Source organism: Streptomyces sp. ISL-87 (assembly GCF_018614095.1).
GTDB lineage: Bacteria > Actinomycetota > Actinomycetes > Streptomycetales > Streptomycetaceae > Streptomyces.
On the sequence record NZ_JAGGOY010000018.1, the window covers coordinates 1 to 56186 of the forward strand.

General features: G+C 70.5%; 54 protein-coding genes and 3 pseudogenes (1 of these 57 running past the window's edge). 42 read left to right on the forward strand and 15 right to left on the reverse strand.

All coding sequences use genetic code 11. The features are described from left to right. On the forward strand, window positions 1–1033 hold a 1033-nt coding region (locus J7I97_RS07010; RefSeq protein WP_214931749.1), incomplete at its 5' end, for a plasmid pRiA4b ORF-3 family protein. 147 nt (window positions 1034–1180) lie between these two features. Beyond that, on the forward strand, window positions 1181–1780 hold the full coding sequence (locus J7I97_RS07015; RefSeq protein WP_214931751.1) for a thymidine kinase: 600 nt from the start codon (window positions 1181–1183) through the stop codon (window positions 1778–1780). A gap of 19 nt (window positions 1781–1799) precedes the next feature. On the opposite strand, the pseudogene J7I97_RS38205 reads toward J7I97_RS07015, so the two are convergent. Beyond that, window positions 1800–1963: pseudogene (locus tag J7I97_RS38205) on the reverse strand (IS701 family transposase); the annotation flags it as partial. A gap of 1152 nt (window positions 1964–3115) precedes the next feature. Between J7I97_RS38205 and J7I97_RS07020 the strand changes: the two are divergent. The 18 genes from J7I97_RS07020 to J7I97_RS07105 all read left to right on the forward strand — a co-directional run bounded on the left by J7I97_RS07020 (window position 3116) and on the right by J7I97_RS07105 (window position 23208). After that, entirely contained in the window at window positions 3116–3262 is a 147-nt protein-coding gene (locus J7I97_RS07020) for a thiocillin family RiPP (protein WP_214931753.1), read from the forward strand. Between the two features lie 46 nt (window positions 3263–3308). Further along, window positions 3309–3470 carry a RiPP peptide gene (locus J7I97_RS07025; RefSeq protein ID WP_214931755.1) on the forward strand — a complete coding sequence of 54 codons (162 nt, stop codon included), beginning with the start codon at window positions 3309–3311 and terminating at the stop codon, window positions 3468–3470. A 54-nt stretch (window positions 3471–3524) separates the two neighbouring features. Then, on the forward strand, window positions 3525–3683 hold the full coding sequence (locus J7I97_RS38210; protein ID WP_214931757.1) for a thiocillin family RiPP: 159 nt from the start codon (window positions 3525–3527) through the stop codon (window positions 3681–3683). Between the two features lie 25 nt (window positions 3684–3708). Further along, on the forward strand, window positions 3709–3876 hold the full coding sequence (locus J7I97_RS07035) for a thiocillin family RiPP (RefSeq protein WP_214931759.1): 168 nt from the start codon (window positions 3709–3711) through the stop codon (window positions 3874–3876). A 169-nt stretch (window positions 3877–4045) separates the two neighbouring features. Continuing rightward, the gene (locus J7I97_RS07040) at window positions 4046–4213 is read left to right on the forward strand and encodes a hypothetical protein (protein ID WP_214931762.1); all 168 of its coding nucleotides are present in this window, start codon (window positions 4046–4048) and stop codon (window positions 4211–4213) included. A 141-nt stretch (window positions 4214–4354) separates the two neighbouring features. Continuing rightward, window positions 4355–5587 (forward strand): cytochrome P450, encoded by a 1233-nt coding sequence (locus J7I97_RS39825; protein WP_214931763.1) that lies wholly within the window; start codon window positions 4355–4357, stop codon window positions 5585–5587. Between the two features lie 2 nt (window positions 5588–5589). Next, window positions 5590–7938: a peptidase domain-containing ABC transporter gene (locus J7I97_RS07050; protein WP_214931765.1), complete on the forward strand. Its 2349-nt coding sequence runs from the start codon at window positions 5590–5592 to the stop codon at window positions 7936–7938. Beyond that, on the forward strand, window positions 7935–9992 hold the full coding sequence (locus J7I97_RS39830) for an ATP-binding cassette domain-containing protein (protein ID WP_214931767.1): 2058 nt from the start codon (window positions 7935–7937) through the stop codon (window positions 9990–9992). Before J7I97_RS07050 ends, J7I97_RS39830 begins: the two co-directional genes overlap by 4 nt. Window positions 9993–10012: 20 nt before the next feature. After that, window positions 10013–12298, forward strand: a complete 2286-nt coding sequence (locus J7I97_RS07060) for a TOMM precursor leader peptide-binding protein (protein ID WP_214931769.1) — start codon at window positions 10013–10015, stop codon at window positions 12296–12298. After that, window positions 12298–13830, forward strand: coding sequence for a SagB family peptide dehydrogenase (locus J7I97_RS07065; protein WP_214931771.1), 1533 nt, complete (start codon window positions 12298–12300; stop codon window positions 13828–13830). Before J7I97_RS07060 ends, J7I97_RS07065 begins: the two co-directional genes overlap by 1 nt. A gap of 34 nt (window positions 13831–13864) precedes the next feature. Beyond that, on the forward strand, window positions 13865–16318 hold the full coding sequence (locus J7I97_RS07070; RefSeq protein ID WP_214931773.1) for a lantibiotic dehydratase: 2454 nt from the start codon (window positions 13865–13867) through the stop codon (window positions 16316–16318). Next, entirely contained in the window at window positions 16315–17193 is an 879-nt protein-coding gene (locus J7I97_RS07075; RefSeq protein ID WP_214931775.1) for a thiopeptide-type bacteriocin biosynthesis protein, read from the forward strand. The genes J7I97_RS07070 and J7I97_RS07075 overlap by 4 nt, the downstream gene beginning before the upstream one ends. Before the next feature lie 91 nt (window positions 17194–17284). Next, window positions 17285–18205 carry an ABC transporter ATP-binding protein gene (locus J7I97_RS07080; RefSeq protein WP_214931777.1) on the forward strand — a complete coding sequence of 307 codons (921 nt, stop codon included), beginning with the start codon at window positions 17285–17287 and terminating at the stop codon, window positions 18203–18205. After that, window positions 18202–19017, forward strand: a complete 816-nt coding sequence (locus tag J7I97_RS07085) for an ABC transporter permease (RefSeq protein ID WP_214931779.1) — start codon at window positions 18202–18204, stop codon at window positions 19015–19017. The genes J7I97_RS07080 and J7I97_RS07085 overlap by 4 nt, the downstream gene beginning before the upstream one ends. Before the next feature lie 108 nt (window positions 19018–19125). Further along, window positions 19126–20280: a sensor histidine kinase gene (locus J7I97_RS07090; RefSeq protein ID WP_214931781.1), complete on the forward strand. Its 1155-nt coding sequence runs from the start codon at window positions 19126–19128 to the stop codon at window positions 20278–20280. Then, window positions 20277–20885: a response regulator transcription factor gene (locus J7I97_RS07095; protein ID WP_214931782.1), complete on the forward strand. Its 609-nt coding sequence runs from the start codon at window positions 20277–20279 to the stop codon at window positions 20883–20885. Before J7I97_RS07090 ends, J7I97_RS07095 begins: the two co-directional genes overlap by 4 nt. Window positions 20886–20905: 20 nt before the next feature. Beyond that, on the forward strand, window positions 20906–22204 hold the full coding sequence (locus tag J7I97_RS07100) for an amidohydrolase (RefSeq protein WP_214931783.1): 1299 nt from the start codon (window positions 20906–20908) through the stop codon (window positions 22202–22204). Window positions 22205–22434: 230 nt separating this feature from the next. Further along, the gene (locus J7I97_RS07105; protein WP_214931785.1) at window positions 22435–23208 is read left to right on the forward strand and encodes a hypothetical protein; all 774 of its coding nucleotides are present in this window, start codon (window positions 22435–22437) and stop codon (window positions 23206–23208) included. 1 nt (window position 23209) lies between these two features. Here the strand turns inward: J7I97_RS07105 and J7I97_RS07110 are convergent, their stop codons facing one another. Then, complete coding sequence (locus tag J7I97_RS07110) at window positions 23210–23995, reverse strand: VOC family protein (RefSeq protein WP_214931787.1); 786 nt, start codon at window positions 23993–23995, stop codon at window positions 23210–23212. Between the two features lie 196 nt (window positions 23996–24191). Between J7I97_RS07110 and J7I97_RS07115 the strand changes: the two genes are divergently transcribed. Next, the gene (locus J7I97_RS07115) at window positions 24192–25025 is read left to right on the forward strand and encodes a sulfurtransferase (RefSeq protein ID WP_214931789.1); all 834 of its coding nucleotides are present in this window, start codon (window positions 24192–24194) and stop codon (window positions 25023–25025) included. Window positions 25026–25247: 222 nt separating this feature from the next. Here the strand turns inward: J7I97_RS07115 and sepH are convergent, their stop codons facing one another. From sepH to J7I97_RS07130, 3 genes are all read right to left on the reverse strand, one after another. Beyond that, window positions 25248–26249, reverse strand: coding sequence for a septation protein SepH (gene sepH / locus J7I97_RS07120; RefSeq protein ID WP_214931791.1), 1002 nt, complete (start codon window positions 26247–26249; stop codon window positions 25248–25250). 751 nt (window positions 26250–27000) lie between these two features. After that, on the reverse strand, window positions 27001–28347 hold the full coding sequence (locus tag J7I97_RS07125; protein WP_214931793.1) for a D-arabinono-1,4-lactone oxidase: 1347 nt from the start codon (window positions 28345–28347) through the stop codon (window positions 27001–27003). Further along, window positions 28280–29551 (reverse strand): MFS transporter, encoded by a 1272-nt coding sequence (locus J7I97_RS07130; protein ID WP_214931794.1) that lies wholly within the window; start codon window positions 29549–29551, stop codon window positions 28280–28282. Before J7I97_RS07130 ends, J7I97_RS07125 begins: the two co-directional genes overlap by 68 nt. A gap of 168 nt (window positions 29552–29719) precedes the next feature. Between J7I97_RS07130 and J7I97_RS07135 the strand changes: the two genes are divergently transcribed. Both J7I97_RS07135 and J7I97_RS07140 read left to right on the forward strand, forming a co-directional pair. Continuing rightward, a complete protein-coding gene (locus tag J7I97_RS07135; RefSeq protein ID WP_214931797.1) occupies window positions 29720–30874 on the forward strand; it encodes a ferrochelatase in 1155 nt (384 codons plus the stop codon). Between the two features lie 53 nt (window positions 30875–30927). Continuing rightward, complete coding sequence (locus J7I97_RS07140; RefSeq protein ID WP_214931861.1) at window positions 30928–31728, forward strand: inositol monophosphatase family protein; 801 nt, start codon at window positions 30928–30930, stop codon at window positions 31726–31728. A 183-nt stretch (window positions 31729–31911) separates the two neighbouring features. On the opposite strand, the gene J7I97_RS07145 is transcribed toward J7I97_RS07140, so the two are convergent. Continuing rightward, the gene (locus J7I97_RS07145; RefSeq protein ID WP_214931799.1) at window positions 31912–32079 is read right to left on the reverse strand and encodes a hypothetical protein; all 168 of its coding nucleotides are present in this window, start codon (window positions 32077–32079) and stop codon (window positions 31912–31914) included. A 253-nt stretch (window positions 32080–32332) separates the two neighbouring features. Here J7I97_RS07145 and J7I97_RS07150 point away from each other — a divergent pair, with 253 nt between their 5' ends. From J7I97_RS07150 to J7I97_RS07165, 4 genes are all read left to right on the forward strand, one after another. Continuing rightward, on the forward strand, window positions 32333–32986 hold the full coding sequence (locus J7I97_RS07150; RefSeq protein WP_030008767.1) for a response regulator transcription factor: 654 nt from the start codon (window positions 32333–32335) through the stop codon (window positions 32984–32986). 5 nt (window positions 32987–32991) lie between these two features. Beyond that, window positions 32992–34236 (forward strand): HAMP domain-containing sensor histidine kinase, encoded by a 1245-nt coding sequence (locus J7I97_RS07155; RefSeq protein ID WP_214931801.1) that lies wholly within the window; start codon window positions 32992–32994, stop codon window positions 34234–34236. A gap of 383 nt (window positions 34237–34619) precedes the next feature. Continuing rightward, on the forward strand, window positions 34620–34916 hold the full coding sequence (locus J7I97_RS07160) for a DUF4193 domain-containing protein (protein ID WP_214931803.1): 297 nt from the start codon (window positions 34620–34622) through the stop codon (window positions 34914–34916). A 12-nt stretch (window positions 34917–34928) separates the two neighbouring features. Continuing rightward, window positions 34929–35846, forward strand: coding sequence for an EcsC family protein (locus J7I97_RS07165; protein WP_214931805.1), 918 nt, complete (start codon window positions 34929–34931; stop codon window positions 35844–35846). Between the two features lie 135 nt (window positions 35847–35981). On the opposite strand, the gene J7I97_RS07170 is transcribed toward J7I97_RS07165, so the two are convergent. After that, the gene (locus J7I97_RS07170) at window positions 35982–36443 is read right to left on the reverse strand and encodes a DUF3093 domain-containing protein (RefSeq protein ID WP_214931807.1); all 462 of its coding nucleotides are present in this window, start codon (window positions 36441–36443) and stop codon (window positions 35982–35984) included. A gap of 58 nt (window positions 36444–36501) precedes the next feature. Here J7I97_RS07170 and J7I97_RS07175 point away from each other — a divergent pair, with 58 nt between their 5' ends. From J7I97_RS07175 to J7I97_RS07205, 7 genes are all read left to right on the forward strand, one after another. After that, window positions 36502–37086, forward strand: coding sequence for a PaaI family thioesterase (locus J7I97_RS07175; protein WP_214931809.1), 585 nt, complete (start codon window positions 36502–36504; stop codon window positions 37084–37086). Next, on the forward strand, window positions 37086–37622 hold the full coding sequence (dut, locus tag J7I97_RS07180; protein WP_214931811.1) for a dUTP diphosphatase: 537 nt from the start codon (window positions 37086–37088) through the stop codon (window positions 37620–37622). Before J7I97_RS07175 ends, dut begins: the two co-directional genes overlap by 1 nt. 1 nt (window position 37623) lies before the next feature. Continuing rightward, window positions 37624–38409: a DUF3710 domain-containing protein gene (locus J7I97_RS07185; protein WP_214931813.1), complete on the forward strand. Its 786-nt coding sequence runs from the start codon at window positions 37624–37626 to the stop codon at window positions 38407–38409. Between the two features lie 196 nt (window positions 38410–38605). Beyond that, complete coding sequence (locus J7I97_RS07190; protein WP_214931815.1) at window positions 38606–41161, forward strand: ATP-binding protein; 2556 nt, start codon at window positions 38606–38608, stop codon at window positions 41159–41161. 61 nt (window positions 41162–41222) lie between these two features. After that, a complete protein-coding gene (locus J7I97_RS07195) occupies window positions 41223–41909 on the forward strand; it encodes a response regulator (protein WP_214931817.1) in 687 nt (228 codons plus the stop codon). 24 nt (window positions 41910–41933) lie between these two features. After that, window positions 41934–42353 carry an OB-fold nucleic acid binding domain-containing protein gene (locus J7I97_RS07200; RefSeq protein WP_214931819.1) on the forward strand — a complete coding sequence of 140 codons (420 nt, stop codon included), beginning with the start codon at window positions 41934–41936 and terminating at the stop codon, window positions 42351–42353. Between the two features lie 3 nt (window positions 42354–42356). Next, window positions 42357–43085, forward strand: coding sequence for a DUF3159 domain-containing protein (locus tag J7I97_RS07205; protein ID WP_214931821.1), 729 nt, complete (start codon window positions 42357–42359; stop codon window positions 43083–43085). Window positions 43086–43269: 184 nt separating this feature from the next. On the opposite strand, the gene J7I97_RS07210 is transcribed toward J7I97_RS07205, so the two are convergent. Both J7I97_RS07210 and J7I97_RS07215 read right to left on the reverse strand, forming a co-directional pair. Beyond that, a complete protein-coding gene (locus J7I97_RS07210; RefSeq protein WP_214931823.1) occupies window positions 43270–43932 on the reverse strand; it encodes a TrkA family potassium uptake protein in 663 nt (220 codons plus the stop codon). After that, window positions 43929–44597, reverse strand: coding sequence for a TrkA family potassium uptake protein (locus J7I97_RS07215; RefSeq protein WP_214931825.1), 669 nt, complete (start codon window positions 44595–44597; stop codon window positions 43929–43931). Before J7I97_RS07215 ends, J7I97_RS07210 begins: the two co-directional genes overlap by 4 nt. Window positions 44598–44734: 137 nt before the next feature. Between J7I97_RS07215 and J7I97_RS07220 the strand changes: the two genes are divergently transcribed. The 3 genes from J7I97_RS07220 to J7I97_RS07230 all read left to right on the forward strand — a co-directional run bounded on the left by J7I97_RS07220 (window position 44735) and on the right by J7I97_RS07230 (window position 49358). After that, window positions 44735–46783: an APC family permease gene (locus J7I97_RS07220; protein ID WP_214931827.1), complete on the forward strand. Its 2049-nt coding sequence runs from the start codon at window positions 44735–44737 to the stop codon at window positions 46781–46783. Between the two features lie 109 nt (window positions 46784–46892). Further along, entirely contained in the window at window positions 46893–48224 is a 1332-nt protein-coding gene (locus tag J7I97_RS07225; protein ID WP_214931829.1) for a class I SAM-dependent RNA methyltransferase, read from the forward strand. Between the two features lie 312 nt (window positions 48225–48536). Then, a complete protein-coding gene (locus J7I97_RS07230) occupies window positions 48537–49358 on the forward strand; it encodes a DUF2182 domain-containing protein (protein WP_214931830.1) in 822 nt (273 codons plus the stop codon). A gap of 1 nt (window position 49359) precedes the next feature. Here the strand turns inward: J7I97_RS07230 and nrtS are convergent, their stop codons facing one another. From nrtS to J7I97_RS07250, 4 genes are all read right to left on the reverse strand, one after another. Then, a complete protein-coding gene (nrtS, locus tag J7I97_RS07235) occupies window positions 49360–49548 on the reverse strand; it encodes a nitrate/nitrite transporter NrtS (RefSeq protein ID WP_214931832.1) in 189 nt (62 codons plus the stop codon). A 107-nt stretch (window positions 49549–49655) separates the two neighbouring features. Then, the gene (locus J7I97_RS07240) at window positions 49656–50279 is read right to left on the reverse strand and encodes a DUF1326 domain-containing protein (RefSeq protein ID WP_214931834.1); all 624 of its coding nucleotides are present in this window, start codon (window positions 50277–50279) and stop codon (window positions 49656–49658) included. 300 nt (window positions 50280–50579) lie between these two features. Then, window positions 50580–51092: an MFS transporter gene (locus tag J7I97_RS07245; RefSeq protein WP_251058559.1), complete on the reverse strand. Its 513-nt coding sequence runs from the start codon at window positions 51090–51092 to the stop codon at window positions 50580–50582. A 75-nt stretch (window positions 51093–51167) separates the two neighbouring features. Continuing rightward, the gene (locus J7I97_RS07250; protein ID WP_214931836.1) at window positions 51168–51587 is read right to left on the reverse strand and encodes an arsenate reductase ArsC; all 420 of its coding nucleotides are present in this window, start codon (window positions 51585–51587) and stop codon (window positions 51168–51170) included. Window positions 51588–51702: 115 nt separating this feature from the next. On the opposite strand from J7I97_RS07250, the gene J7I97_RS07255 reads away from it, so the two are divergent. The 3 genes and pseudogenes from J7I97_RS07255 to J7I97_RS07265 all read left to right on the forward strand — a co-directional run. Further along, a complete protein-coding gene (locus J7I97_RS07255) occupies window positions 51703–52017 on the forward strand; it encodes a helix-turn-helix transcriptional regulator (protein WP_214931838.1) in 315 nt (104 codons plus the stop codon). 38 nt (window positions 52018–52055) lie between these two features. Further along, the gene (locus J7I97_RS07260; RefSeq protein WP_214931840.1) at window positions 52056–52850 is read left to right on the forward strand and encodes an MIP/aquaporin family protein; all 795 of its coding nucleotides are present in this window, start codon (window positions 52056–52058) and stop codon (window positions 52848–52850) included. Continuing rightward, window positions 52847–53017: pseudogene (locus tag J7I97_RS07265) on the forward strand (FAD-dependent oxidoreductase); the annotation flags it as partial. The gene J7I97_RS07260 and the pseudogene J7I97_RS07265, both read left to right, overlap by 4 nt. Before the next feature lie 203 nt (window positions 53018–53220). Here the strand turns inward: J7I97_RS07265 and J7I97_RS07270 are convergent. Both J7I97_RS07270 and J7I97_RS07275 read right to left on the reverse strand, forming a co-directional pair. After that, window positions 53221–53709 (reverse strand): GNAT family N-acetyltransferase, encoded by a 489-nt coding sequence (locus tag J7I97_RS07270; protein WP_214931842.1) that lies wholly within the window; start codon window positions 53707–53709, stop codon window positions 53221–53223. A 5-nt stretch (window positions 53710–53714) separates the two neighbouring features. Continuing rightward, window positions 53715–54089 (reverse strand): helix-turn-helix transcriptional regulator, encoded by a 375-nt coding sequence (locus tag J7I97_RS07275; protein ID WP_214931844.1) that lies wholly within the window; start codon window positions 54087–54089, stop codon window positions 53715–53717. 166 nt (window positions 54090–54255) lie between these two features. Here J7I97_RS07275 and J7I97_RS40175 point away from each other — a divergent pair. After that, window positions 54256–54373 (forward strand): annotated as a pseudogene (locus tag J7I97_RS40175) (NAD(P)-binding protein); the annotation flags it as partial. A gap of 98 nt (window positions 54374–54471) precedes the next feature. Continuing rightward, window positions 54472–56186, forward strand: the 5' portion of a protein-coding gene (locus J7I97_RS07280) for a DUF262 domain-containing protein (RefSeq protein WP_214931846.1). Its footprint extends 883 nt past the window's final position; only the first 1715 of its 2598 coding nucleotides appear in the window; the start codon lies at window positions 54472–54474; the stop codon falls past the right edge of the window.

Sequence of the window (56186 nt, forward strand, 5' to 3'; positions counted from 1 at the left end):
AAATGATCCATTCGCCGGTCGGTCTAAGGCCGCCCGACTGCTGAGGGTTGCCGGTGGCCGTCTGCTCCCGGTGAAGAAGAACGCCCGGCTGCTCGACCGGCCCGACGGCCTGTGGAACGCCCTCTTCGAAGCGGTACCGCGCATCGGGAGTGCCGTACTGGTCTCGGGGTGGCTTGAGTCGGTCTTCTCCCAGGAGTATGCCGCCGGCCTGCGGACGCTGCTGCATCGGCTGTACGCGGCTCGCGGCCCGGTCGCCGGCGACGCGCTGCGCAGAGCGGTGTGGCAGGCGGTGACCGATCCCTACATTCTCGACGATGTGCCGCCCGAGCGGCTGCGGGCCTGGCGCGGTAGCAACGACCGTGACGTGCGGCTGTTGCTCGAAGCCCTCGCGGCCCTCGGGGCCGTCCGAAGCGACGATGACACCGTGGAGCTGACCGGTCAGGGCAGGCGGGCCGTGGCCGTGATGCGCGGCGAACCGCTCCCCGGAGAACCGGTGTTCCAGCTGCGCATCGATCTGGAGGACGTTGTCGAACCGGCGGTCTGGCGACGTGTGCTGGTGCCGGCCGCGGCCCGGCTCGACCAAGTGCATGCTGTGATCCAGGCTGTCATGGGCTGGGAGAACAGCCATATGCACGCCTTCACCGTGGACGGCGTCCAGTACGGCCGGGCAAACACCGAGCTCGACTTCGGGGACGAGCGGGGCGTCACTCTCGGCGCCCTGCTCAAGGAGGGAGGGAGCCTTGTGTACACGTACGACTTCGGTGACTCCTGGGACCACCGCGTCACGGTGGAGCACCGGATCGCAGCCGAGGCGGACCGGACCTATCCCGTCTGCGTAGCCGGTTCCGGCGCCTGCCCTCCTGAGGACTGCGGAGGCGCCGGGGCCTATGAAGACCTCAAGCGGACTCTCGCCGATCCGACGCGGACGGAGCACGACGACCTCGTGCGGTGGCTTGGCCTTGACTCCGGGGTGGGGTTCGACCCGGCCCGGTTCACCCCCGGCGATGCCAATGACAGACTCCAGCAGATGTAACCCACCCGTCCCGGGCGCCACCCCTGGGCGGGCTCGGTGTGGGCGCGCGGCCCTCGTACTCTCGCGCCCGAGAGTCGGACGGTGCCGAAGGGCTGCGGGGAGCGGTCCCGGCTCAGCTGACATGGCGGATGCCCCAGTAAGAAGACTTTGGCGCTCCAGATCGGACACAACCGGTCGGCGCGGGGTCTGCAGGGCGTGATCTTCACCCGAGACGACCGGGCGGGCGAGGGCAAGTTGTCCTCCCGCCTGGGCTTGGTGACGGAGGCGGTCGAGGCCGCCCCCGGCATGGATCTCTACGCCTATCTGGTGGGGCAGATGTCCAAGGGCGGGAAGGTCGACTACGTCATCGTGGACGAGGCGCAGTTCCTTGCGCCCGAGCAGATCGACCAGCTGGCCCGCGTCGTGGACGACCTGGACCTCGACGTCTTCGCCTTCGGCATCACCACGGACTTCCGCACCAAGCTCTTCCCAGGCTCGCAGCGGCTGATCGAGCTGGCCGACCGGATAGAGACCCTCCAGGTCGAGGCGATGTGCTGGTGCGGGGCGCGGGCCACGCACAACGCCCGTACGGTCGGCGGCGAGATGGTGGTGGAGGGCGAGCAGGTCGTCGTGGGCGACGTCAACCGCTCGCCGGAGGAGGTGGGCTACGAGGTCCTGTGCCGCCGCCACCACCGCCGCCACATGACGAGCGCCGCGGCCCACGCGGCCGCCATCTCCCCGGACGTCCTGCCCGTCACCTCCGCCTGAGCGTCTTCTGCCGGGCTGGGTCGGCGTCCCAGCCGATCCGGTTCGGCAGCCGGTGGATCCGGTCCGGGCCAGCTTGCCCGGCCTCCGCCGCCAACGCCCAGCCGTTCTAACGCACTTACGCGCGTCGACGTGGGCGAACCGATGCGCGAACCGCTCGTGCAACTCGACCAGCCCTGACGCCACCCACGGGCATCCGCCTGTGGCGGTCTCCGCGCACCTCCCCCCGAGCCGGCCCGGGGGAGGAGGGGGCAGGCCGACCCCGTGTCGACGTCGGAATCGGCGCGTACCACATGCAGGCCTCGACGGACCTACGGGCCGGTCGCCGCGTCCGGTGAATCTCCGCGGGCCAAGAAACACCGAAGCTCCACAGAATTGAGTCTCCGTTGAGGTTTCTCGGGGAGCAGCCGCCTCCCGGCCCCCGTGCAGAAATTCGGACGAGTCAAATTCCCTATATGCAGGGCCTGGAATCACAAAGAAAAGGTAAAGGGGAGGCGAGTGGAGGCGAGATTCCGAGTATTGAATATGCAACTACCTGCATCTTATGTCCAGATTGTCGCCTTCCGCGCGTCTGCTTGCGTTCGGAAGTCGGTGTGATATGTCCGATCTGTGTCAGATTCTATGGCATTTGGGGAGGCGGTGCGGCGCGCCCAGGCCTCAATTGACATGCCCGATGGGTGTTCGTAACGTTGGGATCACGCCAGGCGGTGACCAGCCAAGGCGGAGTGGCGGTGCAGAACAAGCGATCTGCACGGTTTCGAAACAACTACGGGGGTAGTTCTGTGCACGGCGGGGACTCAGGTGGTTACGGCGGGGACAGTGGATCTGCGGGCATTGCAGCCGGCAGTGGGTCCCAAGGTGGCGGCCACAAAACTTACAAGGATGACCTGCGAGAGTGGGCTCCTATCTTCGGCATCAGCGCGGCTGTCATCGTGATCGGCCTGCTTGTGGTAGCCCTTTTCTGACGGGCGCTCCTGACTGCCGCCGCGCCCGTGACCTCGCGGAACGGTGACGCTTCTCCCCCTGCGCCTGCTCCTTCGAGCTCGTCGGGGGCCTCGGTGAATGTCGAGCGGGCTCCCATCCGGCGCGAACTCCTTTCGGTTTATCTCTGAGTCCTTCTCGTGTTTGCCGGTGCTTTTCTGTGCCTCGGATCCGAGTCGGGCAGGGGCGCGTCGTTCTGTGTATCAGAAACCGCCTCCTCATTCTTTCCCACCTTTTTCTCAGTGGTGCGGATTCGTTTCTCCATGCCTGGTTATGCGGCGCACTCCTGTGCGCCCTCTCGTTGGCATGGGTAAATTCCGGCGCTCTATGTGCCGATGGAAGGGAGGTGAGAAAGCCATGGAGAACAACAACATGGATGTCCCGGTTCAGCACGAGGACATCGCCATCGAGGAACTCGCGGACACGGCCGGTGCGGGCACCGCGTTCTGTGTCGGGTCGGCTGGTTGCCCCAGCTCGGCCGGAACTGCGTCCAGCTTCGGCTAGAGGCCCTTTCCGCCTCCGTAACGGATTTTGAGAGGAGGTGAAAATCATGGAGAACATGCAGAACATGGAGATCGTCGAGGAGTTCGACGACATCGCCATCGAGGAGCTCGGTGACATGGCCGGTGCCGGTGGCACGACCAACACCGGTGGCACCTTCGGTTCGACCACTTGCCCCGCCTGCATCGGTACCGCGTTCAGCTGGAGCTGACGCGGACCTGCAAGGGCGCTGTGTGCACCCCCTGTTGACGAGAGGAGGTGAACAGTGAACGACACCATCGCGGACACGGACCTCGACCTCTTCGAGGACGTAGCCATCGAGGAGCTGTCCGACGCCAGCGGCGCGGGCTGGTGCCTCGGCTCGGCCGGCACCTTCGGTTGCCCGAGCTCGGCCGGATCGTACGGCACCACGACATCGCACTGACGTCTCGACGCGCGCAGGAGAACACATGAACGACGATGCAATCCTCGCAGCCGAGCTGTCGGTCGGCCACACCGAGGACATCAGCATCGAGGACCTGACCGACGCCACGGGCGGCAGCTTCTGCCTCGGCACGGTCGGATGCGCGGGCTGCCCCTCCTCGGCCGGATCCGTCGGTACCGCCAGCTCTCACTGAGTCGCAAGGCCGCGGGCCCGGCATCGCCAGGACGGCCGTCGGACGAGGTTCATGCAGAGAACCTCGTCCACGGGTCGACGGCGACGCCGGGTGCCGTTGCCGGCACTTCTCAGTATGGCGGACCACGGCCTTCGCGGCCGGACCGATTCCCAGGAAGGAGGTGAAAGACATGAACTCTCTCGACGTCATGCACACCGAGATCGACGCCGCCGGCAACGCCCTGGCGGAGGACATCGCGATCGAGGAGCTGACCGAGGCGGGTGGCACCAACTGCTTCGGCACGCTCGGATCGATGGGCTGCCCGACCTGCTTCGGCACGTACGGCTGCGCCACCTGATGCACCGTCATCAGTGTGGCTGAGTAACGCCTCGGGTGCTGCGCCCCCGCCGCTGGATCACCTTCCAACGGGTGACGGGGCGCAGCACCCTTCCAGTTTTTGTTACGGCATGAAAGTGCCAGGCCGTTAAGGAATGTGGGAGTGTCAACGACTGAAAGTGCGCGACGAGTGTGGCGCTGGTTCGCCATGCAGGAGGACTCCGCCGCCGACAACACCGATCTCTTCGCGCAGCTGGTCACAGAGTCGCCCGTTGTTCACTTTCCCGGGCTGTGGGTCATCTCGCGCCACGATCTGGTGGCGAAATTCAGCAACCATCCCGGCCTCACCATGGTCAGCCCCGACTTCCCGGCCGACATGCGGGAGGAGAATCCGGACTTCACCGAGTTCTTCGGAAATTCGATGTCCGTGCGGGCGCCGGATGATCACCGCAGGCTCCGCGGCGTACTCGCCCGGGAATTCACAGGACGGTCCGTCGAGCGTCTGCGCGAGAAGATCTCTCACATCATCGACACGCTTTTGGCCGGTCCCACGGCCGAGGGCGGATGCGAGTTCGTGTCCCGCATAGCGGTCCCCCTTCCCTCTCTGGTCACAGCGGCGCTGCTCGACCTGCCCGAGGAGGACTGGGCCCAGGTCACGACGTGGTCGCGGGGCATGCTGGCCCAGTTGGGCAAGAGCTTTCCCGGCAACCGGCCGGCAGCGGACCCCATTTCCGTCGAGGGCTTCCAGGAACTGCGCGCCTACGTCGAATCGGTGGTCCGCGAACGGGACGCACTCAATGCCACCGACGTCATCTCCCGCCTCAACGCGGCGCGCCGCAGCGGGCAGCTGAGCCATGACGAGGTCGTCAACATGGTTCTACTGCTCTTCATGACCGGGGTCGATACGGTCACCAGCGGCCTGACCAACGCCCTTCTCTGTCTGCTCACTCGGCCGGCGGAATGGCAGCGGGTCGCCGAGGACCCTGGGAAATTTGCTGCCCCGGCCTTTGCAGAATCGATCCGCCTGCTCGCGCCGGTCACCTTCGGGGCACGTGTTGCCGCTGAGGACCTGTCGATCGGAAATGTCGTCATAGGCAAGGGGGAGATCGTGCTGCTCGCTTTCGCCGCCGCCAATCTCGACCCCCGCCGGTTCGAGGCACCCCTCGAATTCCGCTGGGACCGTACTCAGAACGCCGGAATGTCGTTCGGCCACGGCGCCTATTTCTGCCTCGGTGCTGGGCTGGGCTCTCTCCAGTCCGAGTTGTTGCTCGCCCGGCTGGCCCAGAACGGCGTCGCGCTCGCGCAATCCGAGGACTCCCTTCCCTGGCGCAGTGAGCTGACCTTCAACAGCCCCGCCGTCCTCCCCGTGCGGCTGGGAACCGGGCTGGAGGTGTGACGATGCGTGACACGCTTTCCCTGCGGCGAGCGGTCGCCCGCCCGGTCAGAACCCGGCATGTGCGGCAAGTCGAGGAGGCCGACTGCGGAGCATCCTGCCTGTCGGTCCTCCTGGCCTGGTACGGACGGCATGTGTCCTGGCACGAGTTGCAGCAGGTGTGCGGGGGCGGACGCGACGGCGTGACGGCCGCCACCCTCGTCGGCGCCGCCGCCCACTACGGACTGGCGGGAAGCGGCAAGCGGATCCGGCTGTCCGGCGACGACCAGGCCGACATCAGGGCCATGCGGTCCCTGGCGGCCCCAGCCATCCTCTTCGTCGGCGGCAACCACTTCGTGGTCTTGGACCACGTCTCCGAGCAGGGAGCCGTCAGCCTCAACGATCCGGCGATCGGCCACCGACTCATGCCGATGGCCGAGTTCCGTGCCCTCTTCACCGGCATCGCTCTCGTTTTCACGCCTACGGAGGACTTTCACCCGGCCGGGGTGCCGCACCGTTTGCGTGGCGACCTGCTGTCCTGGGCGCGCCCCCGCGGGGGTCTGCTGGCCGGGGCGGTGCTGGCCGGCACGACGGCGGCCTTGGCGGCCGTGGCCACCGCACTGCTCATGCGGGCCGTCGTCACCGCGACGGCCCGGCCCGACTCCGCCGGAGCCGGCGTCCTGCTGTGGGCTCTGGGCGGTGCGGCGGTCGCCGCGTTCACCGCGACCTGGATACAGACCCGACTGCAGTCGGCGCTGCTGCGCGCCCTGTCCGTGGACCACTCCCGCTTCTTCGTACGGACGCTGCTGGATCTGCCCGCGTCCTTCTTCCAGCGGCGGTTCACGGGCGGAGTCGCGGCCCGGGTACAGATCGCCGACACCCTCGCCAACCAGCTCGCCGGCACCGTCGTACCGGTCTTCGTCGGCGGTGTGAGCATGGCGGTCGTGCTGGGCGTGCTGGCCTGGTTCGCACCGGGCATCGCTGTGCTCGTGCTCTGCGGGGTCGGCTGCTCGACAGCGATCCTGCGAAGGGCCTCCGCCGGTGAGTCCTCCCGACAGGGCCGGCTGCTGGCCGAACAGGCCTCCCGGGACGGCGAGATGATCAGCGGCCTGAACATGCTTGAGACCTTGAAGGCGGAGGCCGTCACCACTCTGCTGCTCGATCGCTGGGAGCAGTCCCACTCGAGCAGCATGGCCGTGGCGCACCGGTCCATGAGGTCGGCCCAGCGGACGCTGGGTACCGCCACCGTCATCGACTCCCTCGTCTCCGTCGCGTCGGTGCTCTGGGCGGCAGCCGATGTCAGGCGGGGTGCCATGGCGCTGCCCGATCTGATGTCCGTCATCACCCTGGTCGGCGTCTTCCAGGCTTCGGCGGGTGCGGTGGCCCGCGGGGGCTTGTCATTCGGGCAGTTGCGCGCCGGCTTCGCGGCCTTCGCGGACGTAGCCGGTTCGTCCACCGAGACGGGCGAGTCCGCGCAAGCGCCCCGGCGTGGCGAGACCACCGAAGCGGCAAAAAACGCAGACGCATTTCCCCTGTCCACCGAGACCACCGAGACCACCGAGACCACCGAGACCACCGAGACCGACGAGGCCACCGATTCCGCCGCGACGGCCGGGAGCACCATGACCGCCCCCGTCCGTAACGACGTCGGCGCCGCCCCCGGTTCCATCGGCCGGCTCGAGCTGTGCACCCTGGAATTCGGATACGACATCAACCGTCCGCCCCTGGTCCGCGGCGTCGACGTGCGGGTGCCTTCCGGCAGCCGTCTCGTGGTCGTCGGAACCACGGGCAGCGGCAAGTCCACCCTGGCCCGGCTCGTCGTGGGAAGCACCGCCCCATGGGTCGGCTCGGTCACCCTCGACGGCATCCCGGTCACGGCCCTGCCGCCCGGCTCCATCGGCTACGTCAGCCAGCATCCCGTGCTATTCGAGGGGAGCGTCGCCGAGAACGTCGCCTTCGGCGACGACGAGTTCTCCCCGGACCTGATCGACCAGGCATTGGCCACCGCCTGCCTCGACGGGGTCGTCGCTCGCCGCGGAGGTCCGCGCGAGGCCCGCGTCGAGCCGAACGGGCAGAACTTCTCCGGCGGCGAGCGGCAGCGCCTCGCCCTCGCCCGCGCCCTGTGCCGCCGACCGGCACTGCTGGTCCTGGACGAGGCGACGAGCGCGCTCGAGGGCCCCCTCGAAGCCAGGGTCGACGCCAACCTGCGCCGCCTGGGCACCACGACCGTGGTGGTGACCCACCGTCTCGGCACCGTGGGACCGGACGACCTGGTCCTCGTACTGCACCGCGGTACGCCCGCCCAGCTCGGTACGCACCGCGACCTGTCGGCCCGGCAGGGCCAGTACCGCGAACTGCTCGGAGCGAGCCGGTGACCCCGGCAGGAGAGGCGTGGGCCGCCCACCGGGACGCTTTGAAGCCGCTGCTCGCCGCCCTCGGCGCACCCGGGGAGGCGCTGCCGGAGCGGCCGTCGGCGGCCCCGGACCCGGTCGCCGCGGCAGCCGAGCGGTGCGGCGTCCGGGCCCACCGCGCGCCGCTCGCCCAGGCGCTCACCTGGCTGCCGAGGGCTCCCCTGCTCGCGTCCCGCAACGGCGAGCCGGTGGCACTGCTGCCCGCCCGACGGGGCTGGACCGCCGTCGCGGCAACCGGTGGTGCGGGACACCCGGTGACGGCCGCCGACGCCGGGGGGTTCGACGAGAACTGCTGGGTCATGCGGCCCCGGCTGCCCCACACCGGGATCACGGGCCGCCGCCTGCTGCGGTTCTCCGTGCGGGGCGCCGCGATGCCCTTGACCGGTACGTTGCTGGGCGGCCTGCTGGCCGCGGTGCTCGCCTTCGCCGCCCCGATCGGCTCGCTGCTGCTCATCACGGCGGTCCTCACCGGCGACGACTCCCTCTTCGGCTGGACGTGCGCCGCGGTGCTCGCAGCCGTCCCGCTGGGCCGGCTGCTCGCCGAGATGCGTGACCGCTCCACCAGCGCACTGCAGACGCACATCGAGGCCACCGTGGAACCGGCCGTGTGGGAGCGGGTGCTCAGTCTCCCGCTGCCCTTCCTGCGCCGCTATTCGAGTGTGCGGCTGCTCAACCACGCCGGTGGCATCGGCCGGCTGCGGTCCCTGCTCGGTCCCTCCGGCCTCGACGCCTTGCTGAGCGCGCTCTTCTCCGCAGTGGCGATCACTTTGCTGGTGCTCGTCGACGGGGTGCTCGGTCTCGTCGCCGCGGCAGCCACTGCGGGCCTGCTGGCGCTGCTGGGATGGCTCTCGTGGGCGCAGCAGAAGCACGACATGAAGGTGTACGACGCCGTGGAGAGCGTGCAGTCCACCGTCTACCCGGCGCTGCTCGGCATTGACGAAGTCCGCGCGTACGGAGCGCAGAAGCTGGTCTTCCGCAGGTGGTGGCAGGGGTTCGACGCGCAGAAGCGTGCCGACGACGCGGGCCTGCGCCATGCCGAGGTGTCGGCCGCACTGATCGCCGCCGCCCTGCCCCTGCTGCTGTGCGTCCTCCTGCCGGTGGTTCAGCTGCGAGGCATCGGGATGACCGGCATCTGGGCGGTGTCCTTCGCCGGAGTCCAGCTGAACCTGGCGCTGAGCCGGCTGCCCGGGGTGCTCCAGGCCGTCTTCACTCTGCGCACCACGTACGCCCGGCTGGAACCCATCCTGGCCACCGCGCCCGAGACGCCGCCTGCAGGCATCCTGCCCGGCCGCCTCACCGGACGGGCCGAGCTGCGCGCGGTCACCTTCGGCTACCCGGGATCCGCGGAGCCGGTACTGGACCGTGTCGACCTCACGGTGGAGCCCGGCGAGTTCCTGGCGGTCGTAGGCGAGTCGGGTGCCGGCAAGTCCACCCTGCTGCGGCTGCTGCTGGGCCTGGACCGGCCTGACGCCGGTGCCGTGCTGCTGGACGGCCACGACCTCGCGGGGCTGGACCTGGCCGCGGTGCGCGGACAGATCGGATACGTACCGCAGGACAGCAAGGTGCTGCGGGGCACCATCCGTTCGGTCATCCTCGGCAGCGCCCCGGAGCACGACGAGGGAGCCGCCTGGCACGCCGCCGGGCTGGCCGGGATCGCCGACGAGATCCGCGCCCTGCCGATGGGCATGGACACCCGGCTGACGGACGGCGAATCCGGGTTCTCCGGCGGACAACTGCAGCGCCTGCTGATCGCCCGGGCCCTGGTCGGTGAGCCCCGCATCCTGCTTCTCGACGAGGCCACCAGCGCGCTGGACAACGCCACACAGGACGAGATCAGTACAGCGATCGGGGCTCTCGGGATCACCCGGATCGTCGTCGCCCACCGCCTCAGCACCATCCGCCGGGCCGACCGCATCGTGGTCGTTTCCGGCGGGCGGATCACCGAATCCGGCAGTTACGACGCGCCGGCCACATCCCGCGGCCTCTTCGCGGACCTCGACGCAACGACTTTGACGTGAGAAGGAAAGGCAACCGCACCATGACCAGCACCACAACCCGGTTCAAGAGGTATGTGCGCAGCACGACCGTGGCAGGAGATGGCGTCTACCTCACCACCGAGCGGTCCGGTCAGCTCCGGCTGGAAGGCCGGATGATCGAGCTCATGGCCCCGCTGCTGCAGGGCGGCCACACCCGCGAGGAGATCGCGGACCGGCTCTCGGACGAGTTCGCGCCCGCGCGGGTCGGACGCGCCCTGGACAAGCTCATCGCCGCCGGACACGTCGTGGAGACCGACGCCTCGGTGGACCCGCGGGCCGGGGGCTACTGGGAGCTGCTCGGCGTGGACGGCGACGAGGCCGTGCGTGCCGTGCGGAACGCCGGTGTGGACCTGGTGGCCCTGGGCGACGTACGCGCCGAATGGTTCACCGACGCGGCCGAGGCCTTCGGTATCCGTCTCACGGACGCACCGGACAGCGCACTGACGGTCGTGCTGACCGACGACTACCTGCGGCCGGAGCTGGACGACATCAACCGCCGGGCGCTCGCCGGCGGCAAGCCCTGGCTGCTGGTGAAGCCGGTCGGGGCCACGGTGTGGCTGGGGCCGGTCTTCCAGCCGGGCGTCAGCGCGTGTTACGAGTGCCTGCGCATACGGCTGGCCAACAAGCACATGCTGACCTCGTACCTCCGCCAGCGCGGCGTCCTCACCGATGTCCTGGTGAATTCGGTGACCGATGTGCCAGCCACCGTGGGAGTCGCCGCCCAACTGGCTGCCCTTGAAACCGCGAAGTGGCTCGCCGGGGCCGTCGGCGGTGCCCTGCCCGGCACGGACGTCCCCCGCGACCAGGTCACGTCCCTCGACACGCTGACCCTGCGCACCGAGCAGCACCCGGTCACCCGGCGCCCGCAGTGCCCGGCCTGCGGCGACCCGGACCTCCAGGCGAAGCGGCAGCGGGGCCCGGTGGAACTGTCCAGCCAGGTCAAGGCCGTGGCATCAGACGGCGGCCACCGGGCCAAGGACCCGCAGGAGTTCCTCGACACCTTCCAGCACCTGGTCAGCCCGATCAGTGGCCCGGTGAGCAGCCTGGTCAAGGTTCCGCTGGACGTGGAAGGGCTCCACACGTACACGGCGGGACAGAACTTCGCCGTGCCGATGGCCAACGCCGCCGATCTGCGCGCCGGACTGCGCAGCGCCAGTTCCGGCAAGGGCATCAGCGACGTACAGGCCAGGGCGAGTGCCCTCGGCGAGGCGATCGAGCGGTACTCCGGGGTGTTCCACGGCGACGAGGCGCGCATCACCAGCTCGTACGAGGCCCTCGGCGCCGACCGGGCCATCGAGCCCAACGCGCTCCACCAGTACAGCGACCGGCAGTTCGCGGACCGGCTTGAGTGGAACGCGCGGCCCTCGCACTTCCACTGGGTGTCGCCGCGGATGAACCCGGCCGAGCCGGTGGACTGGTCACCCGTCTGGTCGCTGACCGAACAGCGGCACAAGTACCTGCCGACCTCGGCGCTGTACTTCTCGTACTCCAGCTCCAGCGAGGCGGTGCGCTTCAACGGGGGCGCCAACTCCAACGGGTGCGCGGCCGGCACGACCCTGGAGGACGCGATCCTGCAGGGCTTCTTCGAACTCGTCGAGCGGGACAGCGTCGCCATGTGGTGGTACCACCGGCTGCGGATGCCCCGGATCGACCTGGACAGCTTCGACGACCCGTACTTCCGCAAGTGGCAGGACCGCTACCGCTCGCTCGGCCGCGAGACGTGGGTACTGGACGTCACCAACGACCTGGGCATCCCGTCGGTCGTCGCCGTCTCCTACCGCACGGACAAGCCGGTGCAGGACGTCCTCTTCGCGCTCGGCTCGCACTTCGACGTCAAGATCGCCATCGGACGGGCGCTGTCCGAGATGAATCAGTTCCTGCCCGCCGTGATCGGCATGCGTGCGGACGGCTCCGGTACCTACGCCTACAACGACCCCGACCAGCTGAAGTGGTGGCAGACCGCGACCGTGCAGAACCAGCCGTACATGCGGCCGGCCGACGGGGTCGTACGGACCGCCGCCGACTACGCCGAGCACCACGTGGCGGACCTGCGCGAGGACGTACTGCGCGCACAGCGTGCCGTTGAGGACAAGGGCATGGAAATGCTCGTTCTGGACCAGACGCGGGTGGACATCGGCCTGCCGGTGGCCCGGGTCATCGTGCCGGGGATGCGTCACTTCTGGCCCCGCTACGCCCCCGGCCGCCTCTACGACGTACCGGTCGAGCTGGGCTGGCTCGACCGCAAGCCCAGCGAAGACGACCTCAACCCGATTGCGATGTTCCTCTGATGACCACCACCGATGTGACCTTGCACGGCCCGCTCACCGAGGCCACCGCCCTGCGCCAGGGCGTTCTCTGCGAGAACCGCGATTCCACGGTGCTGCTGTCGCTGCGCAACCAGACCGGGTACCGGCTGCGCGGGGTCACCCCCGGGATTCTGGGAGTGCTTGAGCGGCTCGCCCGCCACGCCGTGCCGACCGACCAGCTGGCGGCCGGTCTCGACACGCAGGAGGAGCGCCAGCTCACCCGTGTGCTGGAGCGGATCTCGCCGTTCCTGGCCCGCTCCCTGATGTACCGAGATGTGGAGCTGATGGCGGTGGAGGCCACTGCCCCCGCCGAACCGTACGACGTCGTCGCCGTCCCCCTGGACGCCCCGGTCCGGCTGTCGAAGTTCGCGCTGCTGCGCCGACGCGAGGGCGCGCTGGTGGTGGAGACACCGCTGACCGCCTACCGCTGCGTGCTGCGTTCGGCCGAGGCGGCCGCGGTCGCCTCCGCCCTGGGCGAGACGGCGACCGCCCGGGAGCTGGCCTCCGGGGAGCTGCCGGCCGAGGCCGTCGCCGCTGTGCTCGGGCACCTGGTCGGAGCGGGCTTCGCCGACCTGGGCAGCTGCCGGGACGGTTTGGCGGTATTCGCCGCGGACGACGACGAGGTACTGCGCCAGTGGGACTTCCACGACCTGTACTTCCACTCGCGCAGCCGCCTCGGCCGCACCGACGAACCGTACGGCGGCCGCTTCCCGTACGTCGGTACGATCGAACCGCTGCCGCCGGTCAAGCCGGCCCCGCCGGGCGAGCCGATCCCGCTGTTCCGTCCGCAGCTCACGGACGTCCTCGCCAAGGACCCGAGCCTGCTGGCCGTGATGGAGGGCCGGCAGTCGATCCGCAGTTACGGTGAGCGCCCGCTCGACGCTCAGCAGCTCGGCGAATTCCTCTACCGGGCGGCACGCGTCCGCGGAACCTACGGGCCGCGCCCGGACCAGAAGATGCCGTACGCCGGCTCGACCAGGCCCTATCCGTGTGGCGGGGCGGCCTACGAGCTGGAGCTGTACCTGACCATCAGGCGCTGCGAGGGCATCGAGCCGGGTATCTACCACTACGACGCGATGGACCACTGCCTGCGTCTGGTGAACGCCGATCCTGGCCTGCGGCAGAACCTGCTGGACGTCGGATCGCTGTCCACCGGCGGCGAGGCGGTCCCGGACGTTCTGATCACCATGACGTCGAGGTTCCAGCGGCTCTCGTGGAAGTACCAGTCCATCGCCTACGCCGTGACGCTCAAGCACGTCGGTGTCCTCTACCAGACGCTGTATCTGGTGGCCACCGCAATGGGTCTCGCCGCCTGCGGGCTCGGCAGCGGGAACTCCGAGCTGGCCGAGCGCGCCTTCGGACTCGATCCCCTCAAGGAGTCGGCCATCGGCGAGTTTCTGCTGGGCAGCGCGCCGCAGACCAGGCCGCTTGAGGAGAGCGCCCGCCACGCCGCCGACTGGCGTCCGGGCAACGACCCGCAGTGGCAGCAGGAAGTGCGGCACCTGCTCCCTTGAGCAGGCACGGAATCGAGAGCGAGGGAACTCCGTAATGGTGGACAGTGCGCCGATTGTGGTGTCCCGGGTCTGCGGACTGCCGGTGAGGGCGTTGGAAGCACTGCGGGCCGAGGAGACACTCTCCCTGGTACGCATGGCGTTGGACCGCGAAGACCGCGCCGAACGGATCACCGAGGCAGTGGCCGACGATCTGCACAGGCTGGTGCCGACCGATGGTCTTGACCGGGCGGTCCGCAGGGGCGCGCTGCGCCTGCGCCGCGACGTGCACAACCTGCGACTGACCGGGGCGACGGAGCAGGCGGCCGCGCTGGTCTCCCCCTGGCTCGACGGCGAGGCCCGCGACCGGTTGGAGCTGTGGTGCGCCGCCGTTCGGGAGCGGGCCGCGCTGGTGGCACGGGCCGAGCGGGCGGCGGACAAGGAGATCGCGGACGCCGGGGCCGCCATGACGGACCTGCTGCGGGAGGAGCGGATCGCCCGCGGGCTCTCGCTGGCCAGCCCCTCCTTCACCCTTGAGCTCTTGGGGCACCGCGTCGGCAGGGCTCCCGCGTGGGATTCCCGGCTGGCCCGCAGCGCCGCGGCGTATCTGTCGCGCACCGCCGTCAAACCCAGCCCTTTCGGGACCCTGACCACTGTCGGCGTGGCGGGGTGGGACGGCCCGGCAGACGGCCCGGCGGCGCCGTACGCACCGCTCCCCGACCGGGTGGTCTCCTCCTCCCGGGCGGCGGCGCTGGATCTGCTCCGCTCCTGGGCCGGTCACCCGGACGCGCCCGCGGGTCTGCGGCTGCTCGCCAATCCGAGCGTGCGGACCGTCGGCGGACGGGAACTCGCCGCCCTCCCGCTGTACTGCCATGCGGGCGGGGTCTTCCTGCGTGCGGACGAGATCACCGATGTGGTCGGGGTACGGGGGAGGCTGAGTGCCATGCCCGCTCACCCGGTGTCCGTGCCCGAGGCCATCGAGGCGCTCGGGGCGGACGCCGCCTCCCTGCGGCGTCTGGTGACCATGGGCGTGCTCCTCCCGGTCACCCCGTGGAGCGCCGACGAGGGCAGCCACTTCACCGCGATGGGCCGGAGCGCCGGGCAGGCGCCCGGACCGGTCGCAGAGGCGGTCCGGGCGCTGGGCCGGGCGGAGGAGCTCGTGGCAGGTGACGCCGACGCGGGGGAGCGCGCCCGGGCGGTCACCCGGGCCCGTACCACCCTGGTCGAGGCCTGCCGTGCTCAGGACCGTCGGCCGCCCGACTGGCTGGCCGGTGCGGGGCTTCTGCACGAGGCAGTCGCCCATGACCCGGGTGCGAGCCCGCTGCTGGGCGAAGCCGTACGGGCGGATCTGCATACCGTCGCCTCGGCGCTCACGCCGCAGATCCGGCGTGCGGCCCTGTACGACAGGATGCTCAGCCACTTCGTACGGTGGTACGGCTCCGGCGGAACGAGCGACGTGCTCTCCTTCTGCTACCGGTTCCTGGCCGCCGCTCCGGCTACGACGTGGCAGCCGGTACCGGGCCGGCCGGTCGGCGCCGTACCGGCGGAGGGCCAGTTGCGCGGCGACCGGACGCTGACCCGGCCGAGCCACGTCGTCTTCTTCCAGGTGGCCGCGGGATCGGCCGAGGAGGTGGCCCGGGGTGACCACCTCCTGGTGGTGAACCGGATCCACAGCGGCCTCCCCGGCATGGTCGGCCGGTGGGCGGTGATTCCGGCCCTGCACCACGGGATCGACGAAGCGCTGACGAGGTGGCTGAGCGACCTCCACCCCGGCTGCCGGGTGTACCAGACGTCCGCGCACGCGGACTGGATCGAGTTCCAGCGCCCCGCACTGCGCGGACTGCCGCGCGTCGGGTGGGGATCCGAACTCGCCGAGGCCGACGGCGCGACACACGATCTGCGGGGATTCACCCTGGCGCACGATCCCGTCACGCACACGCTCCAGGTCCGGGACGCCACCGCGGCTCCGGCGGCGTTCGCCTACCTGGGGGCTGTCCCGGTGGCCTCGCTCCACGGGGTGGACCGCCTGCTGGCGACGCTGAGCGACCCGTGGGTCCTCGACCTCGGCGACGCCGCTGCGGCCGATGGCACCGGCGCGGCGGGCGGTGCCGCATCCCCCTCGTCGTACCGGCCGCGCGTCCAGCGGGGCCGGATCGTCATGCGCCGGGCGTCATGGCTGCCGCCTCCCGGCGAACTGCCCCGTCCGGGCCGGGGCCAGTCGCCTGTGAGCTTCCTGCTGGAGGTGGAGCGCTGGCGCGCCCGACTGGGTCTGCCGGACGAGGTCTTCCTCTCCCGCGGCACCGGCCAGGCGGGCATCCACCACAAGCCCCAGTGGGTCGGCTTCGACCACCCGCACGCCGTGTGGGCGGCCTTCCGCCAGATCGACGACGCCACCACCACGGTGGAGATCACCGAGGCACTGCCCGGCCGGGACGGGCACTGGGCGGCCGACCCGCACCAGCCTGCGGCGGCCACCGAATTCATCGCGATGCTGAGGCAGGACGGCCAGTGAGTGATCAGCAGGAATGGCTCTACTACCGGGTGTACGTGGCGAGCATCGCCGAGATACGCGACCTGGTGGAGCAAGTGGTCGGCCCGGCCGTGCGCCGCTTCACCGCCGAGGACCCCTCACTGCGCTGGTTCTTCCTCCAGTACGTCGACCTGGTCGGTCTCCAGCTGCGCCTGCGGCTGAGGGGCACGCCGAGCCGACTGGCCCGCTATGAAGAGGAGTTGGACGACAGCTTCCGCCGGGCGCTGGATGTTCTCGGGGCCGCGGACGGCCCGCGTGGGCCGCTGGCCGCCCACCGCATGGTCACCAAGCGCCTCTACGAGCCGGAGCACGACAAGTTCGGCGGCCCCGCCGGGGTGGCGCTGGCCGAGCGCCTGATGCAGTGCGGCAGCGAGGCGGCCCTGGTCTGCGCCGCCCCGCAGCTGCGCCCGCTGCGCATCTCCCTCGCGGCGGCTCACACCAAGTTGATGGTCGCCGGGCTTCCTGCCGCGATGCGCACCTCCTTCCTGCACCAGTACGCGTGGTACTGGTCCGGGCGCGGCCGGCGCGACGCGCCGTTCGGCCGCACGCTCCCCGGGCTCTCGCCGGGCGATCCGGCGGCGATCCGGCGCACCGCCGCACTGCGCACCCAGATAGACCGTGTACTGCAAGTAGCCGCTCTGCGAGACGCGTTGACCGGCTACGTGGACGAGTTCTGGCTCCGGGTGCGGCGGGCGGGGCTCCCACGGCCGGACTACCTGACCGCGTTCCACCACATCCACCTGATGAACAACCGCCTGGGGGTCGTGCCCGGCGAGGAGATGCAGATCGCGCGGCTGCTGTGGCTGGAGGGACTGCGGGAGCCGCGTGTTGCCGCCACCGCAGGCCCCGCCGCATGACAAACGTCATGCCGGGCCCACGCAAACCCCATCCGCAACCCGTGCGGCTCCGCCCTGGCAGGCGGCACGCCGTGATTCCTAAGGTCTTCCCATGAGCGAACACCCCATCATCGACGTCAGTGACCTGCGGCTCGACTACGGCGGGACGACCGCCGTCGACGGCATCTCGTTCCAGGTGTTCCCCGGCGAGGTGGTGGCCCTCCTCGGGACCAACGGCGCGGGCAAGACGACCACGCTGGACGTGCTGGAGGGCTACCTCAAGCCCACCGGCGGTTCGGTGTCGGTGTTCGGGGTGAACCCCCGCACGGAGCGTGCCCGGATAGCCTCCGACATCGGCATCATGCTCCAAGAGGCGGGATTCTTCGGTGACCTCACCGTCCTGGAGACCATCCGTGCGTGGCGCCGCTTCACACCGAACGCCGTCGACACCGACGAAGCGCTGCGGATCGTGGGCCTGGAGCCCAAGGCGAAGACCCGCGTCGGCCGGCTTTCCGGCGGCGAGAAGCGCAGGCTCGACCTCACGCTCGCCGTGCTGGGACGGCCCAAGCTGCTCTTCCTCGACGAACCCACCACCGGGCTGGACCCGGAGTCGCGGCGCCAGACCTGGCACTTCCTCAAGGAGATGGTCGACAACGGCATGACGATGCTGCTGACGACGCACTACATGGAGGAGGCCGAGTTCCTGGCCGACCGCGTCGCCATCATGGACCACGGCCGCATCGTCCGGCACGGCCGCGTCTCGGACGTCGTGGCCCGGGAGTCCAGCGCCCGTATCTCGCTGACCGCCTCACCAGGCGTCAGCGCCCAGACCCTGCCGCCCATCCCCGGCGCCGAGATCCGGGAGGCCGACGGCCGGATCAGTCTGGTCACCGCCGATCCACAGCCCGTCCTGCTGCACTTGCTGAACTGGGCCGAGGACAACGGCGCTGCGCTGCGCGGCCTCGAAGTGCGCACGGCGTCCCTGGAAGATGTATTTCTCGATGTCGCGGCTTCCGGAAAGGTCCAGGCATGAGCTGGTTCCGCTTCACCTACTCGCAGTTCCTCCTCTCCCAGCGCGTCTACTGGCGCGACCTGGGCTTCGCCCTGACCGGCGCTCTGCTGCCGCTCGGCCTGAGCCTGGCGTACACCGTCAGCCAGCACGGTGAGGGGGAGATCGCGGGGTTCGACTCGGGGGTGTACCTGCTTCCCGGCTTCATCGGCTTCGTCCTGCTGTGGATCGTCTACAACGTCATCAACTCGGCCGCGTCCCGCCGCGACCGCCTGGTCTACAAGCGGCTGCGCGGCACCCCGCTGCCGGACACGGCCATCCTCGCCGGCGAAGCGGCCAGCGGCAGCGTCACCAGCCTGATTCAGGTCGCCATCCTGGTCGTGGCCGGGGTGGTCGCGATCGACGCGCCCATGCCCCGCAATCCCCTGCTGCTGCTCGTCGGCATCGTGCTCGGGGCGCTGGCCTTCTCCTTGCTGGCCATCGGTCTCTCCGGGCTGCTGCCCAGCGGGGAAGTGTCCACCTGGATCGTCACCCCGGTCATCCTGCTCATGATGATGACCTCCGGCATCGCCATGCCCATATCAAGTCTGCCCGGCTGGGCACAGCACATCGCCCCGTACCTGCCCTCCAGTCCGGTCGTCGAGATCGTCAGGACCGCTTACCTGGGCCGGGACTTCGCCAGCGATCCGGCGGCGTCAGGCCACCTCGCGACTGTCGGCTTCGTCGCGTCCTTCCAAGCCTGCGCCGCGCCGATCGGGCTGCTCTGCGCTTGGATGGGCCTGTCGTTCTCGATGGGCAAGCGGTTCTTCCGCTGGGATCCCCGCCGGTCCGCGTGAGCCCCGTCCGTCCGGCCCGGGTACGGCAGGTCGGCCGGGTGGCCCGCGGTTGACCGCGCTCGGATACAGTCGCCCAGCAGCACATGGAGAACGATGAGGTGGTGGCAGATGCACGGGCGCGCGCCCGCCACGGTCGCCCGCGCCGTCGCATGGCTGATCCTGCTGACGGCGACGGTCTTCCTCCTTGAGGCCATGGCCCTGTGGCTGAGCCACCGGCCGCCCCCCGGCCAGGTCGTCGCAGCCGTACTGGGCTCTGTGGCCTTCGGGTTCGGATACGCCCGTACGGTGTGGGACGCCGTGGCCCGCGGCAGGGGGCGCAACCGGCACCAGGCGGACCTCGCGGTATGTGCCAGCGTCTCCTTCGCCATGCTGCTGGCCCTCGGACCTGCGTGGGGAGCCCTGCCCTGCCTGGCCGCCGGAGCGGCTGTGGTGAGCCTCAGTCCCCGGCGATGGGGCTGGATCGTGCCGCTGATCCTCGCCGGCACGGCGCTGGCCGGGCTGATGCTCGCCGTGCCCGCCGACGTACTGGTGGACATGCTGGTCAAAAGCACCGTCACCGTCGTGGTACTCGGCACGCTGGGGGTGCTTCCCCCGTTCGCCCGGGAGATGCACGACAACCGCGCCGAACTCGCCCGGCTGGCGGTCGTGGAGGAGCGGCTGCGCTTCTCACGCGACCTGCATGACGTGCTGGGTCACGGCCTGTCCGTGATCGGCATGAAGATGGAGGTGGCCCTCCTGCTCATCGGGAACGACCCGGACAAGGCGGCCGGGGAGATCCGGGACGCGCTCGGCATCTCGCGCGAGTCGGCGTCCGATCTGCGCACCCTGGTCCGGGGGTACCGCCAGCAGTCCATCGCGGCGGAACTCGACGGTGTGCGCTCCGTCCTCTCCTCTGCGGGCATCGGTTGCCGTGCGGACGAGGTGCCCCCGGACATCCCGCAGCATGTCCATGACGTGACGGGCTGGATCGTCCGCGAGGGCGTCACGAACATCCTTCGGCACAGCAGGGCCACGGAGTGCCGGATCAAGTTGAGGGTGAACGACGGACGACTCATGATCGAGATTTCGAACGACAACCCCATCGCCCCCGGATCCGACGGTCGCACGGGTGGCAGCGGTCTGCGCGGTCTGCGGGAACGTCTCGCCGCCATCGGCGGCGAGCTGACCGCGGGGGTCCACAACGGTACGTTCACACTGCTCGCGCACGCCCCGCTGGGCGAGGGCTTGCGACACGATCCTGGAGCCGAGGTGACCCGCAGGTGACGATCCGCATCGTCGTGGCGGACAACGAGCAGCTGATCCGCGACTCGCTGTCCATCATCCTCTCCGCGCCCGAGGACATGAACGTGGTCGCGGTCGCGGCCGACGGCGCCCAAGCAGTGGCCGCGGTACGCGAGGCCGGCGCCGACGTGGTCGTCCTCGACCTCGACATGCCGGTGATGAACGGACTGGAGGCGGCCGAGGCCGTCCGGTCCGAAGCCCCCGACTGCGGAATCGTCATCCTCACCAGTCACGGCCGCCCCGGGTACCTGCAACGCAGCATGCGCCTGGGAGTACGCGGCTTCATCACCAAGGACACCCCGGCCGCGAAGCTGGCCGACGTCGTACGCCAGGTCCACGGAGGGGGCCGGTTCATCGACCCGGAGATCGCCACGGACGCGCTTGCCCTCGGCGGCAGTCCGCTCAGCGCCCGTGAGCGCGAGGTGCTCGCTCTCTCCGGCGAAGGGCTCAGGCCCAGCGAGATCGCGGGACGGCTGTGCCTGGCCGAGGGCACCGTACGGAACTACATGTCCTCGATCATGAACAAACTCGACGTGGACAACCGCGTTGCCGCCCACCGGGCGGCCAGGGAAGCCGGCTGGCTGTGACAGCCGCGACGGGGGAACACATGGACAGCACCATCACGGCCTCGCTCCGGGAGGCGCTCCGGTCGGCGGTGGCAGGCCTCGACGGCGTCCTGCCGCAGGCTCTCGAGCTCTACCGGGAGCTGCACGCCGCTCCCGAGCTGTCGGGGCAGGAGGAGCACACCGCCGCGCGCTTCGCCGCGTGGCTCAAGGAAGCCGGGTGCGAGGTGACGGAAGGCGTCGGCGGCCACGGCGTGGTGGGGATCCTCCGCAACGGCGAAGGCCCGCTGGTGGCGCTGCGCGCCGACATGGACGCCCTCCCGGTCGCCGAGTCCACCGGCCTTCCGTACGCGAGCACCCGGACCGCGACGACGGGCGACGGGCGCTCCGTCCCGGTGGCGCATGCCTGCGGCCACGATGCCCACGTCGCGTGCGCGGCCGGCGCGGCGGCCCTGCTGGGCCGTGCGCGCGACACCTGGTCCGGGACGCTCCTGGTGATCGGGCAGCCCGCCGAGGAGACGCTGACCGGCGCCCGCGCCATGCTCGATGACGGGCTGTTCGAACGCTTCGGGGTCCCGGACGTGATGCTGGCACAGCACGTCGCGCCCCTGCCGTGCGGAGTCGTCGCCCATGGACCCGGCGCGTTGACGGCGGCGACCACCGTGGTGGATGTGGTGATCCACGGCCGGGGCGGCCATGGCGCCGCGCCGCACCTGAGCGTCGATCCGGTGCTGACCGCCGCGGCAACCGTGCAGCGGTTGCAGGCGGTGGTCTCACGGGAGAACAACCCCTTCGAACCACTGGTCGTCACCGTGGGCACCCTGCGCGCCGGGACCGTGCCCAATGTCATCCCCGACCACGCCGAACTGGGCATCAGCATTCGCTGCTATTCCGATGACCAACTGGATCGCGCGGTCGCGGCGGTCGAGCGGATCGTACGGGCCGAATGCGCGGCGGCGGGCTGCCCCCGCGACCCGGACATCACGGTCGGCCCCAAGGCGCCCGTCAACATCAACGACCCGGCGGCAGCCGCGCGGGTGCACGCCGCCCACACGGCCCTGCTGGGCCCGCGGCGCGTCCTGTCCACGCCGCCGATGCTGGCCGGTGAGGACTTTCCGTTCTTCGCGCACGGACACACCCCGGCCGTCCCCACCGTGTACTGGTTCCTCGGCTGCGTGAGCGCCGCCGACTGGCGTGCCGCTCCCGGCGGTTCACCGCAGGCGAAGATGCAGTCCTTGCCGGCCAACCACGCCGCGGACTTCGCTCCCGCCGCGGAGGCCACATTGCGCCACGGCATCAGCGCTGCCGCCGCCGCGGTACTGGCGCACGCGCGGGTGGACTAGGGGTGTCCGGCGGACCATGGCGGCAGCCGCCGCAGCCGCCGGAGACGCAGCCGCCGCAGCCGGTCCGGCGTTCCGGCCGTCGGCCGCTCGGCGGTGACGTGGGCTCTCGCCCGACGTGCTCCCGGTGCCGGCGAACTGAGCTGAACTGACCTGTGCTTCACCCGAGTTCGGCCCGTAGGTGGCTGCCTCCTATGATTCGGTGATCATCATCGTCATGGGGGAAGCACGCTTTGAGCACGTACGTACGCAGGCCCGCCGCCGGCCCGGCGGATGACCGCAGGCGGGGGTGTGTCGGCTTCCTGCTGCTGCCCTTCGTGCTGGCCGCGCGGATCCACCGGCCCGCGCGCCCGGACAGGATCGTCGACGGGGCCATCGAACGCGCCCAGATCACCCGTACCGCCGTCGGCGTGATCGCCACCTGCTGGCTGATCTACGCCTATCCGCTGCGCGAGTCGGCCGGCTCCGTCCTCAGCGACAAGCTGACCGAGGTCCTGCTCAGTGCCGGCCTGCTCCTGATTCTCGGGCCGATCGCGCTCGCCGCCTTCGTCCTGGGCGCCCGCAGGCCCGGACCGGCGTTCTACCGGCCGCGACTGCGCGGTCCGCTGACCGCCCTCGGCGCGCTGTTCGGCACCGCGCTTCTGATGTGGCTCATCCCCAACTTGGACTCGATCGGCGGCCTCGGGTTCGTGCTGACCTTCGTGGGCGGGCTCGGCTACCTCTTCCTGGTGCCGTTCGCCGTCGCCTCGGCGGTGCTGTGCGTCCACCACACCTTCCGCACCGCCGATGTCCACGAGGTACTGCCGCCGCTGATATCGCCCGTGCTGGTGTGGGCGATGTGCGTCTTCCAGCTCTTCGACAGCCCGCCCGTCACCGCCCCGCTGGGGGTGCGGATCCTCTTCCTGATGGGACCCCCGCTGTCGGTGACCGCGCTGTCGTTCTGGGAGCTGCGTCGACTGCGCGCGTGCTACGGGATCACCGTGCGCAGGGCCCTGGGCCGCGGGTAGTTCAGTTCGCGCTCCGGACGATCGTGAAGACGGCGCCCTCCGGGTCCGCGACCGTGGCCAGTCGGCCCCTCTGGCCCTCGTGCGGCGGCTGGACGATGCTGCCGCCGAGCCGGATGACCTGGTCGGCGGCCGTGTCGGCGTCATCCACCTCGAAGTACGTCATCCAGTGCGGTCCCCGGTCGTGCGGCAGCGAGCGTCCGACGCCGTGCACGGCGGCGGCCGGCCGGCCCTGCAGCAGCAGGGTCAGGTAGTCGAAGTCGGCGGAGGCGTCCGGGTGGGTCTGCGCCTCGTGGCCGAAGACGTGCTCGTAGAACTTGCCGACCGTCGAGGTGTCCTGCGTGACGAGCTCGTTCCAGACCGGGGTGCCCGGGGCCCCGTGCAGCCGGGTGCCCATGTGGGTCTCGGCCTGCCAGATCCCGAAGATCGCGCCCAGCGGGTCGGAGCAGATCGCCAGCCGGCCCGCGACACCGGCATCCAGCGGGCCCACCGCGACGGTGCCGCCGCAGGAACGGATCACCTCGGCGGTGGTGTCGGCGTCGTCCGTGGCGAAGTACGTCGTCCAGGCCACCGGAAGATGCCGGTCCGGCGGCATCTCGCCGATGCCTGCAACCTCCTTGCCGTCGAGCAGCGCCCGGACGTAGGGGCCGAGCGCCTCCGGGCCCGGTTCGTACTCCCAGCCGAAGAGGTCGGTGTAGAAGTCCTCGGTGGACCCGAGGCTGTGCACCATCAGGCTCACCCAGCACGGCGTGCCGGGCGGGCGCCGGGTCGCTTCCGCTGCCTCGGTCATGTCAGCCGTCTCCTCCGTCGTATACCTGTCGCCCCGTCCCTGGTGTGATGCTTCCACTCCGGAGGGTCCGGCGCGCCCCGACCGGGCCGCGTGGTGGGGGTGCGGGTCTGAGATGTCCGAAACGATGCGGCCCGTCGCGGCGCGTTGATGTCCGGCTTGTTACACGGGGTGCGGGGGCGGGGAGGAGGATGGGCCCATGACTGCGATTCTCTCGGCTTCCGAACTGATGAACGAGCTTGCCGGATCCAGGCCGCCCGTGCTCCTGGACATCCGCTGGCAGCTGGGCGGCCCCGACCAGCGCCCCGCGTACGAGGCCGGGCACCTGCCGGGTGCGGCGTACGTCGACCTCGACCGAGAACTGGCAGGCCCGGCAGGGTCGGGCGGGCGCCACCCGCTGCCCGAACCCGAGGCGTTCGGGGCGGCGATGCGGCGGGCGGGGGTCTCGGAGGACACGGCCGTGGTCGTGTACGACGGCGGACTGGGCTGGGCGGCCGCCCGGGCGTGGTGGCTGTTGCGCTGGACGGGGCACGGGAACGTGCGCGTACTGGACGGGGGCCTGGCCGCGTGGACGGCGGCCGGCGGTGCGGTGTCCGCCGACGCGGTGTCTCCCGTAGAGGGTGATTTCAAGCCAAGTCCCGGCGCGCTGGGGCTGCTGGACGCGGACGCGGCGGCGGCACTGGCCCGTTCGGGGCTCCTGCTGGACGCCAGGGCGGGGGAGCGGTACCGCGGCGAGGTCGAGCCGATCGACCGGGTCGGCGGGCACATCCCGGGCGCGGTGTCGGCCCCGACCTCGGAGAACGTGGGTCCGGACGGCCGCTTCCTGCCGGCGCGGGCACTCCACTCCCGCTTCGCGGAATTGGGCGCTACGGGGGACACGCGGGTCGGCGTGTACTGCGGCTCGGGTGTCTCCGGCGCGCACCAGGTCCTCGCGCTGGAGGTGGCGGGCATCCCGTCGGCCCTCTACGCGGGCAGCTGGTCGGAGTGGTCCTCGGACCCCTCCCGCCCGGTGGCCACGGGCCCGCTGCCGTAGTAGCAGCCCGCCCGTGTGCGCCGGGGGCTCCGCCGGCTGGGGTTCCGCCGGCTGGGGTTCCGCCCCAGAGCCTGCGCCTCAAACGCCGGCGGGGCTGGATGTGCCGACGGGGCTGGGTGTGGTGCGGCGAGGCTGGTGGGTGCGGCGCCGTTGCCGGGGGCCAGCCCCCGGGCCCCCGCGCCTCAAACGCCGGCGGGGCTGGGTGTGCCGGATGGGGTGCGGCTACTCCTGTTTCTTGCGGCGGGTGCCGAAGACGATTTCGTCCCAGCTCGGGACCGCCGCGCGGCGGCCCGGGCGGACCCCGTCGGCCTCGGCCTGGCGGTCGGTGGTGCCCGTGAGGCGGTCGCGGTGGCCCGCGACCGTACGCGGCATCAGGACATCCGCGTACGCCGACCCGGCTCCGGCCGACGCGGCCGGGGGCTCCTCCGCCTCCGGCTCCTCGGCCGGGGTGTCGGTGCGCTCGGGGACCACCAGGTCGCCGCGGAAGCTCGGCACCGCCTCCAGCAGGCTGGTCAGCGTGTCCCGCTCCTCCTCCGGCTCCGGGGCAGGGCGCTCCAACTGCCGGTCGAGCGCGCGGTCCAGCGGTCGGTCCCGCGGCAGCCGCGCGATCCTCGGCACGAACGGAAAGCTCGGCTCCGGCGTCGCGCGCAGATCGTCCGACTCGCCGATCAGGGAGCGGGCCTCATCGTCCACGGCCACGACCAGCCGGCGCGGCGGGTCGTACGTCCAGCTCGCCGAGTGCGGCTCGCCCACGACCCGGTAGACCAGCAGGACCTCCCAGGTGCCGTCGTCGCGGCGCCAGGAGTCCCACTGGACGGATTCCTTGTCGGCCCCGCGCAGCGTCAGCCGCTCCTGCACGGCCTCGCCGAGCTGGGGTCCGGTGTTCTCGCCGGGACGGCGCACGGGGGTCTTGCGGGCGCGCTCCGCCATGAACGCCCGCTCCGCGAGCACCGGGCCCTCGAAGCGGCGTACGCGGTCGACGGGGATGCCCGCGAGTTGAGCGACCTCCTCCGCGGAGGCACCGGCCCGTATGCGGGCCTGGATGTCGCGGGGGCGGAGGTGGCTCTCCACCTCGATCTCGATCTGGTTCAGGCGCGCGCGGTCGTTGCGCACGGCAGCGCGCAGCCGCTCGTCGATCGGAAGCGTGTACTCCGTGCTGTCCGCAGCCTTGAGCACCAGTCGTGTGCCGTCATTTGAGACGGCCACGACACGCAGTTCGGGCATGGGGACCTCCCGGGTGGTGCCTGCCGACGTCACGTGCGTCGCTGCTTCCGCTAGTCGAGTGTGGCCTGCCCGGGTGCAGCCTGCCACAACCTTGCCGAGTTAAACCGGCGTGTCGGGCATGCGCCCTTGATCGCCGTTATGGCACGGTTACCTGTTGGGCACGCACAGTGACCGAACGATTACTGTGCGCAGCAGGAACCCGTGCAATACCGCGGCATCACCGGTCTCGAGTGCCGTTTCTCCATCGTCCGGCTCCCTCTCCCGGGTCCGGACATCCGTAAGGAAGGACGGCCCCAGGGCTCGCCACAGTACTCCATTCGGGCCACCTGAGTGGACCGCCGCGCCGCCGAACTTGTCGTGGGCGGTGGGAGTTGGGCTGCCCTGAATCCGCCCCGGATCCACCCGGACCTGCAACCGCGTCCGATTTCAGGTGTCTTGCTTCACAGAATCACCAGAAATGGAACTATCTCTTTCGCTCAGGTGTCAGTAACTGCTGAAAGCGGTGGTGCGCATGAGTAGAGGACGGGGGTGGAGCGGAAGACGAGGCCGGGCATCGAAGCGACCTCGGCGCACCGGCGACCAGCTGCGCGAGACCGCCCGGCCCAGGGCCCGTCAGGTACCGCTGCCGCGCGAGGAGAAGGCGGCGGCGCCGCGCACCCTCCCGCCCTCGGACGCGGGAAGACCCCGGAAGCCGGGACCTCCCCGATCCCCTCGCACGCGAACGGCGGCCAGAGCCCCTCCTGAGCCCGGGTCAGGCGCCCAGTACGCGCCGCAGGTAGTCGTTGCCGAACACCCGCTCCGGGTCCAGCCGGTCCCGCAGGGCGGTGAACTCGCCGAAGCGCGGGTAGACCTGCGCGAAGTACTCCGCGTCGCGGGTGTGCACCTTGCCCCAGTGCGGCCGCCCGCCATGGGCGGTGAAGATCCGCTCGGCCGCCGTGAAGTAGGCCTGGTACGGGGTGCCCTTGTACATGTGCACCGCGATGTACGCCGTCTCGCGCCCCGAGGCCGTCGACAGCACGATGTCGTCCGCCGGAGCGGTCCGCACCTCCACCGGGAAGCTGACGCGCAGCCCGGAGCGGTCGACCGTCGCCTTGAGCTCCCGCAGCGCCTCGACGAGGCTCTCGCGCGGGAGTGCGTACTCCATCTCCACGAACCGCACCCGGCGCGGGCTGGTGAACACCTTGTACGGGATGTCCGTGTACGTCCGCGCCGACAGGGCGCGACTGGCGACCCGGGCGATGGAGGGGATGGCCGCCGGGACCGCGCGGCCCAGCGAGTTGACGGCCTGGAAGACGCCGTTAGACAGCAGCTCGTCCTCGACCCAGGCGCTCACCGCTCCGGGCGGGTCGGCCGGGCCCTGGCTGCGGTTGTTCCGCTTGGTGTTGCAGTTGCCGGTGTGCGGGAACCAGTAGAACTCGAAGTGCTCGTTCTCCGCGAAGTGCTGGTCGAACTCGGCGGTCACCCGGTCGAAGGCCATCGGCTCCTCGCGGGCGGTCAGGAAGAAGATCGGCTCCACGGCGAAGGTGATCGCGGTGACGACGCCCAGCGCGCCGATGCCCAGCCGGGCCGCCGCGAAGACCTCGGGATTCTCCTTCTCCGAGCACGTCAGCAGCCGCCCGTCCGCGGTCACCAGCTCCAGGCCGCGGATCTGGGCGGATATGGAGGCCGAGTCGCGGCCGGTGCCGTGGGTGCCGGTGCTGGTGGCGCCGGAGACCGTCTGTTCCATGATGTCGCCCATGTTCGTGAGCGACAGGCCTTCCTTGGCGAGGGCCTGGTTCAGGTCCTTGAGCACCGTGCCGGCCCCCACCGTGACGGTGCCGGCGGCCCGGTCGATCGCGCGTATCCCGGCCAGCGCCTGAGGGCGTATGAGCACCCCGTCGGTGGCCGCGGCCGCGGTGAAGGAGTGGCCGGTGCCGACCGCCTTCACCTTGAGCCCGTCCTCGGCGGCCCGGCGGACCGCTTCCTGAAGCTCCCCGACCGAGGCCGGGGTCACCACGCGGGCGGGCGTGGCGCAGACATTGCCCGCCCAGTTACGCCACGCGGTCGGTGCCGTGCCCGGCCTGATCGGCCCTGACTTCCCTGTTGTCGCCGTCCCCATCGGTAGCTGGCTCCTCCCCTTGCGCCGGCCTCGTCAGCCGGCGGTAACCCGCGAACGCCACCGCTGCCGCGGTCGCTCCCGCCGAGACGGAGACGACGTACCCGGTCTGCGCGCCGGCTGTGTCGACGACCCAGCCGGTCACGGAGGACCCCAGCGCGATCCCGACCGCGAGGCCGGTGCTGATCCAGGTCATGCCCTCGGTCAGCTTCGCGTGTGGCACGTGCGCCTCGATCAGGGCCATCGTGGTGATCATCGTGGGTGCGATGGCGAGGCCCGAGACGAAGAGCGCCACGGCCAGAAACGGAAGGTTCCCGGCCAGTAGGAGGGGGATCATACTCACGGCCATCGCACTGATGCCCAGTACCCAGCGGGGTTCGGCCCTGCCCTTGAAGTGCAGCAGCCCGAAGACGATGCCCGCCAGGCAGGATCCGAAGGCCCAGACCGCCAGGAACACCCCGCCGAGGGACTTGTTGCCGTGCTCCTCGGCGAAGGCCAGGGTCGACACGTCGACCGAACCGAAGATCGCGCCGGTCGCCATGAAGGTCGCGACCAGCACCTGGAGGCCGGGGGAGCGCAGCGCCGAGGAGCGGTCGGTCTGCTCGTGGCGCGGATGCGGCTCCGGCTCGGTGCCGGTCAGCGCGGTCAGCCACCACACGCCCGTCAGCAGGCAGGCGACGGCGACCAGCGGGCCCGCTTCCGGGAACCAGCCGGCGGACAGGGTGGCGGCGAGGGGCGGGCCGACGATGAAGCAGAGCTCGTCGACGATTGACTCGAACGAGTAGGCGGTGTGGAGCTGGGGGGTGTCCCGGAAGAGGGCCGTCCAGCGGGCGCGGACCATGGATCCGACGCTGGGCACGCAGCCGGCGACGGCGGCGAAGACGAAGAGGGTCCAGCTCGGCCAGCCGGTGGCCGCCGCGATCAGCAGGCCGGTCACCGAGGCCGCCGCGACCAGGGTCGCCGGGCGCAGCACCCGCCGCTGCCCGTACTGGTCGACCAGCCGTGAGACCTGGGGGCCCACGGCGGCGGCGGAGAGCGCGATGGTCGCGGTGATCCCCCCGGCGAGGGCGTAGCTGCCGCCGAGCTCGGTGATCATCGTGAGGACGCCGATGCCGACCATGGACAGCGGCATCCGGCCTATCAGGCCGGCTGCCGTGAATCCCCGGGTGCCGGGGGCCGCGAAGATCGCGCGGTAGGGACTGGGCAAGGAGCCCTCCGTAAGGGACGTCAATGGCCCATACAGGTTACGACTGGCGCCAAGGCACCCGCATGGGGAAGATGCGGACAGGAAGTTAGGGTGACCTTACCTGCGTCCGGGGTGTGGCGGGCCGGGCCTGTTTCCCGGCCGGAGGCGACGGGTGGCAGGATTCGAGGCATGTCAGACCAGCTCCGAGCCCCCGAAGCCGGTACCGCCGGCCCCTACGACGCCCTCCTGCTGCTGTCCTTCGGCGGCCCCGAGGGACCCGACGACGTCGTGCCGTTCCTGGAGAACGTCACGCGCGGGCGCGGTATCCCGCGCGAGCGGCTCAAGGAGGTCGGGCAGCACTACTTCGGCTTCGGCGGGGTGAGCCCGATCAACGCGCAGAACCGGGAGCTGCTGGAGGCGCTGCGCAAGGACTTCGCGGAGCACGGGCTGGACCTGCCGGTGTACTGGGGCAACCGGAACTGGGCGCCGTATCTCACCGACGTCATGCGGGAGATGGTCCGGGACGGCCGCCGCCGCATCGCCGTCCTCGCCACCAGCGCGTACGCCTCGTACTCCGGCTGCCGCCAGTACCGGGAGAACCTCGCCGACGCGCTGGCGACGCTGGCCGAGGAGGGCCTGGAACTGCCGCGGGTGGACAAGCTGCGGCACTACTTCAACCACCCCGGCTTCGTGGAGCCCGTGATCGACGGGGTGATCGCCTCGCTGGCCGCGCTGCCGGAGGAGGTCCGGGACGGCGCGCACCTGGCGTTCACCACGCACTCGATCCCCAACGCGGCCGCCGACACCTCGGGGCCGGCCGAGGACCACACCGAGGGCGGCGAGGGCGGGGCGTACGTCAAGCAGCACCTGGACGTCGCCCAGGTGATCGCGGACGCTGTGGCCGTCGAGACGGGCCGCCAGCACCCCTGGCAGCTCGTCTACCAGTCCCGCAGCGGGGCCCCGCACATCCCGTGGCTGGAGCCGGACATCTGCGACCACCTGGAGGCCCTGGACGCCGCCGGAGCGCCGGCCGTGGTCATGGTGCCCATCGGCTTCGTCTCGGACCACATGGAGGTCCTGTACGACCTCGACACCGAAGCCACCGCGAAGGCCGCCGAACTCGGGCTGCCGGTCGCGCGCTCCGCGACGGTCGGTGCCGACCCGCGATTCGCCGGGGCGGTACGGGAACTGGTCCTGGAGCGGGCCGCGAAGGAGCGCGGGGAGCCGGTCGAGCGCTGCTGGGTTGGCATGCTGGGCGCCAGCCAGGACCTGTGCGCCGTGGGCTGCTGCCCCTCCCGGGCCCCGCGGCCGGCGGCCGCGGGTGTCGACAGTCCGTACGCGTAGGAGTGGGACGCATCGTGATCTCTGAGGAACTGAAGGCCGAACTGACGGCCGAAGTGACCGCCGAGCTGCTGGACGAGCTGCTGGCCGTGGGGCTGGAGGCCGCCCGCCGGGCGGGGGAGCTGCTGCGCGACGGGCGGCCGGCGGATCTGGCGGTGGCGGCGACCAAGTCGAGCCCGATCGACGTGGTGACCGAGATGGACATCGCGGCCGAGAAGCTGATCACCGCGCTGATCGCCGAGCGGCGGCCCGAGGACGGGCTGCTCGGCGAGGAGGGCGCGGACTCCCCGGGGACGAGCGGGGTCCGGTGGGTCGTGGACCCGCTGGACGGCACGGTGAACTACCTCTACGGGCTGCCGAGTTGGGGTGTGTCCATCGCCGCCGAGTACCGAGGCGAGTCCGTGGTGGGGGTCGTGGCGGCCCCGATGCGCGGGGAGACGTACCACGCGGTGCTGGGCCGCGGGGCGTGGATGGGCACGGCGCGGCTGGCCTGCCGCGCGGCCGCGCCGCTGGACCAGGCGCTGCTGGGGACCGGGTTCGCGTACATCCAGGAGCGACGGGCGCACCAGGCGGATGTCGTGCGGCAGGTCATTCCGGTGGTCCGGGACATCCGGCGGGGCGGGTCGGCGGCGCTGGACCTGTGCGATGTGGCCGCCGGGCGGCTGGACGGGTACTACGAGCGGGGGCTGAATCCGTGGGACCTGGCCGCCGGTGACCTGATCGCGCGGGAGGCCGGTGCCGTGACCGGGGGCCGGCCGGGGCTGCCCGCCTCGGGGGAGCTCGTACTGGCGGCCACGCCCGCCGTGTTCGCCTCGCTCCAGCCGCTGCTGGACGAGGCCGGGGCCTGGCACGACTGACGGCGAGGGCACACCCGGGCTGCCGAGGGCACAGCGGACGAAGGTGGAGCGGACGCGGGCGTAAGCGGACGCGGGCGTAAGCGGACGCGGGCATAAGGGAACCCCGGCTGCCGGATGCGGCGGCCGGGGTCCGGGGCTCGGGTCCGGGGGTCGGGGTCCGAGGTTCGGGGGTGGAGTCCGGGGTCAGCAGGCGGAGACGGGCACGCCGTGTTCGGCGGCGAGGCGGTGGAGATCTTCCAGCTCCGCCTGCTCCACATCCGCGAGGTAGTCGTCGCCCGTCTCGCGGGCCTGCCGAAGGTCCGACTGCGTGGTCCTGATGCGCTGCAGGAGACCCGTGGTGAATGCGTCCATGATGGGTGCGCCCCCTCTGCGTAGGTCGCGGCGGCCGAGCACGTGGCAGCAGTCCGCCGTCAGGGAGTGGTTGGGGTGTGCTGACGTCCTCCCCGGCACCCTGGGCCCAGAAACCTCGCAAGGGCAGGGAATCCTCACTTCCGCCCCGCGCAGGGGCGCCTCGCGGCGCCTTACAGCCGGTTTACGGCTGAAACCGGCAGGATGGACGACGCAATACACGTGTGCCCTTTGGGGCTCGGAGGAAGGAAACGACGTGCGCGTACTCGTCGTCGAGGACGAGCAGCTGCTCGCCGATGCGGTGGCCACCGGGCTGCGCCGGGAGGCCATGGCCGTGGACGTCGTGTACGACGGCGCTGCCGCTCTTGAGCGCGTCGGAGTGAACGACTACGACGTGGTCGTGCTCGACCGGGACCTCCCGCTCGTGCACGGCGACGACGTCTGCCGGAAGATCGTCGAGCTCGGCATGCCCACCCGGGTGCTCATGCTGACCGCCTCCGGTGACGTGAGCGACCGGGTCGAGGGGCTGGAGCTCGGGGCGGACGACTACCTGCCCAAGCCCTTCGCCTTCACCGAGCTGACCGCCCGCGTGCGCGCCCTGGGGCGGCGTACGACCGTGGCGCTGCCGCCCGTACTGGAGCGGGCCGGCATCAAGCTGGACCCGAACCGGCGCGAGGTGTTCCGGGAGGGCAAGGAGGTGCAGCTGGCGCCCAAGGAGTTCGCGGTGCTGGAGGTACTCATGCGCAGCGAGGGGACCGTGGTGTCCGCGGAGCAGCTGCTGGAGAAGGCCTGGGACGAGAACACGGACCCCTTCACCAATGTCGTGCGGGTGACCGTCATGACCCTGCGCCGCAAGCTCGGTGAACCGCCGGTCATCGTGACCGTGCCCGGCTCCGGATACCGGATCTGACGCCCATGGCAGCGACCCCGGCACCGCCATCGGCGCCACCGAAACCGACCTGGGACCCCGGCCAGCCCGAGGGTCCTTTCCCTTGGCTGCGGCCGACCATCCGGATACGCCTCACCCTGCTCTACGGCGGGATGTTCCTGATCGCCGGCATCCTGCTGCTGTCGATCATCTACCTGCTGGCCGCCCAGGCCCTGCGGGAGGGCAATGCACTGCCGTTCAAGATCGTCGGCGGGACGAAGATCGAGGTCACGAGCAGCACCTGTCCCGGCGTGGGCACCGACCAGTCGATCGACCAGTTCTACTCCGCGATCAGCCAGTGCATCCTCGACCAGCGCAAGCACGCCCTGGACGACCTGCTCAGCCGCTCGCTGATGGCCCTGCTGGGCCTCAGCATCATCGCCTTCGCCTTCGGCTACGCGATGGCCGGGCGGGTGCTCTCGCCGCTCGGCAAGATCACCCGGACCGCCCGCCGGGTGGTCGGCTCCGACCTGACCCGGCGGATCGAGCTGGACGGGCCGGACGACGAGCTCAAGGAGCTCGCCGACACCTTCGACGAGATGCTCGACCGGCTGGAGCGGGCCTTCACGGCCCAGCAGAGATTCGTGGCGAACGCCTCGCACGAGCTGCGGACACCGCTCGCGATCAACCGGACGCTGCTGGAGGTACACCTCTCCGATCCCGGGGCGCCCGTGGAGCTCCAGCAGCTCGGCAAGACGCTGCTGGCCACCAACGAGCGCAGCGAGCAGCTGGTCGAGGGCCTGCTGTTGCTGGCCCGCAGCGACAACCAGATCGTCGAGCGCAAACCCGTGGACCTGGCGGAGGTCGCCTCGCGCGCCATCGACCAGGCGCGCGAGGAGGCCGCGGCCAAGGGTGTGGAGATCCGCGGCGAGCGCGGGCCGGCCGTCGTACAGGGCAGTGGCGTGCTGCTGGAGCGGATCGCCCTCAACCTGGTGCAGAATGCCGTCCGGTACAACGTCCCGGAGGACGGCTGGGTGGAGGTCACCACGGAGGCCCAGCACGGCCTGGCCGTGCTCCTCGTATCGAACACGGGTCCCGTTGTTCCCGCGTACGAGGTGGACAACCTCTTCGAGCCCTTCCGGCGGCTGCGTACGGAGCGAACGGGCAGCGACAAGGGCGTGGGGCTCGGTCTGTCGATCGCGCGCTCTGTGGCCCGCGCACACGGCGGCCGCATCCAGGCGACGCCTCGCGAGGGCGGTGGCCTCGTGATGCGTGTCACGCTGCCCCTGTGACCGAGACCCCCCGATGTTCGCTGCTGGCTGAATGGCCGACGGCCGGACGTGACGGGGGCTGTGTGATCGATCACATTGTCGGGTGTTGGGTCATGTGCGTTCTGTGACCCCGAGACGGCCGGAAAGCCCGGGAAGTCCGGGTTTCCGGCCCCCCCGATGGCGGGAAATACACGGGGTGGCCCTTGTGCAAGACGGCCCCCGGACCGTGTACGGTCCCGGTCGTCATCCCAGCCAAATGCTCCTTCAGGCGTGCGGCTGGGTGTCGATTGAGTAACAGACCTTGATGTGAGGCAAAATCTCCGCCTCAGGTCGGGCACAAGTCCGGCCTCTCGCGCGTTACGTGCGCTGAGACACCGCTAAATCCCAGAGGGGGAGAGCGAACAATGGCAACGGACTACGACACCCCACGCAAGACCGACGACGACGTCGACAACGACAGCATTGAAGAGCTGAAGGCCCGGCGTAACGAGAAGTCGTCGTCAGTCGTCGATGTGGACGACTTCGACAACGCGGAAGGAATGGAACTTCCGGGTGCGGACCTCTCCAACGAGGAGCTGGCCGTCCGGGTCCTGCCCAAGCAGGCCGATGAGTTCACCTGCATGAGCTGCTTCCTGGTGCACCACCGCAGCCAGCTGGCACGTGAGAAGAACGGTCAGCCGATCTGTCGCGACTGCGACTGAGAGGCCAGGGCCGTGACAGGCTCGACGCCTTTTCGGAAGCGACGCCTCCGAAAACCTGGTGATCCGGCGGAGACGCAGGTGGGAGCCAAGGGCCCGGAAACGGCCCCTGGAGCCCCCGGCGTGCCCGCCGTGTCCTCCGGCGCCGCAGCTGCGGTGCCGTCGGCCACAGAGGCCGGAGAGGGGTCCCGGCTCAAGAGCGGGGCCCGTCGGATGCAAGCCGTGAAGAACGGCGTGCGCAAGGGCGGCGAAGGTGCCAGGGTCGCCGTCCTGCACGTCACCGAGCGGATCATCGAAAACGCCCCGCGCGTTCCGGTTCGGGATCTCGCGACTCTGCGCGCGCAGTTCCCGGGCCTCGGTCCCGATCAGCTTGCCGACAAGCTGATCGCGGGCGCCGCCAATGCCACGTCCACCGTGGGTGCGGGAATCGGCGCGGCGGCCATGCTGCCCGTGCCGCCCGCGATGCCGGCGGAACTGGCCGCGGAGATCACCGCGGTCGCGGCGATCGAGCTCAAGCTGATCGCCGAGCTCCACGAGGTGTACGGCCTGCGGCCGCCCGGCAACCTCAAGGAGCGCAGCCTCGCCTTCCTGGCCGCCTGGACGGAGGAACGCGGGGTCGACCTGACCAAGCCGACGACGCTGAACGCGGCGCTCGGGGGTCAGATGAAGCGCGAGTTGCGCCAGCAGATCATGAAGCGGATGTTCCGCAACCTGCCGAACCTGATGCCGTTCATGGTGGGCGCGGCGGTGGGGGCGGTCATGAACCGCCGGGACACCAGGAAAGTCGCCGAGCACGTGCGTAGGGACCTGCGGCGCCGTGCTGTGGCGTGGGACGCGCTGGACGCGTTGCCGCCGCTTGAACAGCCCACCCAGCCCCTTCCCGAGGCCACCAGAGCCGCACTTGACGGGCCGGGCCAGGAGGAGAAGCGCTGAGCGCCACTGCTGGGGCTCAGCCCCAGACCCCGCGCCTCAAACGCCGGCGGGGCTGAAGGGTCGCCTCGAACACCGGCGCGGCTGAAAGGTCCTCGAACATCGGCGGGGCTGGATGGTCTCGGCGGGGCCGGGGGTTCAGGCCTGGGTGCGTGCGGCGCGCAGGGCCGCTGCCAGGGCTTGCGGCTCGCGGGTGGATACGTAGACGTACGGGGTCGGGTCGGCCGGGTCGGTGATCTCGATGCGGACCGCCGTCGGGATGTAGCTGCGCATCAGCATGTAGGCGCGGGTGTCGGCCTTGTACGTGCGCCAGGCGCGGGCCTCCTCCGGATCGAGGACCTCCGGCTCCCCGAGGGCCGTCACCGGGATGCGGGCGTCGCCGGCGGCCAGCACGCCGTTGACCACGCGCACGCGCGCGGAGCCGTACGAGCTCACCAGCAGTCCCGTCAGCGCGGTGCCGCCGATCAGCCCGGCCAGCGGCGGGAGCCCGCCGAGCGGGAGCAGCATCAGCGCACAGGCGAGGCCGGTGAATACGGCGATGCCCCACCAGGAGCGGGGGGCGGTGAGGCGTTCGTCGTGGGGCGCGGGGGAAAGCTGCATGGCATCAAGCCTGCCACGGGGCGACCGGCGGGTAGCCGCGCGGGTAAGGTCTGCGGCTGTGAGTGGACGAAACACAGCGTTGACGCCCCCGGCCGATGCCACCACGCCGGTCCGGCACCCCGAGGCCCCGGCGCCCGGCGAGCCCCTCGGCGCGCACTACGAGCACTGCTTCGGCTGCGGCGGGGGCCAGTCGCACGGGCTCCAGCTGGAGGCCCGGGCGGGCGAGGGCGTGCGCGTCACCGCCGAGTTCACCGTCAAGCCCGCCCACCAGGGCGCTCCCGGCCTCGCCCACGGCGGGGTGCTGGCCACCGCGCTGGACGAGACGCTGGGCTCGCTGAACTGGCTGCTGCGCGTCATCGCGGTGACGGGACGGCTGGAGACCGACTTCGTCCGGCCCGTACCCGTGGACACCGTGCTGTACCTGGAGGCCGAGGTCACCGCCGTGGCCGGCCGGAAGATCTACTGCACGGCCGTCGGACGGATAGGCGGCCCGGAGGGCCCGGTCGCCGTGCGTGCGGACGCCCTCTTCATCGAAGTGAAGGTCGACCACTTCATCGACAACGGTCGGCCCGAGGAGATCCAGGCGGCCATGGCCGACCCGGACCAGGTCAGGCGCACCCGCGCCTTCGAGGTGAACCCCTGATGTCCCTGAACAACCACGCCCCGGTCGACGTGCTGATCCGCCGCATCGACCCGGAGGTTCCGATTCCGGCGTACGGCCACCCCGGCGACGCCGGGTGCGATCTGGTCACCACCCAGGCCGCCGAGCTGGAGCCCGGCGAGCGGACGGTCCTGCCGACGGGGGTGTCCATCGCGCTGCCCGACGGGTACGCGGCGTTCGTGCACCCGCGCTCCGGCCTGGCCGCCCGCTGCGGCCTCGCGCTCGTGAATGCCCCGGGGACGGTGGATGCCGGGTACCGTGGGGAGATCAAGGTGATCGTGGTCAATCTCGACCCGCGCGAGAGCGTCAGGTTCGAGCGTTTCGACCGCATTGCCCAGCTGGTTGTCCAGCGGGTCGAGAAGGTGCGCTTCCACGAGGTGGCGGAACTTCCCGGCTCGGCCCGGGCCGAGGGGGGTTTCGGCTCCACCGGCGGTCATGCGGCCGTGGCCGGATCCGGCGCTGGTCAGCAGGGTGGGAATGGCTACGCTTCGGTCGTAACCGACCGGGAAGGACAGTGACGTGTTCGGACGTCGCAAGAAGAACGACTCCGTCAAGGACGGCGGCGCGGCCGAGCAGGTCGTCGACAGCGTGAACGCCGCCGAGCAGGACGGCGCCGAGGACATCGACGCCGCCAAGCCGCGCAGGATGAACCTGCCGCCGGCCCCGCGGCCCGACGGCCCCTGGGACGTCTCCGAGGTGCTTGGCAACCCCGAGGACGGCCGGGTCGACCTGGGCGGCATTCTCGTACCCGGTGTCGAGGGCATGGAGCTGCGCGTCGAGGTCGCCGGTGACGCGATCGTGGCCGCGACCGTGGTCCTCGGCGACAGCGCCGTGCAGCTGCAGGCCTTCGCGGCGCCCAAGAAGGAAGGCATCTGGGGCGAGGTCCGCGACGAGATCGCCACGGGCATCACCCAGCAGGGCGGCATCATCGACGAGGCCGAGGGCCCGCTGGGCTGGGAGCTTCGCGCACAGGTGCCCGTACCGCTGCCGGACGGCCAGACCGGCGCCCAGCTGGTGCGCTTCGTCGGCGTGGACGGCCCGCGCTGGTTCCTGCGCGGCGTCATCTCCGGCCAGGGCGCGGTGCGCCCCGAGTCGGCGGGTGTGCTGGAGCAGATCTTCCGGGACACCGTCGTCGTCCGCGGCGAGGGCCCGATGGCCCCGCGCGACCCGATCGTCCTGAAGCTGCCGAACGACGCGCAGATGGTGCCGGACGGCGTGCAGACCACCGAGGAGCAGGAGGGCTCCCGCTTCTCCGGCGGCATGGGCCAGCTGGAGCGCGGCCCGGAGATCACCGAGGTCCGCTGACCTCCGCTGACCTCTGCCGCACCCGGGTTCCCGGGTGTCTCCATGGTTATCGACCGGTGGGCCGTACTCCTTCGGGGGGACGGCCCACCGGCTTTCGCGCGTCCGCCCGGGCCCGCCGCGTCAGGGATCCGTCAGGGATGGCCGCGAGGCCGTTCGCAGGTACGTGAACGGTGCAAACGTCCCCGAGAATGAGCACATGGGACGCGGCAAGCTACGGATCTACCTCGGCGCGGCGCCCGGCGTGGGCAAAACGTACGCGATGCTCTCCGAGGGCCACCGCCGGGTGGAGCGGGGCGCCGACTGCGTCGTGGGCTTCGTCGAGCACCACGGGCGGCCGCGCACCGAGGTCGTGCTCCACGGCCTGGAGCAGGTGCCGCGCACGGAGCTCACGCATCGGGGCGCCGCGTTCACCGAGATGGACGTGGACGCGGTACTGGCCCGCAAGCCCGCGATAGCCCTGGTGGACGAGCTGGCGCACACCAACGTGCCGGGCTCGCGCAACGCCAAGCGCTGGCAGGACGTGGAGGAGCTGCTGCGGGCCGGCGTCGACGTCGTGTCCACCGTGAACATCCAGCACCTGGAGTCCCTCGGGGACGTGGTCGAGTCGATCACCGGTGTGCGGCAGCGGGAGACGGTGCCCGACGAGGTGGTCCGGCGGGCCGACCAGATCGAACTCGTGGACATGTCGCCGCAGGCGCTGCGCCGGCGGATGGCGCACGGGAACATCTACAAGTCCGACAAGGTCGACGCGGCCCTGTCCAACTACTTCCGCCCCGGCAACCTGACGGCCCTGCGCGAGCTCGCGCTGCTGTGGGTGGCCGACCGGGCCGACGAGTACCTCCAGCAGTACCGGGGCGAGCACAACATCCGCTCCACCTGGCAGGCCCGCGAGCGCATCGTCGTCGGGCTCACCGGCGGGCCGGAGGGGCGTACGCTCATCCGCCGCGCCGCCCGGATGGCGGCCAAGGGGTCCGGCAGCGAGATCCTGGCCGTCTACATCGCCCGCAGCGACGGGCTGACGGCGGCCTCGCCCAAGGAGCTCGCGGTCCAGCGGACCCTGGTCGAGGATCTTGGCGGAACGTTCCACCATGTCATCGGCGACAACGTCCCGGACGCCCTGCTCGAATTCGCCCGCGGGGTCAACGCCACGCAGATCGTGCTCGGCTCCAGCCGGCGCAAGGCCTGGCAGTACGTTTTCGGCCCCGGCGTGGGGGCCACCGTGGCCCGCGACTCGGGGCCCGACCTCGACGTCCACATCGTCACGCACGAGGAGGCCGCCAAGGGCCGCGGCCTGCCCGTGGCCCACTCGGCGGCCCGGCTCGGGCGGACCCGGATCGTCGCCGGCTGGGTGGCCGGGGTGGTCTTCCCCGTCCTGCTGGCCGTGCTGCTCACGCATGTGAACGCCGACCTCGGCCTGGCCAACGACATGCTGCTGTTCCTGGCGCTGACGGTGGCCGCCGCGCTGCTGGGCGGGCTGGTGCCGGCCCTGGCCTCCGCCGCCTTCGGCTCCCTGCTGCTGAACTACTACTTCACCCCGCCGCTGCACAGGTTCACGATCGCCGATCCCCGGAACATCGTGGCCATCGCGGTATTCGTCGGGGTGGCCGTCTCCGTGGCCTCGGTGGTGGACCTGGCCGCCCGGCGCACCCACCAGGCCGCCCGGCTGCGCGCCGAGTCCGAGATCCTCTCCTTCCTGGCAGGCAGCGTGCTGCGCGGGGAGACCGCGCTGGACGCGCTGCTGGAGCGGGTACGTGAGACCTTCGCGATGGAGTCGGTCGCGCTGCTGGAGCGTACGAGCGAGGTGGAGCCGTGGAGGCCGGCCGGCAGCGCCGGCCCGAGCCCGGTCACCCGCCCCGAGGACGCCGATGTGGACATGCCCGTCGGGGACCACATGGCGCTGGCCCTGTCCGGGCGGGTGCTGCCCGCCGAGGACCGGCGGGTGCTCGGCGCCTTCGCCGCCCAGGCCGCCGTGGCGCTGGACCGCCAGCGGCTGGTCGGCGAGGCCGAGGAGGCCCGCGGGCTGGCGGAGGGCAACCGGATCCGGACCGCGCTGCTGGCCGCCGTCAGCCATGATCTGCGTACGCCGCTGGCCTCCATCAAGGCCTCGGTGACGTCCCTGCGCTCCGATGACGTGGAATGGTCCGAGGAGGACCGGGCCGAGCTCCTCGAAGGCATCGAGAACGGCGCCGACCGTCTCGACCACCTGGTGGGCAAACTGCTGGACATGTCCCGGCTCCAGACCGGCACCGTCACCCCGCTGATCCGGGAGATCGACCTCGACGAGGTGGTCCCGATGGCGCTGGGCGGTGTACCGGAGGACAGCGTGGTGCTGGACATCCCCGAGACGCTGCCGATGGTGGCGGTGGACCCGGGGCTGCTGGAGCGGACCGTGGCCAACGTGGTGGAGAACGCCGTCAAGTACAGCCCGGCGCGCGAGCCGGTGGTGGTGGCGGCCAGCTTCCTCGGCGACCGGGTCGAGGTCCGGGTCGTCGACCGGGGGCCGGGCGTGCCCGACGAGGCCAAGGACCGGATCTTCGCCCCGTTCCAGCGGCACGGGGACTCGCCGCGCGGGGCCGGAGTGGGCCTGGGGCTGGCGGTGGCCCGCGGATTCGCGGAGTCCATGGACGGCACGCTGCACGCCGAGGACACGCCGGGTGGCGGCCTGACCATGGTGCTCACCCTGCGGGCGGTGACACGCGAACGTGCGCCTTCGGCTGCTACCAGCGGTACCGGCCTTGTGGATCTTCACTAGACCCACACCAGACACACCAGACACACCAGACACACCAGATGCGACAGAAGGCAGGCCCTCAATGACCCGGGTGCTCGTGGTGGACGACGAGCCGCAGATCGTCCGAGCTCTCGTGATCAATCTGAAGGCACGCAAGTACGAGGTCGACGCGGCCGCCGACGGGGCCGGCGCGCTGGAGCTGGCGGCCGCCCGCCACCCCGACGTGATCGTCCTCGACCTGGGCCTGCCGGACATGGACGGCGTCGAGGTGATCAAGGGCCTGCGGGGATGGACGCGGGTCCCGATCCTCGTGCTCTCCGCGCGGCACAGCTCCGACGAGAAGGTCGAGGCCCTCGACGCGGGCGCCGACGACTACGTCACCAAGCCCTTCGGCATGGACGAGCTGCTGGCCCGGCTGCGCGCCGCCGTCCGCCGGGCCGAGCCGTCGGCCGGCGCCGGCGATGACGAGGTGATCGTGGAGACCGAGGACTTCACGGTCGACCTGGCCGCGAAGAAGGCCGTGCGCGACGGGCGCGACGTACGCCTCACGCCCACCGAGTGGCACCTGCTGGAGGTGCTGGTCCGCAACGGCGGCAAGCTCGTGAGCCAGAAGCAGCTCCTCCAGGAAGTCTGGGGACCCTCGTACGGCACCGAGACGAACTACCTGCGGGTCTACATGGCCCAGCTGCGCCGCAAGCTGGAGGCAGACCCGTCGCACCCGAGGCACTTCATCACCGAACCGGGCATGGGGTACCGCTTCGAGAGGTAGTGGGGGCGCCGGTACGCTTCCTGTATGAGTGCTGAACCGCGTCCCGACAAGCCCGCCAAGCCGCTCAGGCCGGCGGGCCGGTTCCGCCGGATGATAGAGCGGCTGTCGACCTCCCAGGAGGAGCTGCATTCGGCGGAACTGCAGGAGGACGCAGAAGCCGCAGGGTGTACGCGGATCTGCGACTGCCACGACCGCCAGATAGTCAAGGTGACCGGAACCCTGCGTACGGTCACCCTGCGGCCGCGTGCGGGCGTACCCGCTCTGGAGGCGGAGCTGTTCGACGGCTCGGCCGCGCTGGACGTGGTGTGGCTCGGCCGTCGCTCGATAGTGGGAATCGAACCCGGGCGGCGCATGATCGCCTCGGGGCGCATCTCGTCGAGCCATGGGCGCCGGGTCCTCTTCAACCCGAAGTACGAACTCCGACCGCTCGGACAGGAGCAGTAACCGGTGACGTCACTCGACAAACCGACCACCCCGGATCCCTCGGCGGATCAGAAGGCCGTGACCCAGGCGGCTCTCTTCGACGCCTTCGGCGGCATCCGCGGCACTGTGGAGACGATGCTCCCCGGGCTGCTCTTCGTCATGATCTACACGGTCAACAAGGACGTGAAGATGTCCGCCATCGCGGCGGGCGCGGTCGCGGTCCTGCTGGTGATCGTGCGGCTGCTGCGCAAGGACACGGTGAAGCACGCCTTCAGCGGCGTCTTCGGCGTGGGCGTGGGTGTGGCGTTCGCGCTCTTCACCGGCACCGCCAAGGGCTTCTACCTGCCCGGCATGATCTACGGCGCCGGGCTGGGGGTTGCCTTCACGCTCTCCGCGCTCGTGGGCTTCCCGCTGCTGGGTGTGGTGCTGGGGCCGGTGTTCAAGGAGAACCTGTCCTGGCGCACGCGCAACCCGGGGCGCAAGAAGGCGTACACCAAGGCCAGTCTGGCCTGGGGCATCATCTTCCTCGCCAAGTACGCGATCCTCTTCCCGCTGTACTGGTGGGGCGACGCGACGCAGCTGGGCTGGGTGCTGATCGCGCTGAAGCTTCCGCCGATGGTGCTGGCGGTGTACTTCACCTGGGTCTTCCTGGCGAAGGCGCCGCCACCGATCGATGTGATCGCGGAGTGGGAGGCCAAGGAGGCTGCCGCCGACGCCGCCAAGGCCGCTGCCGCTCGGGAGCGGGGAGCCTGACCGGCCCCGCCGTGGGGAGTGGGCCCGGCGCCGTTGCCGGGGGCGCTGCCCCCGGGCCCCCGCGCCTCAAACGCCGGCGGGGCTGGGTTTGGCGGGGGCCGGGTTTGCCCGGCGGGATACGAAGGGGCGGCTGACCACCAGGTCAGCCGCCCCTTCGCATATGCCGTTCAGCGTGCCCGCAGGGCTAGCCGCGGGCCTGGAGGAGGTCCTCCAGCTGCTCCTCACGGGCCTGGGCGGCCACGAAGAGGAGTTCGTCGCCCGGCTCCAGGGTCTCCTCGCCGTGCGGGGTGAGCACCCGGTTGCCCCGGATGATCGTGACCAGCGAGGTGTCCTCGGGCCAGCTGATCTCGCTGATCTGGGTCCCGGCGACCGAGGAGTCGGCCGGCAGGGTCAGCTCGACCAGGTTGGCGTCGCCGTGGCTGAAGCGGAGCAGCCGCACCAGGTCGCCGACGCTGACGGCCTCCTCGACCAGGGCCGACATCAGGCGCGGTGTGGAGACCGCGACGTCGACGCCCCAGGACTCGTTGAAGAGCCACTCGTTCTTCGGGTTGTTGACCCGCGCCACGACCCGGGGGACCCCGTACTCGGTCTTGGCCAGGAGAGAGACGACCAGGTTGACCTTGTCGTCGCCCGTCGCGGCGATGACCACGTTGCAGCGCTGGAGCGCGGCCTCGTCCAGTGAGGTGATCTCACAGGCGTCGGCCAGCAGCCACTCGGCCTGCGGCACCCGCTCCACCGAGATGGCGGTCGGCGCCTTGTCGATCAGGAGCACCTCATGGCCGTTCTCCAGCAGCTCGCCCGCGATGGAGCGGCCAACCGCGCCGGCTCCGGCGATCGCGACCCTCATGCGTGTGCCTCCTCGGGCCCCTGGGCGAATGCCTCTTCGACCTTGGCGATCTCGTCCGTACGCATCATCACGTGGACGAGGTCGCCCTCCTGGAGCACGGTCTGGGACGTCGGCAGCGTCGCCTCGCCCAGCCGGGTGAGGAAGGCGACGCGGACGCCGGTCTCGTCCTGCAGCTTGCTGACCTTGTGCCCGATCCAGGCGGGGGAGGCGTGCACCTCGGCGAGCTGCACGCCACCGCTCGGGTCGCGCCACAGCGGCTCCGCGCCCGAGGGCAGGAGCCGGCGCAGCATCTGGTCGGCGGTCCACCGGACGGTGGCGACCGTGGGGATGCCCAGGCGTTGGTAGACCTCGGCGCGCTTGGGGTCGTAGATGCGGGCGGCGACGTTCTCGATGCCGAACATCTCGCGGGCCACGCGGGCGGCGATGATGTTGGAATTGTCACCGCTGCTGACCGCGGCGAAGGCTCCCGCCTCCTCGATCCCGGCCTCGCGCAGAGTGTCCTGGTCGAAGCCGACGCCGGTGACGCGGCGACCGCCGAAGGATGCCCCCAGCCGACGGAATGAGGTGGGGTCCTGGTCGACGACTGCGACCGTATGCCCCTGCTGTTCCAGGGTCTGGGCGAGTGCGGAACCCACTCTTCCGCAGCCCATGATGACGATGTGCACGGCCGTCCTTCCGGCTGTCAGCGGCTGTTCTGTCCAGCCTCATTCACGCTCAGGCTTAACAGGGTCTCAGACCGTGGCCCAAGCTACACACGGGCGGTCACCAATATGACTTCTTGACGCCGGGTACGATCCTCTGCGTGTCCAAACTGACCGACGTGCCCAAACGGATCCTGATCGGCCGGGCGCTGCGCAGCGACCGCCTCGGAGAAACGCTCCTCCCTAAACGGATCGCCCTACCTGTCTTCGCGTCCGACCCGCTCTCCTCGGTGGCATATGCCCCGGGCGAGGTGCTGCTGGTGCTGTCGATCGCGGGCGTGTCGGCGTACCACTTCAGCCCGTGGATCGCCGCAGCGGTCGTCGTGCTGATGTTCACCGTGGTGGCCTCCTACCGCCAGAACGTCCACGCCTACCCGAGCGGCGGCGGCGACTACGAGGTCGCCAACACCAACCTCGGACCCAAGGCCGGCCTCACCGTCGCGAGCGCCCTGCTCGTCGACTACGTGCTGACCGTCGCCGTCTCGATCTCCTCCGGTGTCGAAAATCTCGGCTCCGCGGTGGATTTCGTCATTGAGCACAAGGTGCTCTCGGCGGTGATCATGATTCTGTTGCTCACGCTGATGAATCTGCGCGGCGTGAAGGAATCCGGGAAGCTCTTCGCCATCCCGACCTATGTGTTCGTCGGTGCCGTATTTGTGATGATCGCCTGGGGTGCCTGGCGCGGCCTCGTCGTCGGCGACACCATGAAAGCCCCGACGGCCGACATGGAAATCAAGGCCGAGCACCAGGGGCTGGCCGGCTTCGCGCTGGTGTTCCTGCTGCTGCGGGCCTTCTCCTCCGGATGCGCCGCCCTGACCGGCGTCGAGGCCATCAGCAACGGCGTCCCCGCGTTCCGCAAGCCCAAGAGCAAGAACGCCGCGACCACGCTCGCCCTCATGGGGGGCCTCGCGGTCACCATGTTCTGCGGCATCATCGGCCTGGCCATGGCCACCGATGTGAAGATGGCCGAGACCCCCGCCACCAACCTGCTGGAGAACGGCGTCCCCGTCGGCGCCGATTTCGTCCAGCACCCGGTGATCTCCCAGGTGGCCGAGGCCGTCTTCGGCAACGGCAGCATCCTCTTCGTCGTCCTCGCGACGGCCACCGCGCTCGTCCTGTTCCTGGCCGCGAACACCGCGTACAACGGCTTCCCGCTGCTCGGCTCGATCCTCGCCCAGGACCGCTACCTGCCGCGCCAGCTGCACACCCGAGGCGACCGGCTCGCCTTCTCCAACGGCATCGTGCTGCTGGCGGGCGCCGCCATCCTGCTGGTGTGGATCTACGACGCCGACTCGACCAAGCTGATCCAGCTCTACATCGTCGGAGTCTTCGTCTCCTTCACGCTGAGCCAGATCGGCATGGTCCGGCACTGGAACCGCCACCTGCGGACCGAGAAGGCCCCGGCGGCCCGCCGCCGGATGCACCGGTCCCGGGCGATCAACACCTTCGGCGCGATCTTCACCGGGCTGGTCCTGGTCGTCGTCCTCGCCACCAAGTTCACGCACGGCGCATGGGTCGCTCTGCTCGGCATGGTGATCTTCTACGGCACGATGACCGCGATCCGGAAGCACTACGACCGGGTCGCCATCGAGATCGCCGCAGCCGAGGGGCCGAGCGACGACAGCGTGCGGCCCTCCCGGGTCCACTCGATCGTTCTCGTCTCCAAGGTCCACAAGCCGACGCTGCGCGCCCTGGCCTTCGCCAAGCTGACCCGGTCGGACACCCTGGAGGCGCTCAGCATCAGCGTCGACGTGGCCGAGACGAAGGCGCTGAAGGAGGAGTGGGAGCGGCGCGCGATCAACGTACCGCTCAAGATCCTGGACTCGCCGTACCGCGAGATCACCCGGCCGGTGGTGGAGTACGTGAAGGGGCTGCGCAGTGAGAACCCGCGCGACGCCGTCAGCGTGTACATCCCGGAGTACGTCGTCGGGCGCTGGTACGAGCACCTGCTGCACAACCAGAGCGCGCTGCGGCTCAAGGGGCGGCTGCTCTTCACGCCCGGCGTGATGGTCACCTCGGTGCCCTACCAGCTGGAGTCCTCCGAGCTCGCGAAGCGGCGGGCGAGGAAGCGGCAGGAGTGGAACGCCCCGGGCGCGGTGCGCCGCGGACCGGTGGACGCCCCGCGCCCGAAGGACCGCGAGGCGAAGTAGCGCCTGGCTGTCGGGTGGCGAACGGCCGGACGAGATCCACGTAAACTGGTGGGTCGGTCGTCCGGCCGTTCTTCGTTGTGAAGCCTTTTAGCCTTGGAGCCTCCCCACCATGACCGAGCAGAACGAGAAGCAGTCACTGGTCGGGGAGGAGTACGAGGTCGAGGTCGGCCCCGTCGCGCACGGCGGCCACTGCATCGCCCGGACCGCCGAGGGCCGGGTCCTGTTCGTCCGCCACACCCTCCCCGGTGAGAAGGTCATCGCGAAGGTCACCGAGGGCGATGTGGACTCCCGCTTCCTGCGCGCCGACGCGATCACCGTGCTGGAGGCGTCGAAGGACCGTGTCGAGGCCCCCTGCAAGTACGCGGGCCCCAGCAAGTGCGGCGGCTGTGACTGGCAGCACGCCAAGCCGGGCGCCCAGCGCCGGCTCAAGGGCGAGGTCGTCGCCGAGCAGCTGAAGCGGCTCGCCGGGCTCACCCCCGAGGAGGCCGGCTGGGACGGAACCGTCATGCCGGCCGAGGGCGACAAGCTGCCGGCCGGGCAGGTCCCGCAGTGGCGTACCCGGGTCCAGTTCGCCATCGACGAGGACGGCAACGCCGGCCTGCGCAAGCACCGCTCGCACGACATCGAGCTGATCGACCACTGCATGATCGCCGCGCCGGGCGTCAGCGAGCTGGGCATCGAGAAGCAGGACTGGCCCCAGATGGCCACGGTCGAGGCCATCGCCGCCTCCGGCTCGAACGACCGCCAGGTCGTCCTGACCCCGCGCCCCGGCGGCCGCCTCCCGCTCGTCGAGCTCGACAAGCCGGTCTCGGTCCTGCGCGTCGAGGAGAAGGACGGCGGCGTCCACCGCGTCCACGGCCGCCCCTTCGTGCGCGAGCGCGCGGACGGCCGTACGTACCGCGTGGGCATGGGCGGCTTCTGGCAGGTCCACCCGCAGGCTGCCGACACCCTGATCCGCGCCGTGATGCAGGGCCTGATGCCGCGCAAGGGCGAGATGGCCCTCGACCTCTACTGCGGCGTCGGCATCTTCGCGGGCGCGCTGGCCGAGCGACTCGGCGACACGGGCGCGGTGCTCGGCATCGAGTCGACGAAGCGCGCGGTCGAGGACGCCCGGCACAACCTGGAGGACATGCCGCGCGTCCGCATCGAGCAGGGCAAGGTCGAGCAGGTCCTGCCGAAGACCGGGATCACCGAGTGCGACCTGGTCGTCCTCGACCCCCCGCGCGCCGGCGCCGGCAAGCAGACGGTCCGCCACATCGCGGGCCTCTCCGCCCGCCGCATCGCCTACGTCGCCTGCGACCCGGCGGCCCTGGCCCGCGACCTGGGCTACTTCAAGGAAAACGGCTACAAGGTCCGCACCCTCCGCGTCTTCGACCTGTTCCCGATGACGCATCATGTCGAGTGCGTGGCGATCCTGGAGCCGATCCGCGACGACGCCTGACCTGCGGTTTTGCGTTATGCGTGACGGACTGGGGAGCCGCTAGTGTTCCGGTCGGCGTTCTGGATCTCCTCGCGCAGGCCGTACGGCCGGCATTCCCGTCCCCGGCTTCTTCACGTCCCTTGACGGCTTCTTCGAGGTGGCATGCGGCCTGCTGATCCTGGCAGGGCTGCTCACCGGGCTTCGCCCATCCGGGCGTGCCGCAGGAGAGGGGGGCAGCGCAGGTGGGTGCCGCGTCCGGTGGCATGGTCGTGCCCTGGGTTTTGCCGTGCCGGGATCCGTGCTGTCCTGGAAGGGTCCGGCGGGGAGAGCAATATGCGTATCATCCAGCGCTCCATCACCAACGACCATCCGCTGCGGCCGGGGGTGCTGCTGTCGGCCCGGGACCTTGCCGTCGCCTGGTCGCTGATCGTCCTGATCGCCGCACTGGCCTGGGTGCTCACCGTCGGCCAGGCCCTGGACATGGGGATCGAGCCGGGCACCATGGGGATGGCGCTGCCGCTGTTCCTGCTCCTATGGGTGGCCATGATGGCGGCGATGATGCTGCCGTCGGTGGCTCCCGTAGCGGTGACCTGGGCGAAGGGCATCGCGAGGCAGTCCAGTGGAGCCGCCCGCGCGGTGCGCACCACCGAGTTCATCGCCGGCTACCTGGTCGTCTGGACGGCCTTCGGGCTGCTCGCGTACGGGGGGCTGGCACTCACCGGGGATGTGGTCGACCGTGATCCGCAGGCCGGGAAGTGGATCGGCGCGGCCGCCTTCGCACTGGCCGGGCTGTACCAACTGGGCCCGCTGAAGACCATCTGCCTACGGCACTGCCGGAGCCCGATGGCACAACTGATGCGTTACGCGGGCTACCGGCCGCCGGCCCGTGACCTGAGGGTCGGGCTGCACCACGGGGGGTACTGCCTGGGCTGCTGCTGGGCGCTGATGGTGGTCCTGATCCCGCTCGGCGTCATGAACATCGCGGCGATGGCCGGGCTCGCGGCGCTGATCTTCCTGGAGAAGCTCTGGTACCGAGGCCCTCAGCTCGCCCATGTCATGGGAGTGGCGTTCCTGGTACTCGCGGTGCTCGCGCCCTTCCAGGACTGGCTGCTGCCGGGTCTGCAGCCGTCCGGTGGGCCGATGGCACCGATGTGATTCAACGCCGTCGCTGCGCGCGCCACATCGAGCGCCGGCAGCCGTAGAAGCCCGCACTTGAGACGCAGAACGGCACCAGGTAGTTGACCAGGACCCGCACCCAGGTCACAGCTGTGGCCGCGCCCGCGAAGAGCACTGAACCTTGGTTGACCAGCGAGAGCAGCGTGCCGACCACCAGGGCGATCGGCACGCACCGACCCAGCGACGTCGTGGAGAACGCCGTCTCCAGCAGCCGCGGCGGGAGATCGCCGGTCCGCGGAGGGGCCCGACGGTTCCCCCGCGGTGCCCGTGAGCCACTCACACCCGGCCCTTGGACACTCCAGCCTCCTGTTCGCTGGCGAAGACGAAGTCGGCCTCCTCTCCATAACCCGGCTCGTAGCTCAGGCCGAATGCATCCGAGGTGCCGGTCGTCCGCCCGATCCCGTACTCGGGGGCGAATCCGAACAGGGCGTTCTTCACCGTCGTCGGCGTGCCGTCCGCACCGCGCAGCGGCTCGTACGACAGCTGAGTGTGCCCCTCGACAGTCAGGCCCGGGTGCTCCCCGTCGGAGAGCGAGACCGGACCGCGCTCGGTACCGAGGAACTCACCGATGAACTGCGCGAGCTCGCCGAACGGGCCGCCCTCCTGACCGGAGAGGATCCGCCCAACGGCGTCGGCCTGCGTGTCAGTGGCGCCGGTGTCGATCACGACGCCGACCTTCCAGTCGCCGGCCGTCAGGTTCGACGGAAAGTGGTTGTAGAACGCGAAGTCGACCCCGGAGAGATCGACGTCGTCCAGCCGCCCGTCGGCGATGTGGAACACCGCGGTGCCACGGCACTCCGTGCCGCCCCGCGCGTCCCTGGGCTGTGCGTCGACGCTGCATCCGCAGATCACGGCGCATGAACAGCTCACTACATAGTGCCCGGAAATGCTGTATGTCATAAGTTGCTCCTCTGCTTGGTGGGCCCGGATGGAACCGGGCCAACCGGCGGGGAGCGCTCGCGAAACAGCCCGCGCCTGCCCGGCCGGCCCTTCAAGGCCGGCCCGGCGGGGCAAGGGGACGGGCGGCTCATGAATACTCCGCTCCACCAGTGAGCCGGGGAGCACTGGACTTCCACGCTAGGCACGCTGCGCCGTGCCTGTAAAGCGCATCGGCACGGGGTGCGCCCCGGGGAACCAGGTCGTGGCACGCAGGCGGCTCCCGGGCAGGCCGGAAGCGTCATCGCGGCGCAACCCTGGTGGCTACTGGTTGAGGGCGCCGACGGCGAATGCCGCCGTCGCGCCAGAGCCGGTAGACGCCGATGGCGCGGGCGCGCGATGCGGGGTGGGCGACGTCGCCGATGACGGCGAGCAGGGTGGGGTGGACGAGTGCGGTGCCGGGCGGGGAGGGCCTTGTCGGGGAGGGCCGCGTAGGCCGCTCCGAGGAGGAAGGGCGCGGGGCGCAAGCCCGGCGTGGGCTGCGATGGCGCCGGTGGCCAGGGAGGCGGCGGCGACGGCGACGTATCCGGCGGCCTCGTTGAAGCCCATGGCGAGGCCGCGTCGTTCCGGTCCGGCGAGGTCGATCTTCATGATGACGGTGGTGGACCAGGTCAGTCCCTGGGAGGCGCCGAGCAGGATGTTGGCGGCGACGATCCAGCCCCAGGCGGGCCCCCAGGCGAGCATCGCGGGCACGGGCAGTGCGATGAGCCAGCCACCGATGAGGACGGGCTTGCGTCCGTACAAATGCGGTTTGAGCTGCGGAGATGCTGCCGACATGCACAAGGCCGCGCCGCGAGCAGCAGCGGCTTCAGCTGGGCGCGGGCGGCGCAGAGGGCGGCCTGGTCGGCGTGGTTACGCCTGCTGCTTCGCGTCGATCTCGGCGATCAGGCCCTCGATCAGGGTCTTGATCTCGTCGCGGATGGGGCGGACGGCGTCGACGCCCTGGCCGGCCGGGTCCTCGAGCTGCCAGTCGAGGTAGGTCTTGCCGGGAAAGTACGGGCAGGCGTCGCCGCAGCCCATGGTGATGATGTAGTCGGACGCCTGCGCGGCCTCGGGGGTGAGGACCTTCGGCTTCTGGTCGGAGATGTCGATGCCCAACTCGGCCATCGCGGCGACGGCGGAGGGGTTGACCTGGTCGCCGGGTACGGATCCGGCGGAGCGGACCTCGACACGGTCGCCCGCGAGGTGGCGCAGAAAACCGGCCGCCATCTGCGAACGGCCTGCGTTGTGGATGCAGACGAACAACACGGACGCGAGCGGGGTGGCGGACATCTGCTCTTCCTTTGCGGCAGGGGCTGCCCGCTCTCCTCGCACACACGTCGCATACACGGAGAGTCGGCTCAGCCCAGACTGGTATCAGCCTTGGATGATGTGAGAGTATCAGCATATGATGACGTCAGTCGACACTGATCTGATCCGGGTTCTGGCCGACCCGCTCAGGCTCAAGATCGTGACCCTGCTCGCCCAGGAGACGCTCTGCACCACGCACCTGGTCGAGGAGACCGGCGCGAAGCAGACCAACCTCTCCAACCACCTCAAGGTCCTGCGCGAAGCCGGGGTCGTGGACACCGAGCCATGCGGACGGTTCATCTACTACCGGCTGCGCCCGGAAGTCATCGAAGCGCTCGCCGGTCAATTCGCCAACCTCGCCCAGACCGCGCGCGCCACCGCCGAAGCGAACCTCAAGCGGTCCTGCCCATAGCCTTCCCCGCTTTGCCTCACCTGCCCGAGGAGCTTTTCTTGACCGCCACCGAGCCTGTCGGCACCATCCCCGCAGCGGAGTCCGCTATAGCCGCCGACACGCCCCAGCCCGCACCCGGTGCCACCCCGCCCCGAACTCCGTTGATCGCCCGCGCCGCCGCGGAGCTCGTCGGCACCGCCGCCCTGGTCGCGATCGTGGTCGGCTCCGGAATCCAGGCCACCAAGCTGACCGACGACGTGGCGCTGCAACTGCTCGCCAACTCCACCGCCACCGTCTTCGGCCTCGGCGTCCTCATCGCGCTGCTGGGCCCGGTCTCCGGCGCCCACTTCAACCCGGCGGTCACACTCGCCGAGTGTTGGACGGCCCGACGCGGCGGGGCGGGCGTCACCGCCCGCGAGCTGGCCGTCTACGTGCCGTCGCAGATCGTCGGCGCGATCGCGGGTGCCGTGCTGGCCGACGCGATGTTCGGGGAGCCGCTGGTGAAGTGGTCCACGCACGACCGCTCGGCCGGAAACCTGCTCCTCGGCGAGGTCGTCGCGACCGCCGGGCTGATCCTGCTGATCTTCGGCCTGGCCCGCACCGACCGGCTCCGGTTCGCGCCGGTCGCGGTCGCCTCGTACATCGGCGCCGCGTACTGGTTCACCTCCTCCACGTCTTTCGCCAACCCCGCCGTGACCATCGGCCGTGCCTTTACCGACACCTTCGCGGGTATCGCCCCCGCTTCGGTCCCGGCGTTCGTCGCGATGCAGCTGCTGGGCGCGGTCATGGGCCTGGCCCTCGTCGCGGTCATCTTCATGCGCGGCACGACGAACGACGGACAGCCCTCGGCATGACGCGGAGCACGGATGTGGTGGTGATCGGCGGCGGCCAGTCCGGCCTCGCCGCCGGTTACCACCTGCGCCGCCTGGGCATCGAGTTCGTCATCCTCGACGCCCAGGCCGAGCCGGGCGGCGCCTGGCAGCACGCATGGGACTCCCTGCGTCTGTTCTCCCCGGCCGCCTCAACTACCGCAGTCGCCGCGCAGGTCGCGGTACGCGCGACACCCGGCCCCGGTGTCCCCCGCTGCATCCTTGAGGCGGCCGACGCCCCGCCGCACGTCATGTCTCCGCGCGCCTACTGAACACGCCCGCAGCAGACGATGCGAATGCGCCTCCCGCCGTACGGGGGGAGGCGGCTCAGGTGCCCTCCCCCTCGGCGAGCCGATCAGTGGATGCTCGGGCTGCGCCGCTCCAGCAGGACGACGTCGCGCCACGCACCGTGGTGGCGGCCGATGCGCTCGCGGGTGCCGATGATGCGGAAGCCGGCCCGCTCGTGCAAGGCGAGGCTGGCGGTGTTCTCGGGGAAGATGCCGGACTGGATCGTCCAGATACCGGCCGCCTCGGTGGATGAGACCAACGCGTTCAACAGGGTTCGGGCGACGCCCTGACCTCGTGCCGAGGGGTGGACATAGACGGAATGCTCGACGACTCCGGCGTACGCGCACCGGTCCGAGACCGCGCTGGCGGCGACCCAGCCCAGCACCTTGCCGTCCTCGCCGAGGGCCGCGAAGCGGTGCTCGGGCAGCTTGGCGGCGTCGAAGGCATCCCACGTGGGCACGGCGGTCTCGAAGGTGGCGTTGCCATCGTCGATCCCGGCCTGGTAGATCGCCAGAACCTCGTCCGCGTGTTCCGGGAGCAGCGTAGTTATGCGCATGCCCGTCAGGCCGCCTTCGTGGCGGCGGTGCTCAGCAGCGCACCCATCCCCGCCAGGACGGCAGGCTCGACCCGGTAGTAGACCCAGGTGCCGCGCCGCTCGGAGGACAGCAGGCCGGCGTCCTTGAGCTTCTTCAGGTGGTGGGAGACGGTCGGCTGCGAGACGCCGACGTCGGAGATGTCGCACACGCAGGCTTCCCCGCCCGTGTGGGAGGCGACCAGTGAGAACAGCCGCAGCCGTACCGGGTCGCCGAGCGCCTTGAACATCTTCGACGTCCGCTCGGCCTCCTCCGCGCTCAGCGGGCGTTCGTTCAACGGCGGGCAGCACGGCGCGACCGGCTCACTGAGGACCGGAAGCTCCACCACACTCGATTTCGACATGTGTCGATATTGACATCAGTCGATGCTGTGGTGCAAGCTCCGGGTGCCAGCAATATCGACAAGCGTCGAACCAGGAGATCGACGGAAGCCTGCCAATGGAGCCCCGGATGAGCGACAACACCGCCCCGCCGCCCCGCCGCCCCGCCGCCCTGCCGCCCCGCCGACCGTGGTCATCGGCGCCGGCCCCGTCGGCCTTGGCGGCCGCCGCCGCCCACCTCGTCGAGCGAGGCCTCACTCCCCTGGTCCTGGAGGCCGGTTTGAGCGCGCGCACCGCGCCCCGCGACTCCACGTACGGCTGTTCTGGGGGTCGTTGGCGTCGGGGGGACGTAGTGTCGTCAGGCATGCCGGGTCCTTCAGGGCCGGGGTTCGAGGGGGAGTTGTCGTGCAGGCCAAAGAGACCGTCTTCGCCGACTTGATGCAGGGGCGGACCCAGCAGTTTCAGGTGCCGCTGTACCAGCGGACGTACTCCTGGTCCGAGAAACAGCTGGTGCAGCTGTGGAACGACATCGTCGAACAGGTCGAACTGCTGGATTCCGGTGCGTCGGCGAGTACGCACTTCCTCGGCTCGGTCGTGCTCGCCCCGTCGCCCCAGAACGAGGTGACGTTCCCCCGCTGGCTCGTTGTCGACGGCCAGCAGCGGTTGACCACGTTGTCCCTCGCGCTGGTGGCGATGCGTGACCACATCGCTGAACGGCGGCCGGACGAGGCGGAGCGGATCGACGAGGAATACCTCATCAACAAGCGGAAGCGCGGTGATGAGTACTTCCGCCTGCTGCCGACTCAGGCGGACCGGTCGCAGTTCGCCGCCCGAATCCGCGGTGTCCATGCGGATCAGACGGCGGGAGACAGGGTCGCTTCGGCCTACCGGTTCTTCCGTCGGAAGCTGGTCGAGGCGGACGAGCAGGTGAGCGCGCAGGATGTACTGCGCATCGAACAGGCGATCACCTCCCGGCTGACGCTGGTGGTGGTGATCGCCGAGCGCGGTGACAACGTGCATCGCATCTTCGAGTCCCTCAACAACACCGGACTGAAGCTCAGCCAGGCAGACCTGCTGCGCAACTACCTGTTCATGCGGCTGCCGACTCGCGGTGAGCACGTATACGAGACGTATTGGCTGCCTCTGCAGGCCAGCCTGAGCAATGACGAGCTCGAACAGTTGATGTGGCTGCAGTTGGTACTCGACGGGGACGACCGGGTCCGCCGGCAGGACCTGTACACCGCCCAGCAGAAGCGGTTCGAGTGCGGAGAGATGGACGCGGCGCGGACCGAGGCGGACATCGAGGCCTACGTCAAGGAGCTGCACCGCCGCAGCGCACACTTCCGGAAGGTGATCCACCCGGCGGAGGAGGCCGTTCCATCGATCCGCGGACACCTGAGCAGGCTGCACGACTGGCAGGCCGTGGTGACCTACCCGGCGCTGATGCTGCTGCTCGACCGGCGGGCACGAGGAGAGCTGGACGACCACGAGACCGCTCGCGCCCTGTCGTTCGTCGAGAGTTTCCTGGTCCGCAGGACGGTCTGCAGGGTTCCGACGAACAACCTGAACAGGATCTTCCAGTCCGTGCCCGCTCAGCTCCCGCGGGACGTTCCGGTTGCCGACGGGCTGCGTCAGATCCTGTCCGCCGACAACCGCCTGTGGCCCGACGACGAGGAGCTGCGCGAGAAGATCCGGTCCGCGCCCTTCTACCAGTACGGCCGGCCGAACCAGCGCAGGCTGGTTCTCCAGCGGCTGGAGGAGAGCTACGGGCATCCCGAGCCGGTGGACTTCGGCGCGGCGCAGCTGACCATTGAACACGTGATGCCGCAGTCGCCCGGCGACGAGTGGATGCGGATGCTGGGGGAGGACGTGGCCGAGGGCGAGAGCCCGGAGGATCTGCACGCCCGCTTGCAGCACACGCTCGGCAACCTGACATTGACGGGCGTGAACGCGGAGCTGTCGAACCATCCCTTCGAACGCAAGCAGGCCTTGCTGCACGGCAGCCACCTGGAGATGAACCGGCGGATCGCCGCCACCGAGCGCTGGGGTTCCGCCGAGATCCTGGCCCGCGCCGACGACCTGGCCGACCGGGCGATCCGGCTGTGGCCGGCCCCGCTGAG

What these genes read in the sequence shown, in the direction of transcription:
- J7I97_RS07020 (WP_214931753.1), top strand. Translation starts at nt 3,116, where the DNA reads ATGGAGAACAACAACATGGATGTCCCGGTTCAGCACGAGGACATCGCC.
- J7I97_RS07025 (WP_214931755.1), top strand. Translation starts at nt 3,309, where the DNA reads ATGGAGAACATGCAGAACATGGAGATCGTCGAGGAGTTCGACGACATC.
- J7I97_RS07035 (WP_214931759.1), top strand. Translation starts at nt 3,709, where the DNA reads ATGAACGACGATGCAATCCTCGCAGCCGAGCTGTCGGTCGGCCACACC.
- J7I97_RS07040 (WP_214931762.1), top strand. Translation starts at nt 4,046, where the DNA reads ATGAACTCTCTCGACGTCATGCACACCGAGATCGACGCCGCCGGCAAC.
- J7I97_RS07050 (WP_214931765.1), top strand. Translation starts at nt 5,590, where the DNA reads ATGCGTGACACGCTTTCCCTGCGGCGAGCGGTCGCCCGCCCGGTCAGA.
- J7I97_RS07060 (WP_214931769.1), top strand. Translation starts at nt 10,013, where the DNA reads ATGACCAGCACCACAACCCGGTTCAAGAGGTATGTGCGCAGCACGACC.
- J7I97_RS07065 (WP_214931771.1), top strand. Translation starts at nt 12,298, where the DNA reads ATGACCACCACCGATGTGACCTTGCACGGCCCGCTCACCGAGGCCACC.
- J7I97_RS07070 (WP_214931773.1), top strand. Translation starts at nt 13,865, where the DNA reads ATGGTGGACAGTGCGCCGATTGTGGTGTCCCGGGTCTGCGGACTGCCG.
- J7I97_RS07080 (WP_214931777.1), top strand. Translation starts at nt 17,285, where the DNA reads ATGAGCGAACACCCCATCATCGACGTCAGTGACCTGCGGCTCGACTAC.
- J7I97_RS07085 (WP_214931779.1), top strand. Translation starts at nt 18,202, where the DNA reads ATGAGCTGGTTCCGCTTCACCTACTCGCAGTTCCTCCTCTCCCAGCGC.
- J7I97_RS07090 (WP_214931781.1), top strand. Translation starts at nt 19,126, where the DNA reads ATGCACGGGCGCGCGCCCGCCACGGTCGCCCGCGCCGTCGCATGGCTG.
- J7I97_RS07100 (WP_214931783.1), top strand. Translation starts at nt 20,906, where the DNA reads ATGGACAGCACCATCACGGCCTCGCTCCGGGAGGCGCTCCGGTCGGCG.
- J7I97_RS07110 (WP_214931787.1), bottom strand. Translation starts at nt 23,995, where the DNA reads ATGACCGAGGCAGCGGAAGCGACCCGGCGCCCGCCCGGCACGCCGTGC.
- J7I97_RS07115 (WP_214931789.1), top strand. Translation starts at nt 24,192, where the DNA reads ATGACTGCGATTCTCTCGGCTTCCGAACTGATGAACGAGCTTGCCGGA.
- sepH (WP_214931791.1), bottom strand. Translation starts at nt 26,249, where the DNA reads ATGCCCGAACTGCGTGTCGTGGCCGTCTCAAATGACGGCACACGACTG.
- J7I97_RS07125 (WP_214931793.1), bottom strand. Translation starts at nt 28,347, where the DNA reads ATGGGGACGGCGACAACAGGGAAGTCAGGGCCGATCAGGCCGGGCACG.
- J7I97_RS07135 (WP_214931797.1), top strand. Translation starts at nt 29,720, where the DNA reads ATGTCAGACCAGCTCCGAGCCCCCGAAGCCGGTACCGCCGGCCCCTAC.
- J7I97_RS07145 (WP_214931799.1), bottom strand. Translation starts at nt 32,079, where the DNA reads ATGGACGCATTCACCACGGGTCTCCTGCAGCGCATCAGGACCACGCAG.
- J7I97_RS07155 (WP_214931801.1), top strand. Translation starts at nt 32,992, where the DNA reads ATGGCAGCGACCCCGGCACCGCCATCGGCGCCACCGAAACCGACCTGG.
- J7I97_RS07160 (WP_214931803.1), top strand. Translation starts at nt 34,620, where the DNA reads ATGGCAACGGACTACGACACCCCACGCAAGACCGACGACGACGTCGAC.
- J7I97_RS07170 (WP_214931807.1), bottom strand. Translation starts at nt 36,443, where the DNA reads ATGCAGCTTTCCCCCGCGCCCCACGACGAACGCCTCACCGCCCCCCGC.
- dut (WP_214931811.1), top strand. Translation starts at nt 37,086, where the DNA reads ATGTCCCTGAACAACCACGCCCCGGTCGACGTGCTGATCCGCCGCATC.
- J7I97_RS07190 (WP_214931815.1), top strand. Translation starts at nt 38,606, where the DNA reads ATGGGACGCGGCAAGCTACGGATCTACCTCGGCGCGGCGCCCGGCGTG.
- J7I97_RS07195 (WP_214931817.1), top strand. Translation starts at nt 41,223, where the DNA reads ATGACCCGGGTGCTCGTGGTGGACGACGAGCCGCAGATCGTCCGAGCT.
- J7I97_RS07200 (WP_214931819.1), top strand. Translation starts at nt 41,934, where the DNA reads ATGAGTGCTGAACCGCGTCCCGACAAGCCCGCCAAGCCGCTCAGGCCG.
- J7I97_RS07210 (WP_214931823.1), bottom strand. Translation starts at nt 43,932, where the DNA reads ATGAGGGTCGCGATCGCCGGAGCCGGCGCGGTTGGCCGCTCCATCGCG.
- J7I97_RS07225 (WP_214931829.1), top strand. Translation starts at nt 46,893, where the DNA reads ATGACCGAGCAGAACGAGAAGCAGTCACTGGTCGGGGAGGAGTACGAG.
- J7I97_RS07230 (WP_214931830.1), top strand. Translation starts at nt 48,537, where the DNA reads ATGCGTATCATCCAGCGCTCCATCACCAACGACCATCCGCTGCGGCCG.
- J7I97_RS07240 (WP_214931834.1), bottom strand. Translation starts at nt 50,279, where the DNA reads ATGACATACAGCATTTCCGGGCACTATGTAGTGAGCTGTTCATGCGCC.
- J7I97_RS07245 (WP_251058559.1), bottom strand. Translation starts at nt 51,092, where the DNA reads ATGTCGGCAGCATCTCCGCAGCTCAAACCGCATTTGTACGGACGCAAG.
- J7I97_RS07250 (WP_214931836.1), bottom strand. Translation starts at nt 51,587, where the DNA reads ATGTCCGCCACCCCGCTCGCGTCCGTGTTGTTCGTCTGCATCCACAAC.
- J7I97_RS07255 (WP_214931838.1), top strand. Translation starts at nt 51,703, where the DNA reads ATGATGACGTCAGTCGACACTGATCTGATCCGGGTTCTGGCCGACCCG.
- J7I97_RS07270 (WP_214931842.1), bottom strand. Translation starts at nt 53,709, where the DNA reads ATGCGCATAACTACGCTGCTCCCGGAACACGCGGACGAGGTTCTGGCG.
- J7I97_RS07275 (WP_214931844.1), bottom strand. Translation starts at nt 54,089, where the DNA reads ATGTCGAAATCGAGTGTGGTGGAGCTTCCGGTCCTCAGTGAGCCGGTC.